This window comes from Phenylobacterium sp. (assembly GCF_037189685.1).
Taxonomy (GTDB): Bacteria; Pseudomonadota; Alphaproteobacteria; order Caulobacterales; family Caulobacteraceae; genus Phenylobacterium.
Genome location: NZ_JBBCIT010000001.1, coordinates 56508 through 109983 on the forward strand (window position 1 = coordinate 56508; position 53476 = coordinate 109983).

The 53476-nt window shown below is 70.6% G+C and carries 60 protein-coding genes and 2 tRNA genes (2 of these 62 only partly in view); 28 read left to right on the plus strand and 34 right to left on the minus strand.

The genetic code is table 11. The features are described 5' to 3' along the window. On the minus strand, positions 1–699 hold the 5' portion of the coding sequence (aroA, locus tag WG212_RS00255; RefSeq protein ID WP_337185058.1) for a 3-phosphoshikimate 1-carboxyvinyltransferase. The gene continues 639 nt to the left of window position 1, outside the view; only the first 699 of its 1338 coding nucleotides appear in the window; it begins with the start codon at positions 697–699; its stop codon lies beyond the left edge, outside the window. Between the two features lie 124 nt (positions 700–823). Here aroA and WG212_RS00260 point away from each other — a divergent pair, with 124 nt between their 5' ends. After that, entirely contained in the window at positions 824–1288 is a 465-nt protein-coding gene (locus tag WG212_RS00260) for a TIGR02300 family protein (protein ID WP_337185059.1), read from the plus strand. Positions 1289–1492: 204 nt separating this feature from the next. Then, positions 1493–1568: transfer RNA gene (locus WG212_RS00265), tRNA-Ala, on the plus strand. A gap of 72 nt (positions 1569–1640) precedes the next feature. On the opposite strand, the gene WG212_RS00270 is transcribed toward WG212_RS00265, so the two are convergent. After that, entirely contained in the window at positions 1641–1958 is a 318-nt protein-coding gene (locus WG212_RS00270; RefSeq protein WP_337185060.1) for a DNA-binding protein, read from the minus strand. A gap of 17 nt (positions 1959–1975) precedes the next feature. Beyond that, entirely contained in the window at positions 1976–3277 is a 1302-nt protein-coding gene (locus WG212_RS00275; RefSeq protein ID WP_337185061.1) for a hemolysin family protein, read from the minus strand. A gap of 135 nt (positions 3278–3412) precedes the next feature. Between WG212_RS00275 and WG212_RS00280 the strand changes: the two genes are divergently transcribed. The 3 genes from WG212_RS00280 to WG212_RS00290 all read left to right on the plus strand — a co-directional run bounded on the left by WG212_RS00280 (position 3413) and on the right by WG212_RS00290 (position 4929). Continuing rightward, positions 3413–3973 carry a hypothetical protein gene (locus tag WG212_RS00280; RefSeq protein ID WP_337185062.1) on the plus strand — a complete coding sequence of 187 codons (561 nt, stop codon included), beginning with the start codon at positions 3413–3415 and terminating at the stop codon, positions 3971–3973. Between the two features lie 167 nt (positions 3974–4140). Continuing rightward, complete coding sequence (locus WG212_RS00285; RefSeq protein WP_337185063.1) at positions 4141–4563, plus strand: Hsp20 family protein; 423 nt, start codon at positions 4141–4143, stop codon at positions 4561–4563. Positions 4564–4674: 111 nt separating this feature from the next. Continuing rightward, positions 4675–4929 (plus strand): DUF1150 domain-containing protein, encoded by a 255-nt coding sequence (locus tag WG212_RS00290; protein ID WP_293382602.1) that lies wholly within the window; start codon positions 4675–4677, stop codon positions 4927–4929. A 162-nt stretch (positions 4930–5091) separates the two neighbouring features. On the opposite strand, the gene ptsN is transcribed toward WG212_RS00290, so the two are convergent. From ptsN to rpoN, 4 genes are all read right to left on the minus strand, one after another. Then, complete coding sequence (gene ptsN / locus WG212_RS00295; protein ID WP_337185064.1) at positions 5092–5556, minus strand: PTS IIA-like nitrogen regulatory protein PtsN; 465 nt, start codon at positions 5554–5556, stop codon at positions 5092–5094. 70 nt (positions 5557–5626) lie between these two features. Further along, positions 5627–6256: a ribosome-associated translation inhibitor RaiA gene (raiA, locus tag WG212_RS00300; protein WP_337185065.1), complete on the minus strand. Its 630-nt coding sequence runs from the start codon at positions 6254–6256 to the stop codon at positions 5627–5629. Between the two features lie 31 nt (positions 6257–6287). Further along, on the minus strand, positions 6288–6929 hold the full coding sequence (locus WG212_RS00305; protein ID WP_337185066.1) for an exopolysaccharide biosynthesis protein: 642 nt from the start codon (positions 6927–6929) through the stop codon (positions 6288–6290). 85 nt (positions 6930–7014) lie between these two features. Next, entirely contained in the window at positions 7015–8526 is a 1512-nt protein-coding gene (rpoN, locus tag WG212_RS00310; RefSeq protein WP_337185067.1) for an RNA polymerase factor sigma-54, read from the minus strand. 190 nt (positions 8527–8716) lie between these two features. Here rpoN and WG212_RS00315 point away from each other — a divergent pair, with 190 nt between their 5' ends. After that, complete coding sequence (locus WG212_RS00315; RefSeq protein ID WP_337185068.1) at positions 8717–9445, plus strand: YafY family protein; 729 nt, start codon at positions 8717–8719, stop codon at positions 9443–9445. Positions 9446–9565: 120 nt separating this feature from the next. Further along, on the plus strand, positions 9566–11419 hold the full coding sequence (locus WG212_RS00320) for a M3 family oligoendopeptidase (protein ID WP_337185069.1): 1854 nt from the start codon (positions 9566–9568) through the stop codon (positions 11417–11419). Between the two features lie 40 nt (positions 11420–11459). Here WG212_RS00320 and WG212_RS00325 read toward each other — a convergent pair whose 3' ends face one another. From WG212_RS00325 to WG212_RS00350, 6 genes are all read right to left on the minus strand, one after another. After that, on the minus strand, positions 11460–12890 hold the full coding sequence (locus tag WG212_RS00325) for an MFS transporter (protein WP_337185235.1): 1431 nt from the start codon (positions 12888–12890) through the stop codon (positions 11460–11462). A gap of 227 nt (positions 12891–13117) precedes the next feature. After that, positions 13118–13843 (minus strand): LPS export ABC transporter ATP-binding protein, encoded by a 726-nt coding sequence (gene lptB, locus WG212_RS00330; RefSeq protein WP_337185236.1) that lies wholly within the window; start codon positions 13841–13843, stop codon positions 13118–13120. A 32-nt stretch (positions 13844–13875) separates the two neighbouring features. Further along, positions 13876–14442: an LptA/OstA family protein gene (locus WG212_RS00335; RefSeq protein WP_337185070.1), complete on the minus strand. Its 567-nt coding sequence runs from the start codon at positions 14440–14442 to the stop codon at positions 13876–13878. A 42-nt stretch (positions 14443–14484) separates the two neighbouring features. Continuing rightward, positions 14485–15123: an LPS export ABC transporter periplasmic protein LptC gene (lptC, locus tag WG212_RS00340; protein ID WP_337185071.1), complete on the minus strand. Its 639-nt coding sequence runs from the start codon at positions 15121–15123 to the stop codon at positions 14485–14487. Positions 15124–15132: 9 nt separating this feature from the next. After that, positions 15133–15750 (minus strand): ribonuclease D, encoded by a 618-nt coding sequence (locus WG212_RS00345; protein ID WP_337185072.1) that lies wholly within the window; start codon positions 15748–15750, stop codon positions 15133–15135. Positions 15751–15809: 59 nt separating this feature from the next. Beyond that, positions 15810–15896, minus strand: a tRNA-Leu gene (locus WG212_RS00350). 151 nt (positions 15897–16047) lie between these two features. Here WG212_RS00350 and WG212_RS00355 point away from each other — a divergent pair. Then, positions 16048–17025 carry a complex I NDUFA9 subunit family protein gene (locus tag WG212_RS00355; RefSeq protein ID WP_337185073.1) on the plus strand — a complete coding sequence of 326 codons (978 nt, stop codon included), beginning with the start codon at positions 16048–16050 and terminating at the stop codon, positions 17023–17025. Between the two features lie 60 nt (positions 17026–17085). Here WG212_RS00355 and WG212_RS00360 read toward each other — a convergent pair whose 3' ends face one another. Beyond that, on the minus strand, positions 17086–17886 hold the full coding sequence (locus WG212_RS00360) for an undecaprenyl-diphosphate phosphatase (RefSeq protein WP_337185074.1): 801 nt from the start codon (positions 17884–17886) through the stop codon (positions 17086–17088). Between the two features lie 98 nt (positions 17887–17984). After that, complete coding sequence (locus WG212_RS00365) at positions 17985–19148, minus strand: citrate synthase (protein WP_337185075.1); 1164 nt, start codon at positions 19146–19148, stop codon at positions 17985–17987. A gap of 81 nt (positions 19149–19229) precedes the next feature. On the opposite strand from WG212_RS00365, the gene WG212_RS00370 reads away from it, so the two are divergent. Beyond that, entirely contained in the window at positions 19230–20312 is a 1083-nt protein-coding gene (locus tag WG212_RS00370; RefSeq protein WP_337185076.1) for a citrate synthase/methylcitrate synthase, read from the plus strand. 23 nt (positions 20313–20335) lie between these two features. On the opposite strand, the gene WG212_RS00375 is transcribed toward WG212_RS00370, so the two are convergent. Next, the gene (locus WG212_RS00375) at positions 20336–20839 is read right to left on the minus strand and encodes a L,D-transpeptidase family protein (RefSeq protein WP_337185077.1); all 504 of its coding nucleotides are present in this window, start codon (positions 20837–20839) and stop codon (positions 20336–20338) included. A 66-nt stretch (positions 20840–20905) separates the two neighbouring features. On the opposite strand from WG212_RS00375, the gene WG212_RS00380 reads away from it, so the two are divergent. Continuing rightward, positions 20906–21589: a response regulator transcription factor gene (locus WG212_RS00380; protein WP_293382537.1), complete on the plus strand. Its 684-nt coding sequence runs from the start codon at positions 20906–20908 to the stop codon at positions 21587–21589. 6 nt (positions 21590–21595) lie between these two features. On the opposite strand, the gene WG212_RS00385 is transcribed toward WG212_RS00380, so the two are convergent. Beyond that, a complete protein-coding gene (locus WG212_RS00385; protein WP_337185078.1) occupies positions 21596–22429 on the minus strand; it encodes an SDR family NAD(P)-dependent oxidoreductase in 834 nt (277 codons plus the stop codon). 29 nt (positions 22430–22458) lie between these two features. Here WG212_RS00385 and WG212_RS00390 point away from each other — a divergent pair, with 29 nt between their 5' ends. After that, a complete protein-coding gene (locus WG212_RS00390; protein WP_337185079.1) occupies positions 22459–22938 on the plus strand; it encodes a DUF2244 domain-containing protein in 480 nt (159 codons plus the stop codon). 20 nt (positions 22939–22958) lie between these two features. Here WG212_RS00390 and WG212_RS00395 read toward each other — a convergent pair whose 3' ends face one another. The 3 genes from WG212_RS00395 to hslV are packed head-to-tail and all read right to left on the minus strand — an operon-like array spanning position 22959 to position 25620. Next, positions 22959–23723: a M48 family metallopeptidase gene (locus WG212_RS00395; RefSeq protein ID WP_337185080.1), complete on the minus strand. Its 765-nt coding sequence runs from the start codon at positions 23721–23723 to the stop codon at positions 22959–22961. Then, complete coding sequence (gene hslU, locus WG212_RS00400; RefSeq protein WP_337185081.1) at positions 23723–25027, minus strand: ATP-dependent protease ATPase subunit HslU; 1305 nt, start codon at positions 25025–25027, stop codon at positions 23723–23725. Before hslU ends, WG212_RS00395 begins: the two co-directional genes overlap by 1 nt. Before the next feature lie 41 nt (positions 25028–25068). After that, the gene (hslV, locus tag WG212_RS00405) at positions 25069–25620 is read right to left on the minus strand and encodes an ATP-dependent protease subunit HslV (protein WP_337185082.1); all 552 of its coding nucleotides are present in this window, start codon (positions 25618–25620) and stop codon (positions 25069–25071) included. A 54-nt stretch (positions 25621–25674) separates the two neighbouring features. Here hslV and WG212_RS00410 point away from each other — a divergent pair, with 54 nt between their 5' ends. The 7 genes from WG212_RS00410 (at position 25675) to WG212_RS00440 (ending at position 31167) form a co-directional block, all read left to right on the plus strand. Then, complete coding sequence (locus WG212_RS00410; RefSeq protein WP_337185083.1) at positions 25675–26433, plus strand: HesA/MoeB/ThiF family protein; 759 nt, start codon at positions 25675–25677, stop codon at positions 26431–26433. A 90-nt stretch (positions 26434–26523) separates the two neighbouring features. Further along, positions 26524–27582 (plus strand): alpha/beta hydrolase, encoded by a 1059-nt coding sequence (locus WG212_RS00415; protein WP_337185084.1) that lies wholly within the window; start codon positions 26524–26526, stop codon positions 27580–27582. A gap of 78 nt (positions 27583–27660) precedes the next feature. Beyond that, positions 27661–27903, plus strand: coding sequence for an aa3-type cytochrome c oxidase subunit IV (locus WG212_RS00420; RefSeq protein ID WP_337185085.1), 243 nt, complete (start codon positions 27661–27663; stop codon positions 27901–27903). A 185-nt stretch (positions 27904–28088) separates the two neighbouring features. After that, entirely contained in the window at positions 28089–29222 is a 1134-nt protein-coding gene (locus WG212_RS00425; protein ID WP_337185086.1) for a Re/Si-specific NAD(P)(+) transhydrogenase subunit alpha, read from the plus strand. A 12-nt stretch (positions 29223–29234) separates the two neighbouring features. Beyond that, positions 29235–29558, plus strand: coding sequence for a proton-translocating transhydrogenase family protein (locus WG212_RS00430; protein WP_337185237.1), 324 nt, complete (start codon positions 29235–29237; stop codon positions 29556–29558). After that, on the plus strand, positions 29555–29758 hold the full coding sequence (locus WG212_RS00435; RefSeq protein WP_337185087.1) for a hypothetical protein: 204 nt from the start codon (positions 29555–29557) through the stop codon (positions 29756–29758). The genes WG212_RS00430 and WG212_RS00435 overlap by 4 nt, the downstream gene beginning before the upstream one ends. Beyond that, a complete protein-coding gene (locus WG212_RS00440; RefSeq protein WP_337185088.1) occupies positions 29755–31167 on the plus strand; it encodes an NAD(P)(+) transhydrogenase (Re/Si-specific) subunit beta in 1413 nt (470 codons plus the stop codon). Before WG212_RS00435 ends, WG212_RS00440 begins: the two co-directional genes overlap by 4 nt. Before the next feature lie 30 nt (positions 31168–31197). On the opposite strand, the gene WG212_RS00445 is transcribed toward WG212_RS00440, so the two are convergent. Both WG212_RS00445 and WG212_RS00450 read right to left on the minus strand, forming a co-directional pair. Further along, on the minus strand, positions 31198–32526 hold the full coding sequence (locus WG212_RS00445; RefSeq protein ID WP_337185089.1) for a hypothetical protein: 1329 nt from the start codon (positions 32524–32526) through the stop codon (positions 31198–31200). 25 nt (positions 32527–32551) lie between these two features. Further along, complete coding sequence (locus WG212_RS00450; RefSeq protein ID WP_337185090.1) at positions 32552–32920, minus strand: helix-turn-helix transcriptional regulator; 369 nt, start codon at positions 32918–32920, stop codon at positions 32552–32554. A 134-nt stretch (positions 32921–33054) separates the two neighbouring features. Between WG212_RS00450 and WG212_RS00455 the strand changes: the two genes are divergently transcribed. Then, entirely contained in the window at positions 33055–36033 is a 2979-nt protein-coding gene (locus WG212_RS00455; protein ID WP_337185091.1) for an autotransporter domain-containing protein, read from the plus strand. A gap of 22 nt (positions 36034–36055) precedes the next feature. Here the strand turns inward: WG212_RS00455 and WG212_RS00460 are convergent, their stop codons facing one another. From WG212_RS00460 to WG212_RS00470, 3 genes are read right to left on the minus strand one after another with little or no spacing between them, the layout of a single operon-like run. Next, on the minus strand, positions 36056–36463 hold the full coding sequence (locus WG212_RS00460; protein ID WP_337185092.1) for a DUF2177 family protein: 408 nt from the start codon (positions 36461–36463) through the stop codon (positions 36056–36058). A gap of 19 nt (positions 36464–36482) precedes the next feature. Further along, positions 36483–37508, minus strand: coding sequence for a cyclopropane-fatty-acyl-phospholipid synthase family protein (locus WG212_RS00465; protein WP_337185093.1), 1026 nt, complete (start codon positions 37506–37508; stop codon positions 36483–36485). A gap of 7 nt (positions 37509–37515) precedes the next feature. Further along, complete coding sequence (locus WG212_RS00470; RefSeq protein ID WP_337185094.1) at positions 37516–38310, minus strand: DUF1295 domain-containing protein; 795 nt, start codon at positions 38308–38310, stop codon at positions 37516–37518. A 136-nt stretch (positions 38311–38446) separates the two neighbouring features. On the opposite strand from WG212_RS00470, the gene WG212_RS00475 reads away from it, so the two are divergent. Further along, the gene (locus tag WG212_RS00475; protein ID WP_337185095.1) at positions 38447–39790 is read left to right on the plus strand and encodes an FAD-dependent oxidoreductase; all 1344 of its coding nucleotides are present in this window, start codon (positions 38447–38449) and stop codon (positions 39788–39790) included. A 1-nt stretch (position 39791) separates the two neighbouring features. Next, positions 39792–40583, plus strand: coding sequence for a DUF1365 family protein (locus tag WG212_RS00480; protein WP_337185096.1), 792 nt, complete (start codon positions 39792–39794; stop codon positions 40581–40583). Positions 40584–40592: 9 nt separating this feature from the next. On the opposite strand, the gene WG212_RS00485 is transcribed toward WG212_RS00480, so the two are convergent. Then, entirely contained in the window at positions 40593–41363 is a 771-nt protein-coding gene (locus WG212_RS00485; RefSeq protein WP_337185097.1) for a methyltransferase domain-containing protein, read from the minus strand. Positions 41364–41460: 97 nt separating this feature from the next. Here WG212_RS00485 and WG212_RS00490 point away from each other — a divergent pair, with 97 nt between their 5' ends. Further along, positions 41461–42087 (plus strand): LemA family protein, encoded by a 627-nt coding sequence (locus tag WG212_RS00490; protein ID WP_337185098.1) that lies wholly within the window; start codon positions 41461–41463, stop codon positions 42085–42087. Positions 42088–42143: 56 nt separating this feature from the next. Here the strand turns inward: WG212_RS00490 and WG212_RS00495 are convergent, their stop codons facing one another. Continuing rightward, the gene (locus tag WG212_RS00495; RefSeq protein WP_337185099.1) at positions 42144–42764 is read right to left on the minus strand and encodes an ATP-dependent Clp protease proteolytic subunit; all 621 of its coding nucleotides are present in this window, start codon (positions 42762–42764) and stop codon (positions 42144–42146) included. Between the two features lie 140 nt (positions 42765–42904). On the opposite strand from WG212_RS00495, the gene WG212_RS00500 reads away from it, so the two are divergent. Together WG212_RS00500 and WG212_RS00505 are read left to right on the plus strand one after the other, a co-directional pair. Further along, complete coding sequence (locus WG212_RS00500; RefSeq protein WP_337185100.1) at positions 42905–43636, plus strand: extensin family protein; 732 nt, start codon at positions 42905–42907, stop codon at positions 43634–43636. Positions 43637–43717: 81 nt separating this feature from the next. Continuing rightward, positions 43718–44515, plus strand: a complete 798-nt coding sequence (locus tag WG212_RS00505; RefSeq protein ID WP_337185101.1) for an SDR family oxidoreductase — start codon at positions 43718–43720, stop codon at positions 44513–44515. Positions 44516–44734: 219 nt separating this feature from the next. On the opposite strand, the gene WG212_RS00510 is transcribed toward WG212_RS00505, so the two are convergent. Together WG212_RS00510 and WG212_RS00515 are read right to left on the minus strand one after the other, a co-directional pair. Further along, positions 44735–45403, minus strand: a complete 669-nt coding sequence (locus WG212_RS00510) for a class I SAM-dependent methyltransferase (RefSeq protein WP_337185102.1) — start codon at positions 45401–45403, stop codon at positions 44735–44737. Further along, a complete protein-coding gene (locus WG212_RS00515; RefSeq protein WP_337185103.1) occupies positions 45400–45768 on the minus strand; it encodes a VOC family protein in 369 nt (122 codons plus the stop codon). The genes WG212_RS00510 and WG212_RS00515 overlap by 4 nt, the downstream gene beginning before the upstream one ends. A 69-nt stretch (positions 45769–45837) precedes the next feature. On the opposite strand from WG212_RS00515, the gene WG212_RS00520 reads away from it, so the two are divergent. Continuing rightward, positions 45838–46611: a helix-turn-helix transcriptional regulator gene (locus WG212_RS00520; RefSeq protein WP_337185104.1), complete on the plus strand. Its 774-nt coding sequence runs from the start codon at positions 45838–45840 to the stop codon at positions 46609–46611. On the opposite strand, the gene WG212_RS00525 is transcribed toward WG212_RS00520, so the two are convergent. After that, on the minus strand, positions 46577–47761 hold the full coding sequence (locus WG212_RS00525) for an aminotransferase (protein WP_337185238.1): 1185 nt from the start codon (positions 47759–47761) through the stop codon (positions 46577–46579). The genes WG212_RS00520 and WG212_RS00525 overlap by 35 nt on opposite strands. A gap of 49 nt (positions 47762–47810) precedes the next feature. On the opposite strand from WG212_RS00525, the gene WG212_RS00530 reads away from it, so the two are divergent. Continuing rightward, a complete protein-coding gene (locus WG212_RS00530; RefSeq protein ID WP_337185105.1) occupies positions 47811–48275 on the plus strand; it encodes a GNAT family N-acetyltransferase in 465 nt (154 codons plus the stop codon). A 173-nt stretch (positions 48276–48448) separates the two neighbouring features. On the opposite strand, the gene WG212_RS00535 is transcribed toward WG212_RS00530, so the two are convergent. Then, the gene (locus WG212_RS00535) at positions 48449–50254 is read right to left on the minus strand and encodes an ABC transporter ATP-binding protein (protein WP_337185106.1); all 1806 of its coding nucleotides are present in this window, start codon (positions 50252–50254) and stop codon (positions 48449–48451) included. 208 nt (positions 50255–50462) lie between these two features. On the opposite strand from WG212_RS00535, the gene WG212_RS00540 reads away from it, so the two are divergent. Continuing rightward, a complete protein-coding gene (locus tag WG212_RS00540) occupies positions 50463–50936 on the plus strand; it encodes a hypothetical protein (RefSeq protein ID WP_337185107.1) in 474 nt (157 codons plus the stop codon). 65 nt (positions 50937–51001) lie between these two features. Here the strand turns inward: WG212_RS00540 and WG212_RS00545 are convergent, their stop codons facing one another. Then, positions 51002–51670, minus strand: coding sequence for a hemolysin III family protein (locus WG212_RS00545; protein ID WP_337185108.1), 669 nt, complete (start codon positions 51668–51670; stop codon positions 51002–51004). A gap of 46 nt (positions 51671–51716) precedes the next feature. After that, positions 51717–52337, minus strand: coding sequence for a glutathione S-transferase family protein (locus WG212_RS00550; RefSeq protein WP_337185109.1), 621 nt, complete (start codon positions 52335–52337; stop codon positions 51717–51719). Positions 52338–52394: 57 nt separating this feature from the next. Here WG212_RS00550 and WG212_RS00555 point away from each other — a divergent pair, with 57 nt between their 5' ends. Further along, on the plus strand, positions 52395–53132 hold the full coding sequence (locus WG212_RS00555; RefSeq protein ID WP_337185110.1) for a hypothetical protein: 738 nt from the start codon (positions 52395–52397) through the stop codon (positions 53130–53132). Between the two features lie 15 nt (positions 53133–53147). Here the strand turns inward: WG212_RS00555 and typA are convergent, their stop codons facing one another. Further along, positions 53148–53476: the final stretch of a translational GTPase TypA gene (gene typA / locus WG212_RS00560; RefSeq protein WP_337185111.1), read on the minus strand. 1507 nt of this gene lie beyond the right edge of the window; the window shows 329 of its 1836 coding nt (coding positions 1508–1836); its start codon lies beyond the right edge, outside the window; the stop codon is at positions 53148–53150.

Below are 53476 nucleotides of genomic sequence, written 5' to 3' on the forward strand. Positions count from 1 at the left end.
GTGGATACGGGTTCCGCGCAGCCTCTGGCCGCCGGGCACGACGATGCGGCGGCCAGCGCCCTCTTCCGAGACGTCCACGCGGGCGCCGAAGCCGCGCAGCATCCGTTCGGTATGGTCGCGCGTGGCCTCGGGCTCGACTACCTCGGCGCCGCCTTCGGCGTGCAGGCCCGCCAGCAGGACCGCCGACTTCACCTGGGCGGAGGGCTCGGGCAGGCGATAGGCGATCCGGCGCAGATTCCCGCCACGCAACGTCAGCGGCAGCCGCCCGCCCGCCCGGCAGATCCACGAGGCCCCCATCTCGCCCAGCGGCTTCAGGACCCGGTTCATCGGCCGGCCACGCAGCGAGGCGTCGCCGGTGAACGTGACCGAGAGGTCGAAGCCCGCCGCCGCGCCCATGATCAGGCGCACGCCGGTGCCCGCATTGCCGCAGTCGATGACGTCGGCGGGCTCGGCGAACCCGCCGCGGCCCTCGACGCGCCACGCGCCTTCGCCCAGGCGGGTCACGTCCGCGCCGAACGCGGCCATGGCCGCGGCCGTGCGCTTCACGTCGTCACCCTCCAGCAGGCCCTCGATCTCGGTCACGCCTTCGGCCAGGGCGCCCAGGATGAGCGCGCGATGGCTGATGGACTTGTCGCCGGGGGCCCGCACCACGCCCCTCAGGGGGCCAGAGCGCCGGGCGGTCAGGGTCGCCGCCGTCATGAGTGAAAAACACGCCTCCGGGAACGGGGTCAGATCGAAAGGGGGATTGCTTTGACAGCCGCCTTCGCGCGTGGCAAGGGACGCCGCCTTTCGCGAAACCGCCATATCTAGAGGGTCGCCGTCTTTGGCCAATCCCGAGCTGGGCACGAAGCAAATCTGCCCCAACTGCTCCGCCAAGTTCTATGATCTGAACAAGCGGCCTGCGCACTGTCCCAAGTGCCATACCGAGTTCGATCCCGACGAGGCCGTCCGCAGCCGACGCGTCCGCGCGCGCGCCGTCACGCCCGAAACCGAGGCGGACGACGAGCGCGAGGATCAGGTCACCGACGACACCGAGCGCGACGAGGACGACGAAGAGGACGCCGCGACGCCCGAGCTGGACGAAGTTTCGGACGAGCCGCCCCTCGCCTCGGACGACGACGACGGCGACGCCGAGCCGGCGCAGGTCTCCGAGGATCTCGGCGACTTCGGCGACGACGAGGAGAGCGAAGAGGACGACGACGTGCCGTTCCTGGAGGACGAGGACGACGACGACTTCGACGAGTCCGAGATCGAAGGGCTTCCGGACGAAGGGGACGACGACCGCTAGGAGGCGGTCGGAACCCGGCCGCGCCGGCCACCAGACCGGCGCGGAACCCGCCCTTTTCGCCATCGGCCAACGTCCGGTGGCGGCCCTTCCCCAGAGGGGGAAGAAAAGACGAAAAAGCCTGCGAAGTGGGCTTGATCGCGGGAACCGGTTTGAATAGGTTCCGCGCCTTCCTGGGGCCCCGGCCCTCGGGAAGACCCGGACCTCGGGGCTATAGCTCAGTTGGTAGAGCGCTTGAATGGCATTCAAGAGGTCAGCGGTTCGACTCCGCTTAGCTCCACCATGAAGGCCCGTAGGCGACCCCTACGGGCCTTCGCCTTTCTCGGGCCGGTTGTTTCGTGGGTTCAGCCCAGCCTCAGACGTCGTCGTCGCCGACAGGGCCGCCCTCGTTCTCCCACTTGCCGATGGCGCGGACGTCCTTGCGGTTGAACTTGAGGCGCACGCCGACACCGCCGTCGGGCCCTTCGTCGATGAGGACGGCGCCGCCCTCTTCGAGCGCGAGGCGCAGACGCCCGGCGGCGGCGGCGTCCAGGCCTGCGCGGCCGGCCTCGAAATCGGCGATCGCCGCCTCCTCCACGCCGGAGAGGCGAGCCACATGATCACGAGGCCACTGGACCAGGGCGCGCGCGGCGCGGGCGAGAGGGCCGGTGATGGGGGAGCCTGCGGCAGGCATGAAGCGTCTCCTCTCGGTCAATCGCCCTGGCGCGGCGCCTTCAGGCGGAAGATCATCTTCTCGATGCGGCGCTCGTCGGCCTCTGCGATCTCGACCGCATAGCGGCCGATGCGGACGACCTCGCCCTCCTGCGGGAAGCGGCCCAGGTGGTTCAGGATGAGGCCCGCCGCGGTGTGGAAGCCGCCCGGCTCGAACGGTTCGTCCAGCAGGTCGGACAACTCCACGAGGTCGGCCTTGCCGTCGACGCGCCAGACGCCGTCCTCGACCAGGGCGATCGGCGCGTCGGGGTCGTCGTGCGCCTCGGGGAAGTCGCCGGCGATCATCTCCAGCAGGTCGGTGGGCGTGATGACGCCCTCCAGGCCGCCGAACTCGTCGACCACGAAGGCCATGTGCAGCTTGGACGCCTTCATCTGCTCCAGGGCGCCCAGCACCGAGGTGGTTTCCGGGATGTAGATCGGATCGACGGCCAGCCGGCCCAGGTCGAGCGGCTCGCCGGCCAGCAGCGCGTCGGCCACGTCGCGCTTGTGGACCACGCCCAGGGGGCTGTCGAAGTCGGTCCCCTTGGCCAGGACGAAGCGCGAATAGGGGCACTTGCGCACCTCGTCGCGGATCACCGCCTCGGGATCGTCCAGCGAGATCCAGTAGACCTCGGTGCGCGGCGTCATGGCGACGCGGACGGGCCGGTCGCCCAGGCGCATCACCTCCTGCATCATGGCCTGTTCCTGGGGCTCGATGACGCCGGCGCCGGTGCCCTCGGCCAGGACAGTCTCGACCTCTTCCTGGGTGACGGCGCTGCCGTCGCGGTCGCGCACGCGCAACAGCCGCAGCACCGTGGCCGTGGAGAAGGTCAGGAGGGTGACGAAAGGCCCCATCAGCCGGGCGAGGACCGTCAGCGGCCCGGCCACCACGCCGGCGATGGCCTCGGAATGGATCAGGGCCAGCCGCTTGGGCACCAGCTCGCCCAGGATCAGCGAGAAGTAGGTGAGCATGACCACCACGACGCCGGTGGCGATCTGTTCGGAATAGGTCGCGAGCAGGGGCGACGAACGCTCCAGCATCTCGTCGAGTTCGCCCGCGATCGTGGCCTGGCCGTAGGCGCCGGCCAGGATGCCGATGAGGGTGATGCCCACCTGGACGGCGGACAGGAAACGGGTGGGGTCGTCGGCCAGGGCCAGGGCGGCGCGGGCGCCCTTGTCGCCGCGCTCGGCGCGGGCCTGGAGCTTGGCTTTGCGGGAGGACACCACGGCCAGTTCGGACATGGCGAAGAGGCCGTTCAGCAGCACCAGGAGGAGCACGACGGCGGAGGCGAAGAGGAGCATTTTCCCGTGTTTCGGCGAGGCGCAGGTCGCCCCGGCCCTCAGACTAGCGGGTGGGACCGCAAGACGCGAGGGCGCCCTGCGCCCCGTGCTGGTGCCTGGCTTGCACCGCCCAGGACACGGGGCCTAAATGCGCAGATGATCGGCGCCCTGTCGCACATGCTTCCCTCACACCCCTTCAAGGCGGCCGCCGTGCGGGCCGCATCGGCCGCGCTGCTGGTCCTGGCCGGCGCCCTGGCGGTGGCCGGTTGCGACCAGCCCAAGCCTCGCAATCTCCCGCCGGCCGCCGGGCCGCCGGTCGCCCCTTCGCCCACGCCGCCCGCGCCCGAATGGGCGAAGCCCCTGCTGGGCCAGGCGCTGCAGACCGCATTGCCGAAGACCGGCGCCTGCAAGGGCAACACGGATGTCGTCCAGCAGACCTATGCCGGTGATCCGGCGGGCGTGCAGATTCACGGCTGGGGCTGGGACGCCGCCAGGAAGGCCCGGGTGGAGCGCGTGGTCCTGACCGACGCCGAGGGGCGCATCGTGGGCGCCGGCGCGGGCGGGGGCGAACGGCCCGACGTCCCGGCCGCCCTGGCGGAGGTGACGGACGGCCAGACCGGCTGGAACGCCGACGCGCCAGTGTCGCACGGCCCTTTGCTGGCCTATGGCGTGCTGGCCGACGACACCGCCTGCGTCCTGGGCCGCATCGACTTCTGAGGCGGTCGGACGCCGGTTTTCGGCCCGCCCCCAGCCGCGCCGGGCGTCCTTGGCTTCGCCGTCATTGATCGGTTCCGTCGCAATCCCCACATAGGGCATGTCCGGACGAACCGAGCCGATGCCGGGCGGTTCGTCCGGAGAGTCGCTTCTTTCGAGGACTCTTTGGAATGAACCGCAGCCTGATCTTCGACAGCCCGTTCCTGTTGGGCTTCGAGCATACCCGGAACCTGATCGAACGGGCGTCGAAGGCCGCCGCCGAGAGCTATCCGCCCTACAATGTGGAGGATCGGGGCGACGGCGCCTTGCGGATCACCCTGGCCGTGGCCGGGTTTTCGCCCGACCAGCTCAGCGTGACCGTGGAGGACCGGCAGCTCACCGTGACGGGCCGGCGCGACGGCGGAGGCGCGAAGACGGAAGAGGCTTATCTGCATCGCGGGATCGCGGCGCGCGGCTTCCTCCGGAGTTTCGTCCTTGCCGACGGCATGGTGGTGGACGGAGCGACCCTGGAGCATGGCCTGCTCCATATCGATCTGGCCCGGCCGAAACCCGAGGCCCGGTTGCAGACCATACCGATCCGCACCGCGGGCTAGTTCCGCCAGGACCAGAGAAACCGGACCGCTGCATTGCGCAGGGTCCATCAGATGCAGGGCCGGCTGAACCGGCGGCCCCTGCAAGCGTTGAAGAGTACGGAGGTGGTCATGATGACGCCTGTTCTTTCGATGGAAGCGTTCGCCGCCCTTGGCGCGCCCAATCTTGTCTATGTCCGCCCGATCAAGGCGTCAGAGATCATCGCCAGCACCCCCGCGGCGCAGATCCAGGCTTTCGAGCTCGATCCCGAACAGACACTGTATGCGGTGCATCGCGCCGACGGCGAGCGTCTGGCCGTGCTGACGGACAGGGATTCCGCCGTCGCCGCCGCCCTCGCGCACGAACTGGCGCCGGTCTCGGTGCACTGAAATTACGGCCGTCCCTTCCCCCCGGGAAGGGACGGCTTCGATCGCGGTCCGCTCCGATGGAATCGGACGGGGTCCTGACCCTTGATCCCGGTCCCTTGATTTCTGGGCCCTTGATTTGTCGCGCTGTGGCTGCGGACCGATATCCCTTCGCCGGGAAGCGCCCTAAGCCGCCGGCCGCGCGGCGTCCTGAACCAGGAGGACATGGACGGCGTCGGCCGTGCGAGCCTTGCGAAGCTGTTCGCGCAGATCGCCCTGGCGCATGACGCGCGACACCCGGGCCAGGGCGCGCAGGTGGTCGGCCCCGGCGTTCTTGGGAGCCAGAAGGGCGAAGAGCAGGTCGACCGGCTGATCGTCGACGGATTCGAACTCCACCGGTTGCTCCAGGCGCACGAAGACGCCGCGCATGCGCTCCAGGCCGTCCAGACGCGCATGGGGTACGGCCACGCCGTAACCGACGCCGGTCGAACCCGCCGCCTCACGCTCCAGCAGGGCGTCGAGCACCTCGGCGGTCTCGAGGCCGAAATTCCGTGCGGCGATCTCGGCGATCACCGCCAGCGCCTTCTTCTTGTTGGCCGCGCGCACGCGCAGTGAGATCGCACCGCGATCCAGCAGTTCGCCGATGTTCATGGTCTCGAAGCACTACCTCGATCCGCTCGCGCCCGCCCGTCAGGGCGGACAACGGCGGACGCCGCTGCAACTAGTGGGCCGGACCGGAAGACGCCCCGTCGCCGCCGTTCCGGCTCCGGGTCCGTTCCGGGTCGATCCAGCCGATATTCCCGTCGGGGCGGCGATATACCACCGAAAGCCCCCCATGCGCGGCGTTTCGAAACACGATTGTTTGAGCTTCGGTCAGATCAAGCTCCATGACCGCCATAGAAACCGTCATCGAACGCACCGGGCGCTCGGTCTCGGCGATGATCATGGGCTCGGCGCCGTCCCCCGAAGCGGGGGAGTCGTCGTCCTCGTCATCCCCCTCGGGCGCGGCGATGACGAAATAGGCGGCCGTCTCGGCCTGCCGCGCCATCGCCTGGGGATGGTGATCCTTGAGCCGGTTCTTGTAGCGGCGGATGCGCTTCGACATCTTGTCCAGCGCCGCGTCGAAGGCCTGGTGGGCGTCGGCCCCCAGCCCCTGGGTCGTGAGCTGCTGCCCGGAGGCGAGGGTGACGGCGCAATCGACCTTGAAGGCGCCCCCCTCGCGGCTCACGACCACGTCGGCGCCGCCGCCACGGTCGAAGTACTTCGCAATGCTGGTGGAGAGTTCGTCGGCGACTCGCGAACGCAGAGCCTCTCCGACATCGACATGCTTGCCGGTGACTTGGACTTGCATGAGCTAAGAACGCGCCACCCGGCGGATGGTGTCAAGCCGGCGCGAACGCCTGCCAGACGTGCAGGAACAGGGTGACGATAATGTGAGCCGCCAGCACAAGGACGCCGGCGCTGGCCACCGCAAGCAGGTATCCGGCCAGCGCGATCACGCCGTCCCTCTGGATCAGGGCGAACGACAGCGCCGAGACCGCCATCGCCGGCAGGAAGTTTCCGCCGGGGATGGGCAAGATCAGGACGACCGCCAGCACCAGGCAGACCAGGCCGATCAGCCGCTCGCCCAAAGATCCGAACAGGAAGGTGAGCCGCGGCCTGGAGACCGCCTCCAGCCTGCGTAGCCAAGGCACGACGCGCGGCAGCGCCGCCCGCAGGTCGGCGGTGGACAACCTGCGCGACGTCACGCGATCGGGCAGCCATGGCGCCGAGGCGCCGATGACAAGCTGGGGCGCCAACAGCACCAGTGGAAGCCCGAAGATCGTCGAAGCGCCCGGTGGTAGCGGCAGCATGCAGGCCAGGCCGAAAATGAACAGCAGCGCCCCGATCGCGCGACCACCGAACTTTTCGGTCAGTTCGCCGATGGAGATGTCCGGCTCGCCGTGGTTGGCGATGTCGAGCAGCACCGCCGACAACGGCGCCTCGTCGGACGAGCTTTCGGCGGTCTGGGCGGAGTCGGACATCACGCTCTCATCTGGCGGTCCGGAATGTCTCCGCCAAGTGACGTAACGCGATTTCCGCGCGCGAGGGTTCCCCCGGGAAACGCCTTCAGGCCGGTTCCTTGAGCATCCGCCTGCGCTCGACCGACGACGGGATGCGCAGGGCTTCGCGGTACTTGGCGACGGTGCGCCGGGCGATGTCGACTCCGGCCCCCTTGAGGATCTCGACGATGCGGTCGTCCGAGTGGACGTCCTCCTCGCGCGACTCGGTGTCGATGAGCTGCTTGATCTTGTGTCGGACGGCCTCGGCGGAGTGCGCCTCACCGCCTTCGCTGGAGGCGATGGCCGAGGTGAAGAAGAACTTCATCTCGAACAGGCCGCGCGGGGTGGAGATGTACTTGTTCGACGTGACCCGGCTGACCGTGGACTCGTGCATCCCGATCGCGTCGGCGACGGTCTTGAGGTTCAACGGCCGCAGGTGCTCGACGCCAAACGCCAGGAAGGCGTCCTGCTGCCGGACGATCTCGGAGCTCACCTTCAGGATGGTGCGCGCCCGCTGGTCGAGGCTCTTCGTCAGCCAGTTGGCCTGGGCCATGCAGTCCGAGACGAAGGTCTTCTCCTGGTCGCTGCGGGCCTGGGCCGACACGCGCGCATGGTAACGCTGATCCACCAGCAGCCGCGGAAGGGTGTCGGAATTCAGCTCCACGTGCCAGAGGCCGCCGGGGCCTTCACGAACCAGCACGTCCGGCTGAACCGGCGTGGCCGCATCGCCGCCGAAGGCCGCGCCGGGCCGGGGCGACAGGCCGCGGATCTCGGCGATCATCTCGCGGAGGTCCTCGTCGTCGACGCCGCAGATCTTCTTCAGCGCCGCCAGGTCACGCTTGGCCAGCAGCGGCAGATTGTCGAGCAGGGCGCCGATGGCCGGATCGTAGCGGTTCCGGTCCTTGAGCTGGATCATCAGGCATTCGCGCAGGTCACGCGCGGCGACACCGACGGGATCGAAGCCCTGGACCACGGCCAGGACCCCCTCGACGCGCGCCTCGGAACAGCCCAGCCGCCCGGCGACCTCGGCCACGTCGGCGCGCAGGTAGCCCGCCTCGTCCACGGCGTCGATCAGGACGTGGGCGATGGCGGCGTCCGCCGCCGCCAGGCCCGAGGCGGCGACCTGGTCGGTCAGATGCTCGGCAAGGGTGGCCTCGCGGGTCAGGCGCTGCTCGAAGCCTTCGCCATCGTGGTCGAAGCTGCCGCCCGGACCGGCGCGGGACCAGTCCACCTGACCCCCGGCGTCGGCCGCGCCGGTGTCGCCCGGCCCGACGTCGGCCATTTCGGGCGCGTCGCCCGTGGCGCGTTCGCCGGGCGAGGCGTCGTCGTACTGGGTGTCGAGGTCGGCGCGGGCGTCGGCGTCGGCGGCGTGCTCGTCGCGGACAGCGTCGGCCGACGCCTCGGACGCCTCGGGCTCGCCCTCCTCGCGCTGCAGCAGCGGATTGCGTTCCAGCTCGCCCTCGACGAAGGCTTCGAGTTCGAGATTCGACATCTGCAGCAGCTTGATCGCCTGCTGCAGCTGGGGGGTGATGACCAGCCCCTGTCCCTGCCGAACCTCGAGTCGTGCGCTGAGCGCCAACGAACCGCCCCCTTTGACCTGATTTCCTGGCCTGTTTCTTGCTTCAGGCTAGGGGCCGATCCCAACCGACAGGTTAACGGCGGGCGTTTTCCGGCCCGACGGTCGATTTCGCCTGGACGACGCATTGACAGCGCCGGTCTCGCGAGGCCCCCTGGCTCCCGACTTGTCAGTAGAATGGCGACAGGAGCCCATGCGTCGCGCCGACCGCCTGTTCCAGATCATCCAGATCCTCCGGCGCAACCGCGGGCCGATCACCGCGGACGCCATCGCCGCCGAACTGGAAACCTCCAAACGCACGGTCTACCGCGACATCGCCGACCTGATCGGCCAGCGCGCGCCGATCCGCGGCGAGGCGGGCGTCGGCTACATCCTGGAGGATGGGTTCGACCTGCCGCCCCTCATGCTCACGCCCGAAGAGGTGGAAGCGGCGGTGCTGGGCGCCCAGATGGTGGCCGCCCGCGGCGATCCGGCCCTGCGCCGCGCGGCCGAGGACCTGATCGCCAAGATCGGCGCGGTGATCCCCGAGAACCTGCGCCCGCTCGTGGTGGAGCCGGCCACCCGCGCCGCGCCGAGCTGGAAGACGGCGCCCGACAACATCGACATGGCGTCGGTGCGCCAGGCGATCCGCAGCGGCCGCAAGCTGACCCTGACCTATCGCGACGAGCAGGAGCGTGAGACGCAGCGGACGGTCTGGCCCTTCGCCGTGGGCTACTACGAGACCACGCGGCTGGTGGTGGCGTGGTGCGAACTGCGCCACGACTTCCGGAGCTTCCGGACCGACCGTGTGTCCGCCGCCCAGTTCCCGGACGAGCGCTACCCCGACCGTCCGGCCTCGCTGCGCGCCCGCTGGCGCCGCCGCCAGCAGGAGCAGTGGGCGGCGATGCAGGCCGAGGAGGCCCGCAAGGCGCAGGGCGCATAGGCCCCGCCCGTCGCGGACGGCGCACCGTTCGCCGATCTGATGGCCTCGTGACGGGTTCGGCGATTTGGTCGTGGCCGCGGCTACGCCTAAGCGTAACGTCATACGCTGGGAGTTACACCGATGACCGGACTGAACCGTCGCGAGGCGTTCCTGCTGGCGGGCGCCGCCGCCGTCGCGCCCGCCGCCGCCGCCGCCGCCGCTGACCCGGCCTTGCCCACCGTCTGGGACCTGACCCCGCTCTACCCCAATCCGGCCGCCTGGGACGCAGAGCGCGCCGCGGTCGAGGCCGAACTGCCGAAACTGGCGGCGTTCAAGGGCCGGCTGGGCGAGAGCGCCCAGGGCCTGCGCGCGATCCTTCAGTCGATCTCCGACGTGAACAAGCGGCTTGAGCGCCTCTTCGTCTACGCCACCCTGAAGGGCGACGAGGACCTGCAGGTGGCCGTCGACCAGGAGCGGCGGCAGACCGCCCAGGCCCTCCTGGCCAAGGCCGGCGAGGCGACAGCCTGGGTGAATCCCGAGGTTCTGGGCATGGGGCGCGTGCAGATCGAGGGCTTCCTGGCCGCCGAGCCAGGCCTGGCCAAGTTCCGCTTCGGCCTGATGGACACCCTGCGTCTGGCCCCCCACACCCTGGACGAACAGGGCGAGGCGCTGTTGGCCGGGGCCTCGAACCCGCTGAGCGGGCCGGGCGCCATCCGGGGCCAGCTCGTGGCCTCGGATATTCCGTGGCCGACGGTCAAGGTCGGCGGCGAGGACGTGCGGCTCGACCTCCAGGGCTACATGCTGGCGCGCACCGCCTCGGACCGCGCCGACCGGAAGACCGTGTTCGACACCTTCTATGCGGCGTTCAAGGGCTTCGAATCCAGCCTGGGGGCGGCGCTGTCGGCCAAGGTCCAGGGCGACATCTTCGGCGCGCGGGCGCGGAAGTACGACAGCTCGCTGGCGGCGGCGGTGGATCGGCCGAACATCCCGCAGGATGTCTATCGCACCCTGGTCGCTGAGGCGAACCGCGGCCTGCCCATCCTGCACCGCTACTTCGAGGTGCGCCGCCGGCTGCTGGGACTGGCCGACATGGGCTATTGGGACATCTATCCTGCGGTCACGAAGCTGGACACGCGGTTCGACCTCGCCACGAGCCGGCGGCTGTCGCTGGACGCGATGAGGCCGCTGGGCCGCGAGTACGGCGACGCCTTCGCCAGGGCCACGACCCAGCCGTGGGTCCACGCCTATCCCCAGAAGGGTAAGCGCGCCGGCGCCTATGTGTTCGGGGCCGCCTACGACGTCCACCCGTACATGCTGCTGAACCACACCGACAACTACGAGGGGCTCTCGACCTACGCCCACGAATGGGGCCACGCCATGCACACCCTGCTGGCGCAGAAAGCCCAACCGTACGAACTGTCCAGCTACCCCATCTTCACCGCCGAGGTGGCGTCCACGGTCAACGAACTGCTGCTGGTGGAGCACATGCTGAAGGGCGCGAAGACCCGGGACGCACGGCTGTTCTACCTGGACCGGGTCTGCGAGGTGATGCGGGCCACGTTCTACCGGCAGACCATGTTCGCCGAGTTCGAGCTGGCCATCCACGAGACCGCCGAGAAGGGCGAGGCGCTGTCGGGCCGGCGGCTGTCGGCCCTCTATCTCGACCTGCTCCGGCGCTACCATGGGCCGAAGGTGGCGATCGAGGAGGTCTACGGCCTGGAATGGGCCCTGCCCGGCCACTTCTTCGACTACGACTTCTATGTCTATCAGTACGCCACCTCGGTGACGGCGGGCGCGGCGTTCGTGGAGCGCATCCTGAAAGGCGGCGTGGCCGCCCGGGACGCCTACCTGGGCGCGCTGAAGGCCGGCGGGTCGGACTATCCCGTGGAGGTGCTGAAGCGCGCCGGCGTCGACATGACCACACCCGAGCCCTATCGCGCCCTGCTGACCCGCTTCTCGCGCACCCTCGATGAGATGGAGGCGCTGATCGGATAGCGTCCGCGCCACGTCGCCGGCCGCGGGAACCGCCTCCCGATCAGGACGACGGGCCTTCGGCGTCGGACGCTGCAGCTCCGGCCGCGGCTTCGGTCTCCTGGAGCCTGCGGACGTTGTCCTCGTGTTTGCTGCGGTCGATGTTGTAGGCGGCCATCAGGCTGATCGAGACGGTGTAGATGGCGATCAGGGTCGGGATGTAGATCATCATCAGGTCCCGCAGGATCTGCGGGTCCACCTCGCCCGGCCTCGCGCCGATGGGAAACGCCGAGGCCGCCAGGATCAGCCCCGCGATCGCCGGCCCACCCGACGACCCGATCTTCTTGAACAGGCTGTCGGCGGCGAACAGCAGGCCCTCGGTGCGGCGTCCGATCCGCACGGCGTTGTCCTCCACCACGTCGGCGATCAGGGCGGTCAGGAACACGCCGGTCATGGCCCACGAGGTCATGGTGACGAAGGCGCCCGACGCCACGATGTAGAACACCCGTGGGTCGCCGTTCTCCGGCATCACGCCGGCCAGGCGGGCGAAGTAGGGCGTCAGCTCGGCGACCGCGCCCAGGATGTAGCCGAGGACCGCGGCCTCCTTCTTGCCGATCGCCCTCGAGACGGAAGAGGCCAGCGACGCGCCGATCAGGCCGCCGACGGCGTTGAACGTCACGATGGTGGCGATCTGCGCCTGGGTCAGCTCCCAGAAGAAGAGGCTGACGTATAGCGTCAGCCCGCCGGTGACTCCCGAGACCAGGAACACCAGGCTTCCCGAGCCCACGATGGTGAAGAAGGCGCGGTTGCGCAGCGTCGAGAAGATGTCGCTCAGGTGCTCGCGTCCGCTGCGGCGGTCGGACGGCGCCTGGCGCAGCCACGGGATGAAGCGGTGCGTGGCCGCCGACGAGATCAGGATGGTCGTGAAGATCACCGTCGCGCCGGCCATGGCGTAGGAGAAGTAGCCGTCCTTGGCCAGCACGCCGCCGCTGCCGTCGGGCAGTTCGCGCAGGGCCACCTGGTAGGCGAAGACCATCATGAGCAGCCCGCCCACCACGCTGCACAGCGTCCGGATCGAGATCAGCACGGTGCGACGGTCGTAGTCCTCGACCAGTTCCGGGATCAGCGCCGAGGACGGCAGCTCGAAGAAGGTGTCGAACAGCCGGATCGAAAGCAGGCAGGCCATCATGTAGCCGAACAGAGCCAGCGGCTCGAGGCCGGTGGGCGGGTTCCAGATCAGGAAGAACAGGATCGCGACCGGCGCCGCAGCGGCGTACATGTAGGGGTGGCGACGCCCCAGGCGGCTGCGCGTGTTGTCCGAAAGCTGGCCCACCACGGGATCGACCAGGGCGTCGAATATGAGCGCCAGCGCGGTTCCCAGGCCCACCCAGGCGGCGGGCAGGCCCATCACCTGATTGTAGAAGATCATCAGGAAGGTCGCGAGGCCGCGGGTCTTGGTCGAGTTGGAGACCGCCCCCAGCCCGTAGGCGATCATCACGCCCCAGCTCAGGGGTGGACGGCCCGGGAGGGGCCCGACGGCGTCAGGCGGCGCGGACGCCGACGAAGCTGCGCCCCGACGCGACGAGGCCCGCCCTGCGACGCCCATGATCCTCGATTCCTCCCCCTTCTCGTTGCCGGCAGGCTAGGGGCGGAGGGGCGGGCGGCCCACAGCGCAAATTTTTGGCGATGGGCAAAATTCGATTTGGCGGACGGCGGCCGCCGTCAGTTGAACCTGTCGCCCAGGTAGACGCGGCGCACCTCGGGGTCGTCGACGATCTCGTCGGGGCTGCCCTCGAACAGGACCTCTCCCGCGTGGATGATCGAGGCGCGATCGATGATGTCCAGAGTCTCGCGGACGTTGTGATCGGTGATCAGGATGCCGATGCCGCGCTGCTTGAGGTAGCCGATCACCTCGCGGATGTCGGCGATGGCCAGGGGGTCGATGCCGGCGAAGGGTTCGTCCAGCAGCATGAAGCTGGGCTCGGAGGCCAGCGCGCGGGCGATCTCCACGCGCCGCCGCTCGCCGCCCGACAGCGACACGGCGGGCGAGTTCTTGAGATGCTCGATGTGCAGTTCCTCGAGCAGCTGGGCGACCGTCTCGCGCGCCTTGCGGGAGTCGTTCTGACGCAGCTCGACCACGGCCATGACGTTCTCCCAGACGCTCATGCCGCGGAAGATCGAGGTCTCCTGGGGCAGGTAGCCCACGCCCATGCGGGCGCGCTGGTACATCGGCTGGGCGGTGATGTTCTCGCCGTCGAGGTAGATGGCGCCGTAGTCCGCCGGGATCAGGCCCGTGATCATGTAGAAGCAGGTGGTCTTGCCCGCGCCGTTCGGGCCCAGCAGGCCCGCCACCTCGCCACGCGCAAGGCGGAGCGAGACCCCCTTCACCACCGGACGGCCGCGGAACGACTTGCCGATGTTGTCGACGACCAGCCCCTCGCTCGGGATGGCGGCCTGGGGGCGAATCCGCTGCGGCGCGTTCACCGGGCGGCGCTTTCGGACTTCTTGGACGGATAGAACACACCCCGCGGGCGCGATTTGGCGTTGGGGCCGGTCGAGGTCCCCACCATCCGGCCTTCGCCCGTGTTGGTGTTGAACACCATCCGGCTGCCGCGCAGCACGTTCTGCCCCTGCACCGCCACCACGTCGCCGGTCAGGGTGACAGTGTCGTTGCGGGCGTCATAGGTCCCGTTGTCCCCGCGCACGCGCTGGTCCTTGGAAGTCACGTAGTAGACGTTGCCCTCGGCCTCCATGCGGACGAGGTCGCCGCAGGCGCCCGTCCCGGTGGCGCTGGTCGCGCCCGGCCGGGTCTCGAAGATCGCGCGCAGGACGTCGGCCCGCAGCCGCGCCTGGCCCTGGAGCGCCTCGGCCTTGCCGCGCCACACGGAAACGCAGGCCTTGTTCTGGACCTCGAGTTCGTCGGCGGTGATGTCGACCGGGCCGTCGGAGTTGGGGCCCAGGCCCTGCGCCTGGGCTGCGCCGGCGGCGCACAAGGCCAGGGCGGAGAAGGCCAGGGCGGCGGCCGCAGAGGTGACGGGAAGCTTCATGTCGGTCCTTGACCTGTTCGACGTGGCCGAAAACGCGGTCCGCTACTTCTTGTTGGGTTCCAGGCGCGTGCGGACGCCGCCCTTGAAGACCATGCGCTCACCCTTGCCGTAGACGCCATAGGACTCTGCGCTGATTTCTCCAAGACCCCCAGCCCCCTGAATGGGGCCTGAACCCACGACCTCGCCGGTCTTGGTGTCGAACATGGAAGCGGCCGTGGCGAAGGCGTTCTTGGTGTCGGCCATGCGGACGCCGTTGGTGAGTTCCAGCTTTCCGGTCTGCTCGTGGAACACGCCCGAGGCGCCGTTGATGCGCATCTCGTCGGGACCGCTCTCGTCCAGCACCAGCGCCGGCTTCTGAAGGATCACGCGCTGGTAGTCGGACGGGTCCCGCGTGGCGGTGTCGGCGGTCAGCCGGAAGGCGCGGCCCTTGTCGTCACGGCCCATGAAGCGCGGGTTCAGGAGCCGGATCGGTTCGTCGCCGGCGCCCGACGCCTTGGGCTGGGCGTTGAAGGTGGACCACGCCACGCTTCCGATCAGGCCGGCCAGGATCAGGGCGATCACCGCCGGAAGCACCACGCGCAGCGTGCGGATGAGGCGCGAACGCCGCCGCCAGCGCTCGAAATCGGCCCGGCGGTGCTCGGGCAGCGATGAGTCGGAGAGGACGCCGTCGGTCGCGGTCATGGCGCTTATCTAGGTATGCGCGAAGATATCGGCATCCTCCCAGCCGGCCACGTCCAGCAGGGCGCGGTGCGGGAGGAACTCGAAACAGGCGCGGGCCAGATGGTCGCGGCCCTCGCGGGCGAGCATGGCGTCCAGGCGCTCGCGGAGGGCGTGAAGGTGCAGGACGTCGGAGGCGGCGTAGGCCACCTGGTCGTCGGACAGCTTGTCCGCGCCCCAGTCCGAACTCTGCTGGGCCTTGGAGATGTCCACGCCGATCAGTTCGCGCGTGACGTCCTTCAGGCCGTGGCGATCGGTATAGGTGCGGGCCAGCTTCGAGGCGATCTTGGTGCAGTAGACGGGGGCGGTCACCACGCCCAGATGCAGCCGGAACATGGCGATATCAAAGCGCCCGAAGTGAAAGATCTTGGTCACCGCGGGATCGGTGAGCAGGCGCTTCAGGTTCGGCGCGTCATAGGTGGCGCGGTCCAGCCTGACCACATGGGCGTCGCCGTCACCCGCCGAGAGCTGCACCACGCACAGGGGGTCGCGCCCCAACCGCAGCCCCATGGTCTCGGAATCGACGGCCACCGCCGTCGCCCCGGCCAGGGCCTCGGCCGGAAGATCGCCTTCGTGGACGTGGATGGTCACTTCGCCAGCAACTCCGACACGACAACCCCGCAGGGGGGAACCCCCGTGTATCGTAGGGGTGGTGCCCAGGAAAGGACTCGAACCTTCACGGCCGTTAAGCCACTGGCACCTGAAGCCAGCGCGTCTACCAATTCCGCCACCTGGGCCCCGTCCGTCGGATCGGGAGGCGGCTACATATGGCGCCGCCCCGTTGCGGTCAACGGCCCCTTCGCGACGGACCGGCGCGTCACGTTGCGATAGGCGGCCGCATCGTTTAATCGGCGGGCTTTCCAGGCTTCAGGGACCGGCCGCGCCGCCATGCAGAACCTCGTCACCGTCTTCGGCGGCTCCGGCTTCGTGGGGACCCAGGCCGTCCGCTTCCTGGCCAAGGCCGGCTGGCGCATCCGCGTGGCGGTGCGCAACCCGAACCTGGCGTACCGCATGCGGCTGCTGGGCGATGTGGGCCAGGTCGACATCGTCCAGGCCAACCTGCGCGACCGGCCGTCGCTCGCGCGCGCGCTCGAGGGCGCGACGGCGGCGGCGAATCTCGTCGGCCTTCTCTACGAGCGGGGTCGGCAGGGCTTCCAGGCGGTCCACGTCATGGGCGCCCGCAACGTCGCCGAGGCGGCGCGCGCGGCCGGGGCGACGCGACTGGTCCAGGTCTCGGCCCTGGGCGCCGATTCCGGGTCGCCTTCGAAGTACGCCCGCACCAAGGCCGAGGGCGAGGCGGCCGTGCGCGAGGTCTTCCCCGGCGCGGTGGTGGCGCGGCCCTCGATCGTGTTCGGCCCCGGCGACGGCTTCTTCGAGCGCTTCGCCACGATGGCCCAGTTCAGCCCCGTCCTGCCCCTGATCGGCGGCGGCGAGACGAAGTTCCAGCCGGTGTTCGTGGGCGACGTCGGCCGGGCGTTGGCGCGCATGGTCGCCGATCCGGACGCCGAGGGCCGGACCTACGAACTGGGCGGCCCGGCGGTGCTGAGCTTCAAGGCGCTGATGGAGATGATGCTGGCCGAGACGGGCCAGCGCCGCCTGCTGCTCCCCGTGCCTTGGCCGGCGGCCAGCCTGATCGGCAAGGCCGGCGACCTCGTGGCCGGAATCGTCCCGCCGCCGCTGACGGCCGACCAGGTGGAGAGCCTCAAGGCCGACAACGTGGTCAGCGGCCGCCATCCGGGCCTCGCGGACCTGGGCGTCGCACCGACCACCCTGGAGGCGGTCCTGCCGACCTACCTCTATCGCTACCGCAAGGGCGGCCAGTACGCCGACCAGGACGCGCGCGAGCTGGAGGCCGGGCGGGCCTAGCGTGCTGGATCTGAAGGTCGCCTGATTGTCGGATCGGGCGCGAATTTCTGAATCGCCACACTAGCCCAGAAGCGCCAGGCCGATCAGGCCCAGGACGCCGACGACGATCCGCCAGATGGCGAAGGGCGTGAAGCCGTGGCGGGCGACGAAGTCCAGCACGCGCCGGACCGTGAAGACGGCGGCCACCAGGGCGCACGCGAAGCCCAGGGCGATGATGCCGGCGTCGTCCCAGCTCATGTTCTCGTAGTTCTTCACCAGGTCGACGGTGAAGGCGCCCGCCATGGTGGGCATGGCGAGGAAGAACGAGAACTCGGCCGCCGCCCGCTTCTCGCAGCGCAGCAGCAGGGCGCCGGCGACGGTGGCGCCCGAGCGCGACACGCCGGGGATCATGGCCAGGCACTGGAAGACGCCGATGGCCAGCGAGGTCTTCAGCGGGAACGCCGCCGCATCCGTGTGCTCCGGCGGCTTCTTGATGCGGTCGACCGCCAGGAGGGCGAAGCCCCCCACGATGAGACTCACGCACACCAGGGACGGCGTCTCGAACAGCACGCCCTTGATGAAGTCGTGCGCCAGCACCCCGATGAACGCCGCCGGCAGGAAGGCGATCAGGATCGAGGCCACGAACCGCCGCGCGGCCGGATCGTCGTGGAGATGGGTCGCCACGTTCCAGAGCCGCGCGAAGTAGACCGAGATCACCGCCAGGACCGCGCCGAGCTGAATCATCACCTCGAAGGTGTGGCCCGTGGATTCGAAGCCCAGGAAATGGCCCAGCAGCAACAGGTGGCCGGTGGACGAGACCGGGATGAACTCGGTCAGCCCCTCGACGATCCCCAGGATGATGGCGTTGACCCAGTCCGGCACGACCGCGCGCTCCAGTTCGACGAATGCAGGGGACGAGAGGCGCGCACTAACGTGAAGAAGCCGTTCACCTCAAGCCGGCGGGGCGCACCGCGGTCGGATCAGGCCGGCTCGGGCTCGGGTCCGACATAGCGGGCGCGGGGGCGGATGAGCGCGGCGCTCTGGCCCTGCTCGATGGCGTGCGCGATCCAGCCGGCGCAGCGGGCGACGGCGAAGAGGGCGAAGGGGGCGTCGCGCGGCAGCCCCAGGTGCTCGCAGGCGGCCACCAGGGCGAAGTCGACGTTGGGTGCCAGCCCCGCGACGGCGCGGGTCGTCTCGGCCAGCCGGGCGAGGCCCGGCGGCGGCGCGAAGCGGTCGAGCAGGGCCGCCGCGCGGGGATCGCCGTCGGGATAGAGGTTGTGGCCGAAGCCCGGCAGGGCGCGATCGTCCTGCAGGCGCGCGGCGACGGCGGCGCGGGGCCCGGCCTCGGCCGCTTCGGCGGCGAAGCGGCGCACGGCGTCGGTGGCGCCCCCGTGTCGCGGCCCCGAGAGGGTGGAGAGGCCCGCCAGCGCCGCCGCCGCCAGGGATGCGCCGGTGGACGCCGCCACGCGCGCGGCGAAGGCCGAGGCGTTCAGCTCGTGGTCGGCCACCAGCACCAGGATGCGCCGGATCAGGTCGGCGCCCGCGCCGCCCGGCCCCTGGCCCCAGGCCAGCGCCAGCCGGTTGTGGATCGCCCCGCCCATCACCTCGCCCGCCACGGCGTCGGCCAGGACGTCGAGCAGGGTGGCCGCCTCAACCGCCAGCGCCAGGGGCGCTCGGCCCACGGCCGGCGGATCGGCGGCCGCGCGCAGGGCCAGGGCCAGATAGGCGCGGCTTCCCATGTCGCCGGCGACCGGCGGCGCGGGCCGTTCGGTGCGTTTCAGCGCCGCGCCGTGGCCGCCGCGCAGCAGTCGCGCCACCGCCTCCAGGGTCTCGGTCTCGGCCAGGCGGATGGCGTCGCGGCCACGGTAATAGAGCCGGCCGCCCTGGACGGTGGTGATCTCGGACGCCAGCACAGGCTCGCCCCAGGCGATGGCGCCGGCGGCCACGTCCGACAGCTTGCGGCTGCGCGACTTCCGTTCGGCCAGGGCGGCGATGTCGGCGGCCCGATAGAGGCTCCGGCGCGGATCCTGCGGGTCGGGGCGCACGGCCACCCGGCCGCGGCTGACATAGGCGTAGAGCGTCTGGGGGCGGACGCCCAGGCGGTCGCGGGCGTCTTCGGCGGCGATCCAGTCGGGAGATGGCATTTATATTGATTATATTGATCAAGATTGACCCATAGAGCTTGGGCGCATTCTCTCCAGCGTACAAGAGAGAAGGAGATCGCCATGACCGCAGCTTCCGACGGCCTGGAAGGCGTCGTCGCCGCCGCGACCGTTCTGAGCGAGGTGGACGGCGCGGCCGGACGCCTGATCGTACGGGGCCGTTCGCTGGACGAGCTGGCCGGGCGCACCACGTTCGAGCAGATGATCGGCCTGCTGTTCGACGGCTTCTACGCCGACCTGCCCGCCGACATTCCGGCGGCCCTGGGCCGGGCGCGGGCCGAGGTGTTCGCCGAGGTGGCGGCGCTGGACACGGGGCTCCTCGACCGCACGCCGGTCGAGGCGATGCGGGCGCTGACCGCGCGGCTGGCCGACGGCGACGACGCCGCCACGGCCTTCCGCCTGATCGCCGCGCCGGCCGTCTTCACCGCCGCGGTCGTTCGCGGCCAGGCGGGCCTTGCGCCCGTGCAACCCGACCCCGAGCTGCGCCACGCGGCCGACACCTTGCGGATGCTGCGCGGCGCGCCGGCCAGCGCGGCCGAGGCCGACGCGCTGGACACCTACCTCGTCACGGTGGCCGACCACGGCCTGAACGCCTCGACCTTCGCCGCCCGGGTGGTGGCCTCGACGCGGGCGGGCCTGACCTCGGCGGTGCTGGCGGGGATCAGCGCGCTGAAGGGGCCGCTGCACGGCGGCGCGCCGGGGCCGATCATCGAGATGCTGGACGAGATCGGCGAGCCGTCGAACGCCCGCGCCTGGATCGAGGCGGCGCTGGCGCGCGGCGACCGGCTGATGGGCTTCGGCCATCGCATCTACAAGGTGCGCGACCCCCGCGCCGATGCGCTCAAGACCGCCGTGCGCTGGCTCGACGCCCGCCAGGGACGCCTGGAGTTCGCCGAGGCGGTGGAGGCCGCCGCGCTGCAGATCCTGCGCGAACACAAGCCGGAACGGTCCCTGCAGACCAACGTCGAGTTCTATACGGCGCTGCTGCTCGAGGCGCTGGACTTCCCGCCCCCCGCCTTCACCTGCGTCTTCGCCATGGGCCGCGTCGCCGGGTGGCTGGCCCATGCGCGGGAACAGCTCGCGGGCGGGCGGCTGATCCGCCCGGCCAGCGTCTATGTGGGGCCCCTGCCCCGCCAGGCGGCCTAGCCGGCGGCCCGGCGCGGCGCCGATCAGGCCCGGATCTCGACCGCCTCGCCGGGCTGGGCCTTCTGCAGGAGGTCCTCCAGGTCGGAGCGGGCGACCGCCACGCAGCCTTCGGTGGGCGGATATCCCGGGCGCGCGATGTGGAGGAAGATGGCCGAGCCCATCCCCGGGACCGGCGGATCGTCGTTGTGGCCCAGGACGACGACGATGTCGTAGACCCCGTCCTCGCGCCACAGGCGCTCGGCGCTGGCGGGATAGGGCAGCTTGACGTGACGATTGTAGGCCGGATCGGCGGGATCGTCGCACCAGCCGTCGTCCTCGGCCATCGCGTGGACGCGGATCTCGGTGGCCGGCGGCGGGCCACGGTCGGGCCGGTACCAGACCTCGCGGATCGGCCAGGCGCCGGCCGGCGACCCGCCGTCGCCCTCGCGCTTGGCCGCCGCCGGGACCACCCCCGCCGGTCCCAGCGCACAGCGCACCCGGCGGCCGTCGATGTCCAGCCAACCGTCCGCGGTGGCCACGAAGTTCATCGGAACCTTCGCCGCATCTGGCGATTCCCTTGCCGCATCACGTCTTCATGGTGTTTGTTGCCCCGCATGGCTCAACGCAAGACTCTCCTCATCGTCGACGACGACCAGGACCTTCGCGGGGCGATCGCAGAGCAGTTGCAGGCCGAGGGCTTCGAGACGCTCGAGGCCCCGACCGCCGGCGATGGCGTCCGCGCCGCGCGCGAAACCAAGCCCGACCTGATCCTGCTGGACGTGGACCTTCCCGACATGGACGGCCGCGACGCCTGCAAGCGCATGCGCGAGGACGGGGTCCAGGCTCCGGTCATCATGCTCACCGCGGCGTCCACCGACGAGGACACCGTCCGCGGGCTGGATTCGGGCGCCAGCGACTATGTGACCAAGCCCTACAAGTTCGCCGTCCTGCTGGCGCGCATCCGCGCCCAGCTCCGCGACTACGAGCATTCGGAAGGCGCGATCTTCCGACTGGGCGCCTACGAGTTTCGGCCGGCGGCCAAGATGCTGATGGACGAGCGGGGCCGGAAGATCCGTCTCACCGAGAAGGAGACGAACATCCTGAAGTACCTCTACCGGGCCGGCGAGAAGGCGGTCTCGCGCGAGGAGCTTCTGGCCGAGGTGTGGGGCTACAACGCCGGCGTGACCACCCATACGCTGGAGACCCACGTGTATCGCCTGCGCCAGAAGATCGAACCCGACCCGGCCAACGCACGCCTCCTTCTGACCGAGCAGGGCGGCTACCGCCTGGCGCCCTGAACGCCGTTACCCCCGGTCCACGGCGAACGGTGAGAAGGCCTGCTGGACCGGCATCAGCTCCAGCGTGTTCACATTGATGTGGGCAGGCAGGCGCAGCACGCTCTCGCACACCAGGGCCACGTCGTCGGCGCTCATGGCGTGGACACCGGCGTAGACCTTGCCGGCGGCCCCCTCGTCGCCCTTGAAGCGCACCACCGAGAATTCGGTCTCGGCCATGCCCGGCTCGATCGAGGTGACCCGCACCTTCGTTCCCAGGAGGTCGGCGCGCAGGTTCAGCGAGAACTGGCGCACGAAGGCCTTGGTGGCGCCGTACACGTTGCCGCCCGGATAGGGGTAGCTCGCCGCCACGGACGACAGGTTGAGCACGTCGCCGCGATTGCGGGCCACCATGCCGGGCAGCACGGCGCGCGTCACCCGCGCCAGGCCGGCGACGTTGGTGGCGATCATCGTCTCCCAGTCGGCGAGGTCGGCCTCGTGCGCCTTGCCGAGGCCGAGCGCCAGGCCGGCGTTGTTGTAGAGGATGTCGATGTCCGCGAAATCGGCGGGCAGGGCCTCGACGAACCCCGCGACCTGACCCGCGTCGGTCACGTCCAGCACCCGCGGCAGCAGCCGGTCGGTCCCGAGGTCGGCGGCGAGCGTATCGAGGCGGGCCTGTCGCCGGCCGGTGGCGATCACGCGGGCGCCGCCGGCGATCAGCCGCCGGGCCATCGCCTCGCCGAACCCGGAGGTTGCGCCCGTCACCAGGGCGATGCGGCCTTGGGCCCAGGAAGGATCGCTCATGCCGTCCCGATAGGCGTCGCGGCCGACGCCATCAAGCACCGTCGCACAGGCGGTGGACATCGGCCCGGGCCGGCGTATCGTCGCCCGCCATGTCGTGGGCCCAGCTCTACATGGACGCCGAGATCAAGCCGAACCGTTCGCTGTCCGAGCGGGGCTTCGTGATCCTGATCGCGTTCATCACCCTGGTGAACGTCGCCTCGGCGATGATCTTCGTGAGCCAGGGCGCCGCCTGGGTGGTCCCCTTCCTCGGCCTGGACGTCCTGGCCGTGGTGGTCGCCTTCATCGTCAGCTATCGCAGCGGCCAGATCGTGGAGCGGGTCCAGGTGAGCCCATCGGCGATCCGCGTGACCTGGGAATCGCCGCGCGCGCAGCGGCTGGTCTGGGAGAGCCCGACCGCCTTCACGCGGATCACCCTCGAACGGGACGAGGAGGACCGGGTCATGGGCCTGCGCCTCGCGCTCTCGGGCCGCGAGACGCCGGTGGCCGCAGCGCTGAGTCCCGGCGAGCGGGGCGAGTTCGCCAAGGCCCTGGAACAGGCCATCTGGCAGGCCCGGCGGCACAGGGGCTGAGCAGAGTCGGGCGGGGAGCCTCAGCCCTCGGCCACCACCGCCTTGAGCGCCTCCAGGCGGCGGTCGTCGGCGGGGTGGGTCGAGATCACCTCGGGCGGGCGCGTGCCGCCATCGTTGCGGGCCGCCATGCGTTCCCAGAAGCGGACGGCGGCGGCCGGATCCAGCCCGGCCCTGCGCATCAACCCCACGCCGACCGCGTCGGCCTCCAGCTCATGCCGTCGAGAATAGGGCAGGATGACGCCGAACACGGCGCCCATGCCCAGCGCCGCCCCGATCTCGTCGGCCCATTCTCCGCCCTCGCGCGACATCAGCACCTGGGCCAGGGTGACGCCGGCGTTGACCGCCAGCTCCTGGCTCACGCGTTCGGCCGGATGGCGGGCGACGATGTGGCCGATCTCGTGGCCCACGACCGAGCCCACCTCCTCGTCGTCGCCGGCCAGGTCCAGCAGGCCCCGGAAGAACCCCACCCAGCCGTTCGGCAGGACGAACGCGTTCAACTCGGGGCTGTCCAGTACGGTGAAGCGCCAGTCGAGGTCGGAGCGGCCGGACGCGTCCACCAGCGGGCGCGCGATGCGGGCCAGGCGCGCCTGGACGGCGGGGTCGGCCACCGGCGGGTGCTTGCCAGCCACCTCGGCCCAGGCCTGGTCCGCCATCGTCGCGAGCTGGCCGTCGTCGACCAGCACGAGCTGGCTGCGGCCGGTCGTGGCGTTCTCGGTGCAGGCCGCCACACCCCAGGCCGAGAGGCCGGCCAGGAAGCCCCGCCGCGACCCGCAGCGGCCGCACATCAGAGGATGAACTTCGAGAGGTCCGCGTCCTGCGCCAGGCCGCCGATGCGGTCCTGGACGTAGGCCGCATCGATGGCGATGGTCTCGCCGCTCCGGTCGGCGGCCGTGAAGCTGATCTCTTCCATGACCTTCTCCAGCACCGTCTGCAGCCGTCGCGCGCCGATGTTCTCGACCGAGCCGTTCACCGCCACGGCGGCGTCGGCCAGGGCGTCCACGGCGTCTTCGGTGAACGTCAGCGTCACCCCCTCGGTTGCGAGCAGGGCCTGGTGCTGGCGGATCAGATTGCCCTCGGGCTCGCTCAGGATGCGACGCATGTCCTCGCGGGTCAGCGCCTTCAGCTCGACGCGGATCGGGAGGCGGCCCTGAAGCTCGGGCAGCAGGTCCGAGGGCTTGGCCACATGGAAGGCGCCCGAGGCGATGAACAGGATGTGGTCGGTCTTCACCGGTCCGTACTTGGTCGAGACGGTGGTTCCCTCGATCAGGGGCAGGAGGTCGCGCTGGACTCCCTCGCGGCTGACGTCGGCGCCGGCGCGGTCCTGGCGGCTGGCCACCTTGTCGATCTCGTCCAGGAAGACGATCCCCTGGCTCGCGGCCAGTTCGAGCGCCTCGGCGGTGAGGGCGTCCTGGTCGAGGAGCTTGTCGCTCTCCTCGGCGAGCAGCGGGGCGTAGGCGCCCGCGACCGTGGTCTTGTGCGTCTTGGTCCGGCCGCCGAAGGCCTTGCCGAACATGTCGCCCAGATTGAGCATGCCCATCGACGCGCCCGGCTGGCCGGGAATGTCCATCATCCCCAGCGGCGACGAGGTGTCGGCGAGCTGGAGCTCCACCTCCTTGTCGTTCAGCTCCCCGGCGCGCAGCTTGCGGCGGAAACTCTCGCGGGCGGCCGTGGATCCGGGGCCGGTCAGAGCGTCCAGGATCCGCTCCTCGGCGGCGGCTTCGGCGCGGGCGCGCACGCCGGCCCGGCGCTTTTCGCGCACCATGGCGATGGCGCTCTCGACCAGGTCGCGGACGATCTGGTCCACGTCGCGGCCCACATAGCCCACCTCGGTGAACTTGGTGGCCTCCACCTTCAGGAACGGGGCCTGGGCCAGCCTGGCGAGGCGGCGGGCGATCTCGGTCTTCCCGACGCCGGTCGGGCCGATCATCAGGATGTTCTTGGGCGTCACCTCGTCGCGCAGGTCGTCGGGCACGCGGCGGCGGCGCCAGCGGTTGCGCAGCGCCACGGCCACGGCCTTCTTGGCCTCGTTGTGGCCGACGATGAAGCGGTCGAGCTCGGAGACGATCTCGCGGGGAGAGAATTCGGTCATGTCGGGTCTCAGATAGTCACGAATCGAGCGCGGCAAGGCGCCTACAGCACTTCCACCGTGAGGCTTCCGTTCGTGTAGACGCAGATGTCGGCGGCGATGCCCATGGCCTTGCGGGCGACGGTTTCGGCGTCGAGGCCATCCACGTCTGCCAGCGCCCGCGCGGCGGCGAGCGCGTAGTTGCCGCCCGAGCCGATGGCGGCCACGCCGTGCTCGGGCTCCAGGACGTCGCCGACTCCGGTGACGGTGAGGATCTGGTCCTTGTCGGCGACGATCAGCATGGCCTCCAACCGGCGCAGGTACCGGTCCGTCCGCCAGTCCTTGGCCAGGTCGACGCAGGCGCGGGCGAGTTGGTCGGGGTACTGCTCCAGCTTGGCTTCCAGCCGTTCGATCAGCGTGAAGGCGTCCGCGGTGGACCCGGCGAAGCCGGCGATCACGCGGCCGCCCGCCAGCTTGCGGACCTTCTTCGCCGTGCCCTTGACGACCGTCTGGCCCATGCTGACCTGGCCATCGCCGGCCACGACGGTGCGGCCGTCCTTGCGCACGGCCAGGATGGTGGTGCCGTGCCAATCGGGGAAGGTTGAGGTATTCGACATCGGCGCGATGTGAGCAGCCGGACCGCGCCGGTCAAGCCGCCCCGGGGCGAAACCATGTCGTTCACCGACGAAGAGATCGAGCGCTACGCCCGTCATCTGGTGTTGCGCGAGGTGGGCGGGCCGGGCCAGCAGCGGCTGAAGGCGGCGCATGTGCTGGTGGTGGGCGCGGGCGGCCTGGGCGCGCCCGCGTCGCTCTATCTGGCGGCGGCCGGGGTGGGTCGGATCACCATCGTGGACCCCGACGTGGTGGACCGCTCGAACCTCCAGCGCCAGGTGATCTACGCCGAGGACGATCTGGGCCGGCGCAAGGCGACCGCCTCGGCGGCGCGGCTGACGGCCATGAACCCCAACGTCCGCGCCGAGGGCCGGGTCCAGGCGCTGGACGCCGCCAACGCCGACGACCTGATCGCCGGGGTCGACGTCGTGCTGGACGGGACCGACAACTTCGAGGTCCGCTTCGCCGTCAACGCCGCCTGCGTGCGCCACGGCAAGCCGCTGGTCTCGGGCGCCATCGGCCGCTGGACCGGGCAGGTGGGCGTGTTCGGCGCCCGGCCCTGCTACCGCTGCCTGGTGCCCGAGATCCCGCCCGACGCCGAGACGTGCGTGGCCGTGGGCGTCGTCGGCGCCCTGGCCGGCGTGATCGGCTCGATGATGGCGCTGGAAGCCATCAAGGTCCTGACGGGCGCGGGCGAGCCGCTGGCGGGCCGGCTCCTCGTCTACGACGCCCTGGCGGGAGAGACCCGGACCGTGCGCATCGCAGCCGACCCGGAGTGCACGGTGTGCGGCGGGGACGGACTCACCTCCGTGGAATAGGGGCCGGAAGGCGCGGCGTTTTCGCCGAAGAAGAGGTACGGCTTGCCATTTCCCGAACGGCCGTTAGACCGCTGGGCGATGGCAGACGACGTGACGAAGACTCCCGCGCGCACAACCCCGTCGGCGGCCACGGCCAGTCCGGGGGAAACCTATGACGACCGGCCGTTCCACTCGGACGGCCTGCCGCCCGAGGTCCGCGCGCCGCTGGCGCCGTTCAACGGCGAAGAGCCGCCGTCGCCCGCCTGGTTCCGGTGGGCCGTCGCCCAGGAGCCCGAGCGTACGTTCGTGGAATCCCTGGGGACGAAGCTGGAGGCGCTGTCCTGGGGCGAGCGGGGACGGCCGGGCCTCCTGCTCGTCCACGGCAACAGCGCCCACGCCGAATGGTGGAGCCCGCTGGCGCCGTACCTGGCCAAGTCGTACCGGGTCACGTCCATGTCGCTGGCCGGCATGGGCAATTCGGACTGGCGCGAGTCGTACCGCTTCCAGGACTTCGCCGCAGACGCCGAGGCGGTCAGCCGGGCGACGGGCCTCTATGACGGGGGGCGCAAGCCCATCTATATCGGCCACTCCTTCGGCGGCGGACAGGTCTTCTACGCCGCCGCGCGCCATCCCGAGCACATGCACGCCGCCATCCTGGTGGACACCGGCTTCGGCGGCCCCCCGCCCGAGGTGCTCGAAGAGCGGAAGAAGCGCGCCGAGCTGCTGGCCAACAACCCCAGCCCCGACCGTCCCAGCCGGGTCTATCCGACGTTGGCCGCCGCCCTCGCGCGCTTCCGGCTGATGCCGCCGCAGCCGGCCGAGAACTACTATGTGCTGGATTTCATCGCCCGCCGCTCGCTGAAGCGCGCGCCCTTGCCGGAAGGCGGCGAAGGGTGGTGCTGGAAGTTCGACCCCAACATGTGGGAGAAGCTGGATCGTTCGGACGGCCTGATGCAAGGCGGCCCGGCGCCGGACCTCAAGGTCCCTATGATCCACCTGTACGGCGATAAGAGCCTGATCATCGAACGGCGGGGTTCCGGCGAGCCTGGCTTCCTGTCCCAGCTCGTCCCGGAGATCGAGATCCCGGATTCACACCATCACGTCATGATCGACCAGCCTCTGGCCCTGGTGGCCGCGCTCCGGACGCTGCTGGCGACCTGGCCGCATTGAACGCTTCGCCGCATTGAACCCGCAGGGCGGTTCGTGTATCGCCCCTCCAAACCAAGCAGCTTCGAGGGCGACATCCCGATGGCCGGAGACGGTTCCGACTACCACCGCGGCGCGATGGACATCGCCGAGCAGACCGCCACCTACAACCTGGTGATGGCCCTGACGAAGTGGGGGTCGCTCTACACCGCCGCCGGCGTCTTCTTCTTCACGCTGCTGTTCTGCACCCATACGGGCTTCCTCGGCTCGCTGGCCTCGGCGCTCGTGCTGATCGCGGCCGGGACGTTCCTCCTTCGCAGCAAGCCGGACGCCGCCGCGCACTGACGCGCAGGAGACCCGATCCCGACCGGCCTCCGCGAAAGCGGAGGCCTTGTCGTGTGCGGGCGCCAGAAAGCCTTCAAACGATCGTTTGAAATCTGCGGTGCGGCGGCTGGACAAGCCGCGACAACGCCCCCTATGGTCCGCCGCTGCCGCGCCGAGGGCGCGCTTGCGAGGGGGAACTTGCGCACATGGCCGTCATCGCCGTCACCAAGGAGCGCAAGGCCGGCGAGACGCGGGTGGCCGTCACACCCGAAACGGTGAAGAAGCTCATCGGCGCAGGGTTCTCGGTGGTGGTCGAGGCCGGCGCCGGAGCCGGCGCCTCGATCCCCGATGCGGACTATGAGGCCGCCGGCGCCGCACTCGCCAAGACGGCCGGGGACGCCGCCGGCCAGGCCGACGTGCTGTTCAAGGTGCGCGGGCCCGAGGCCGACGAAATCAAGGCGCTGAAGGCCGGCGCCTATGTCGTGGCGCTCCTGAACCCCCACAACGACAAGGCGACGCTCGAAGCGCTGGCCCAGCAGGGCGCGAGCGCCTTCGCGATGGAGTTCGTGCCGCGGATCACGCGCGCCCAGGTGATGGACGCCCTGTCGTCCCAGGCCAACCTCGCCGGCTACCGCGCGGTGATCGAGGCGGCCGAGGCCTATGGCCGGGCGCTGCCCATGATGATGACGCCCGCCGGCACCATCGCGCCGGCCAAGGTCTTCATCATGGGCGTGGGCGTGGCGGGCCTACAGGCCATCGCCACCGCGCGCCGCCTGGGCGCCGTGGTGACCGCCACCGACGTGCGCCCCGCGACCAAGGAACAGGTGGAGAGCCTGGGCGCCAAGTTCATCGCCGTCGAGGACGAAGAGTTCCAGAACGCCCAGACGGCCGGCGGCTACGCCAAGGAGATGAGCGCCGGGTACCAGGCCAAGCAGGCCGAACTGATCACCGGCCACATCGCCAAGCAGGACGTGGTCATCACCACCGCCCTGATCCCCGGCCGGCCGGCGCCGCGGCTGGTGACCGCCGCCCAGGTGGCCTCGATGAAGCCGGGCTCGGTTCTGGTGGACCTGGCCGTCGAGCAGGGCGGCAACGTCGAAGGCGCCAGGCTGGGCGAAACCGTCGTCACCGCGAACGGGGCGAAGATCATGGGCCACGCCAACCTGCCGGGCCGGATCGCCGCCGACTCCTCGGCGCTCTACGCCCGCAACCTCGTGGCCTTCGCCGACCTGTTCAAGACCAAGGAAGGCGCCTTCGCCCCCGATCTCGAGGACGAGATCCTGAAGGCCAGCCTCGTCACCCACGGCGGCGCCGTGGTCCATCCCTCGCTCAAGGCCTAGTCCGGAGACACAATCATGGACGTCGATCCGACCGTCTTCCGCCTGGCGATCTTCGTGCTGGCGATCTTCGTGGGCTATTATGTGGTGTGGAGCGTGACGCCGGCGCTGCATACGCCACTGATGGCCGTCACCAACGCGATCTCGTCGGTGATCATCGTGGGCGCCCTGCTGGCCGCCGCGGCCAGCGGCTCGGGCGGTGAACTGACCCAGAACGTCCTGGTCTCCAAGGGCGCCGGCGCGGTCGCCGCGGCCCTGGCGGCGGTCAACATCTTCGGCGGCTTCCTCGTCACCCAGCGGATGCTGGCGATGTACAAGAAGAAGGACAAGGGCAAGTGAGCGGCTACGCTCGTAACGCCGAACTGTCCCGCGCCGTCATCCTGGCCGCCGCCGGCGCCGGCCTGATCGGATTGAATCAACAGATGCCCGGCACGCCCGCCGGCACGGTGCTCGCCGTCCTGGGCGGACTGGGCGTGGCCGTAGGCCTGGCGCTCGTCGTCCGGACCTTCCTCAAGCGCTCGGGGGGCGCCGACCAATGAACGCCAACATCGCGGCGATCCTCTACCTCGTCTCCGGGGTGCTCTTCATCCTGGCCCTGCGTGGCCTGAGTTCGCCCACCACCAGCCAGGCGGGCAACCGCAACGGCATGATCGGCATGGCGATCGCCGTCGGCACCACGCTGTGGCTGCTGGGACCCAGACTGGACGCCCTGACGGTCGGCCTGATCCTGGGCGGCGTGGTGGTCGGCGGCGGGATCGGCGCGGTGATCGCCCGGCGCGTGGCCATGACCTCGATGCCGCAACTCGTGGCCGCCTTCCACTCGCTCGTCGGCATGGCCGCGTGCCTCGTGGCGGTCGCCGCCATCTACACGCCCGACGCCTACGGGATCCTGGGCGACGACGGCCGCGTCCACCTGATTTCCCTGGTCGAGTTGAGCCTGGGCCTGGCCATCGGCGCCATCACCTTCTCGGGCTCGGTGATCGCCTTCGCCAAGCTGAACGGCAACATGAGCGGCGCGCCCATCCTGCTGCCCGCCCGCCACCTGCTGAACATCGCCATCGGACTGGCGATCGTGGCCCTGGTGGTGGTGCTGGTGATGAGCGGCGGCCAGGCGCTCTGGGCGTTCTGGGCCATCTTCGCCCTGGCGCTGCTGATCGGCGTGACCCTGATCATCCCCATCGGCGGCGCCGACATGCCGGTCGTCGTCTCGATGCTGAACAGCTACTCCGGCTGGGCGGCCGCGGCCCTGGGCTTCACGCTGGAGAACGTGACCCTGATCATCACCGGCGCCCTGGTGGGCAGCTCGGGCGCGATCCTCAGCTACATCATGTGCAAGGGGATGAACCGCAGCTTCATCTCGGTGATCCTGGGCGGCTTCGGCGCCGAGGACGGGGCGGCGGCCGAGGGCGGCCGGATCGAGACGCGCCCCGTGAAGCAGGGTTCGGCCGACGACGCGGCCTTCATCATGAAGAACGCGTCGAAGGTCATCATCGTCCCCGGCTACGGCATGGCCGTGGCCCAGGCCCAGCACGCGCTGCGCGAGATGGCCGACAAGCTGAAGGAGGAGGGCGTGGAGGTGAAGTACGCCATCCACCCCGTCGCCGGCCGGATGCCCGGGCACATGAACGTCCTGCTGGCCGAGGCCAACGTCCCCTACGACGAGGTGTTCGAGCTGGAGGACATCAACTCCGAGTTCGCCACCGCCGACGTGGCCTTCGTCATCGGCGCCAACGACGTGACCAACCCGGCCGCCAAGACCGACCCCAAGTCGGCGATCTACGGCATGCCGATCCTGGACGTGGAGAACGCGCGCACCGTGCTGTTCGTGAAGCGCGGCATGGCGGCGGGCTACGCAGGCGTCGAGAACGAGCTCTTCTTCCGCGACAACACCATGATGCTGTTCGCCGACGCCAAGAAGATGGTCGAAGGCATCGTCAAGGGCCTCTGACCCGGAGGGCGGGGGCGCCCTCCGCCGGCCTCAGGCGAACGGGTCGGGCGGGGTGAGGCCCTGGCCGACCACGCCGATCGGCGCCTCGACGCCGGGCGCCGGGCCGCGAACGTGGATCAGGATGTAGCCGTCCGACGCGCCGTCGCCGTCCAGGTCCACCTCCATCCGCGTCCAGTCCGCGGGCGCGACGGTGACGCCGTAGTCCCCGCCCGGCGGCGTCAGCCCATCGAACGGCGGGTTCATCTGGCCGGTCAGGCCCGTCGAGCCGTCCTGGCCGCCGTCCGGCGTGGGACGCAGCGGCTTCCCCGCAGGATCGTAGGGCGGCGGCTTGATGGCGTGGCCGCTAAACGAGAAGATCCGGTCGCCCTCGTCGGCCGAAAAGTCGGCGATGGTCCCCAGCAAAAGATCGGCGCGTCCCATCGCCACCGGAGCCTTGATCACGAACGTGTCCGCTCCCGCGCCGCCGATCGCCACCGTACCGCCATCCAGTTCCAGACGGTCGTCGCCGGCGCCGCCGTCCAGCGTATCCTGACCCCCGCCGCCGCTCAGGGTGTCGTTGCCGGCGCCCCCCAGGATGTGTTCGTTCGCCGCCGTGCCCTGGATGCTGTCGTCGCCGTCTCCGCCGCGGAGGGTGACGACCTCGCCCGTATCGGGCGTGGGCGAAAGCGCGATGTCAGGCTCGGGCGCCGCCGCCGGAGCGATCTCCACCTGCGGCGTGACCGGCGCCTCGCCCGACGTGTCGGACGCCAGCGCGGCCGCAGGTTCGGGCGCCGTCTGCGCTGAGGCGATCAGCGTCGTCGCCCGCTCGGGCGCCGGTTGCGGCGCGGCGGCCTGGGCGGCGGCTTCGCGGCTGTGGACGACAGCGTCGTCCTCGACGGGCGGCGGCGTGTCCGCCGGGGGCGCAAGGTCGGTGGCCGGCGCCGCCTGGGCGGTGTCGCCGATGCCGGCCGTCTCGTAGAAGAACGCCGTCGCCGCCAGCAGCGCCAGGAAGGTCTGACCCTGGCGGGCCGTGAGGCCGAACGGAAGGATGGTGGCCGACTGCGGCGACACAGCGTCTTCGGTGGCCAGCAGGCGGTCGCGCAGGGCGGTGTGCAGGTCGGCGCTCTCGCCCACGGTGTCGTCGACGGCGGAATGCACCACGAACCGGCCGCCGATGCGGGCCACGTGGATCAGCACATCCCCGGACTCATCGGTCACCACGCACCAGGGGTCTCCGTCGTCGGTGGCCCCGAAGACCACCTCGACGTGAACGCCCGCGGCCGCCAGCTGATCAGCGAGGGCCTCCAGGCGCGCGCGTTCCGCCGCGGACCAGTCGCCGCTGTCGCGCATGCGGACGATGAAGGGAACGACCTGACCCATCGACTGAGAAAGCCTCTCCAGACGGCTAGCCCGCGGCCCGGCCCGGCTGAACCCGCAGCGCCGGGGACGGGCTCGTCACGGACTGGCCCGCAGCTTCGGCGCCGAAGAGCAGCCGGTACAGCTCGGGCTCGTAATAGCGAAGCAGGGTCTTGGCGAAATCGCCGGGCTCCAGGCCCAGCGCCTCGGCCCAGGCGCCCTGGGTCTCGATCGGAAGCCGGCCCAGCCCGCTCTCGACCTGCGAGACGAAGGTATAATACCGCAGGCCGACCCGCTCGGCCAGTTCCGCCTGGGTAAGGCCGGCGGCCTCGCGGGCCGTCTTCAGCCAACGGCCGGCCTGCTGGCGCAGGGCCTTGGTATGGGCGGCCTTGGCGGGATCGGCGGCGGGTCTCGGCATCAGGCGCTCCGGGGCGTCGCGTCGCGCTTGCGCGACAACGCTCGGCCCGATAATACAGTAATTACGCAACAACTTTATACGCGACGTGTAGCCGCTCGTCACGGACTACCACGCCGCCTGGTTCCAGGAAAGCAATGAAGCGCCTTCTCGTCTCCGCGGCCGTCCTGCCGCTTCTCCAGGCCGCGGCCCATGCCGAGACCAAGATCTCGACGGCGACGACCAACCCGGTCCGGACCGCCACCATCGCGGACGGCCAACCCGACCACATCACGATCGAGGCGGCGGGGTCGATCGCACCGACGGCATCGGGCGCGGCGGTCACGGTCGACAGCTCCAACGCCGTGACCAACGCCGGCGCGATCAAGTTCGACGACGTCAGCGACGCCACCGGCATCCTGATCACGCCCGGCGTGGCGATGGCGGTCGTCAACGCCGGCACGATCAGCCTCCTGGAAGATTACACCGCCACCGACGCCGACGGCGACGGCGACCTGGACGGGCCGTTCGCCCAGGGCAGCGGCCGCTTCGGCATCCGTGCGACCGGCGGCGACTCCGTCATCGGCGACATCATCAACAACGGCGCCATCTCGATCGAAGGCGTCGACTCCGGAGCCATCTCGGTGGAGATGCGGCTGATCGGCAACCTGACCAGTTCGGGCGCGATCACGGTCGTCGGTGACCGCGGCGTGGGTATCCGGGCGGACTCGGTCTCGGGCGACGTGACGGTCACCGGGGCCATCTCCGTCCAGGGCGAAGGCAGCGTCGGCGTGCGGACCGGCGCGGTGGACGGCGGCCTGGTCATCCAGAACACCCTGATCGCCACCGGCTATCGCAGCACCGAACGGGCGACGGAAGCCGTGCGCGCCAAGCTGGACGCCGACGACCTGAAGCAGGGGGGCTCGGCCCTGCGCATCACCGGCAGTGTCGGCCGCGGCGTCCTCCTGGACCGGCCGCCGGCCGACACCGACGCCGACAACGCCGACGAGGACAATGACGGCGTGGCCGACGCGGCCGAAGGCACGGCGTCGGTGGTGTCGTTCGGGACGGCTCCGGCCATCGACATCGGCGGCCCGGCCCCGATCACCCTGGGCGCCGTCGGAACCGGCGACCTGGCCTACGGCTTCGTGAACCGGGGCGCCGTCGCGGGCGCCGGGGTCAACGACGGCGTCAGCGCCACGGCCCTGCGGATCGGTCCGGGCGTGACGGTCCAGGGCGGCCTCCACAACGTCACCGGCGCCACCATGTCCTCGCAGGCCTATTCGGCCCAGGCGACCACCGTGCTGATCACGCAGGACGCCGACGTCGCGACGCTGCGCAACGGCGGCTCCATCACGGCGGCCCAGTCCGGCGGCCTGCACGACGCAAGGGCCCTCGTCGACCTCTCCGGCTCGCTGCGTCTCATCGAGACCTCCGGGACGCTCAGCGCCGTGGTGACGCCGGCGAGCGGCGTGACCCAGACGGGCCGCGCGATCGCGGCGGACCTCACGGCCAACACCACCGGGATCACGTTGCGCCAGCAGAAGGTCAACACCACCGACGCCCCGGCGATCGTGGGCGAGGTGCTGTTCGGCGCGGGCGACGACCGGTTGGAACTCCTGGGCGGGACCCTGAGGGGCGAGATGAACTTCGGCGCGGGAGCCGACACGCTGGTCATCGACGGCGGCGCGACCGCGACGGGCCGCATCGTGGACGCCGACGGGCGACTGGCCGTGGACGTCCGCGAAGGCCGCCTGGCGGTGGCCAACACCGACACCCTGACCCTTACGTCGCTGACCCTGGGCGAGAAGGCGGTGCTTGCGGTCACGCTCGACCCGGACAACGCGGCGACGCGGTTCAACGTGACCGGCGCCGCCAGCCTCGCGACGGGCGCCCAGGTGGACGTCACCCTGACGGGGCTGTCCCGCGGCGAGCGGTCGTACCAGCTGGTCCAGGCCGGGAGCCTCGCGGTCGACGGAAGCGGGCTCTCATTGGCCGGCGCGCCCTGGCTCTATCAGGCCAACCTGCGGGCCGATGCGTCCGCTGGCGCGCTTTTCGTCGACCTGCGGCCGAAGACGGCGGCCGAACTGGGGCTCAACAGGTCCGGCGCCCAGGCGTACGGCGCCGTCTTCGACGCCCTGGACCGCAACAACGCTCTCGAGACCGCGTTTCTGGGCGCGGCCAGCCAGGCGGGCTTCGACGCGCTCTACGAACAGATGCTGCCGGACCATTCCGGCGGTGTGATGATGTCGGCCGCCCAGGTCTCTTCGGCGGTCTCGTCGGCCGTGGCCCAGGCCGGCGGCTCGGACACGAGCGGCACGGGGCTCTGGGCTCAGGAAGTTCTGTTCCATATCCGCCGCGACGCCCGGGACGCGGCCGGCTTCAAGAGCCAGGGCTTCGGATTCGCCGCCGGCGCCGATGTCGACACCGGTTCAGGCGCCGTGGGCGCGAACGTCAGCTTCGTCAGCGCCGACGTGAGGGACCGCGGCGCGGCGGCCGGCGAGGAGATCACCATGAGCGTGCTGGGCGCCGGCCTCTACTGGCGCCTGGACGGCGGCCCGCTTCAAGCCGCGGTGCGGGGCGGACTGGGCTACGTCTTCCTCGACGGCGACCGCCGCCTGGTGGCGCCGGATGTCGAGCTGCGGACGAAGGCCGACTGGAACGCCTGGATGGCCGAAGCCTATGCGGCCGTCTCCTACGAGGTCGGGCTGGGGGCCTTCTACGTCCGGCCTGAGCTCTCGCTCAGCTACATGCGGCTGGCCGAGGACGGCTATGCCGAAACCGGCGGCGGCACGGGCTTCGATCTTTCCGTCGACAAGCGGACCAGCGACATGCTGACCGGCGAGGCGCTGCTGGCCCTGGGCTGGCGGTTCGGCGACGAGGTCTATTTCGCCCCCGAACTCAAGGTGGGCTACGCCGCCCGTCTCGCAGGCGGTCCAGGCAAGACGACGGCGCGCTTCGAGGGCGGACCCGACTTCACCCTCACGCCGGAGGACGCGTTCGACGGAGGTGTGGTGGCGCGGGCCGGCTTCCGGGGCGGCGGCTCGCGCTTCGCCTACGCGGTGAACGGGGGCGCCACCGTGGACAGCGACTACACGGCCTACGACGTCCGCGCGACCGTCCGCTTCCAATTCTGAGCCCAGGCCCGGCCGCTGTCTCCTAGCCGGCCCGCCCCATACGCCGCCACACCCAGCCGCCGACGGTGGCCCCGAACGCGGTGATGAGCGTACCCCAGGCGATGTCGATCACCGTGATGTGCGTCGACCAGACCTTCAGCGTGGCCTGGTTGGTGAGGTCGTAGGTGGCGTAGCAGAGCGCGCCCAGGACGCCGCCCGTGATCGTCGTCCTGATCAGCGGCTTGTCGCGGTTGGGCCAGAGGGCCAGCGCCATCACGCCGGCGATGTAGGCGAAGTAGAAGACCGCCGCCGGCCCGATCCGCGCGCTGGGCAGGACCACGGCCTCGAGGGTCGGGAAATACACCTTGGGCCCGAACTGGGTGAGCCAGACATAGTCCACCGCCGCGAAGGCCACGCCCATGGCCAGATAGGTGACGATCAGCCGAACCATCCGTTCCCCCTTCACCGCCCTACGCCGGCCGCAGCCGGTAGTGGCTGACGCCCCATTCCTGTCCGCCACGATGGCCGAACAGCCCCGCCGTGGCGAGGAAGAACAGCCGCCAGCGCCGATGCCACAACGTCGCCTCGTCGCCATACGTCCGCGCCAGAACAGGGCGGATCGCCGCGATGTTGCGATCGTAGTTCTCCAGCCAGTGCAGGGCGGTCTTCTGGTAGTGGGTCCCGTTCCAGCGCCAGTCGTCCTCCAGGGCGAACAGGTCGGGGAACTGCGCGATCAGGCCGTGGCTGGGCATCACCCCGCCCGAGAAGAAGTGCCGGGCGATCCAGTCCGCCTCGTCGTCCACGTCGAAACGGTACGGCGTGGTCCGGTGGGTGAACACGTGGATGAACAGCCGCCCGTCGGGCTTCAGCCAGGTCTTCACGCGGGACAGAAGCGCGCGCCAGTTGGCCATGTGCTCGAACATCTCCACCGAGACCACGCGGTCGAAGGCCCCGGGCGCCTCGAAGTCGTTCATGTCGCAGGTGACGACCTCGAGGTTCGAAAGTCCGCGCTCGCGGGCGCGGTCCATGATGAAGGCCTTCTGGCTGGCCGAGTTGGAGACGGCGGTGATCCGCGCGCCGGGGTAGGTCCTGGCCATCCACAGGCTCAGCGAGCCCCAGCCGCAGCCCAGCTCCAGGATATGCTGGCCGTCGCGCAGGTCGGCATGGGCGGCCGTCTCGGCCAGGCCGTGCTCCTCGGCCTGAGCCAGGGTGTCGCCGGCGTTCCGGTAGAGGGCCGAGGAGTATTTGAGCTGGGGCCCCAGGCAATTCAGGAAGAAGTCCGCCGGCACCTCGTAGTGCTGGGCGTTGGCCGCCTCGGTGTGCTCGGCGATGCGGCGCTCGGCCATCTCGCGCGCGAAGACGGCGTCGGCGTCCGGGCCGGCGGCGGAAAGCTGGCGACGGGCGTTCGCGACCAGCAGCTCGATGGCCGTGCGGCGGACGACGTCGGGAAGGGGGGCGCCCTCGAAGGTGTCGATGACGGCGGCGGTGAGGCTCATGCGGAACTCAGGCTTTCTTGGGCGGAAGAGGAAAGAAGACGGAGACGCGCCGCTGATAATCCCGGAAGGCCTCGCCACGCGACCTCAACATGGCGTCCTCCAGCGGCGGGACGCCCGAGACATGGCGAAGCAGCCCGTACATGACCGCCGGCGCGACGAGGGACAGGAACGTGACCGGACGGGCGGGATCGAGCGCCATGACGGGATACGCGCACCAGCCCAGCCACTGGAAGAAGTAGTTGGGATGCCGCGACCAGGCCCAGAGGCCGGTCTCGATCACCCGCCCCTTGCAGGCCGGGTCGGCGCGGAACCGCTTCATCTGGGCGTCGGCCAGGGTCTCACCGGCCAGCGCGGTCAGGAACAGCCCGGCCGCGAGCGCGTCCCGGAGATCCAGCGCCGCCTCCGGTCGGCGCGCGGCGACCACCACCGACAGGGCCAGCAGCGCCGAGGCTGGCGCCTGGGGCAGGCTGACCCAGAGCATCCGCAGCGGATACGTCGCCGGGTCGCCCGCACGGAACGCGGCGTAGCGCGGATCCTCGGGATGACCGGCCACCCTCGGCGTCAGGTAGCCGCCCAGCCGCAGGCCCCAGGCCAGCATGAAGGCCGCCACCAGCGCCTGGCGGGCGAACGCGCCCGGACCGTCGAGCGGCCACAGCGCGGCCGCCGCCAGCACTCCGCCGGTCCCGAAGCTCCAGAACACGTCGGTCCAGCCGCCGTTCCGGACGGCGAGTCCGAACGCCCAGGCGGCGAGCATGACCGCGAGCATGGCGCCCAGCGCCCCAAGGACGATCTCGAAAAGCATGCGTTGCACTCCCCTCGCCATACGACCACGATCGGACGCGAGACGCATCCGGCGCTGTGACGACGCCGTAGCGTTTGCTAAGCAGGCCGGCGTGGGGACGGCGCGTCGCCTGCGGCGTGCAGACAAGGGTTGATCCGTGGACGTGAGTGATGGCGAGCGCCTGAGCGTGGCCGTGGTGGGCGCCGGCGTCGGAGGTCTGGCGGCGGCCTGGCTGCTCTCCGGGCGGCACGACGTCACGCTGTTCGAAGCCGATGCGCGCCTGGGCGGCCACGCCAACACTGCGGAGGCGCCCGGCCACAACGGCCCTGTCCCGGTCGACACCGGCTTCATCGTCTACAACGAGGCGAACTACCCCAACTTCACCGCCCTGCTGGCCCATCTGGGCGTCCCCAGCCTGAACGCCGACATGAGCCTGTCGGTGTCGCTGGACGACGGCGCGTTCGAGTATTCCAGCTATGGCGCGCTGGGCGTCTTCGCCCAGAAGCGCAACCTGTTCTCGGCCCGCTTCTGGGCGATGCTGCGCGACATCACCCGCTTCTACCGGCACGCGCCGAAGGACCTGGCCAAACTGGAGACGCCGCTCACCTCGCTGGAGGCCTATCTCGAGGAGAACGGCTACTGCCAGGCGTTCCGGGACGACCACCTCCTGCCCCAGGCCGCGGCCATCTGGTCGACGCCGCTGAAGGAGATCGGCCAGTATCCGGCGGCCTCGCTGATCCGCTTCTTCCTGAACCACGGGATGATGAGCGTCTTCGGGCGCGGCCTGTGGCGGACGGTCCAGGGCGGAAGCCGGGCCTACGTCGAGCGCCTGAGCCAGGAATTCCGTGGCGCCGTGCGCAAGGGCGTGCGCGTGGCGGGCGTACGCCGCGACGCCAACGGCGCCGAGGTGCGGCTGGCCAGCGGCGCGCGAGAGCGCTTCGACCATGTGATCCTGGCCACCCACGGCGACACCGCGCTGGGCCTGCTCGACGATCCGACTCCCGAGGAGGCGCGCCTGCTCTCCTGCTTCCGCTACAGCCGCAATCTGGTGGCGCTGCACACCGACCCGGTGCTGATGCCCAGGCGCCGCCGCGCCTGGTCGAGCTGGAACCACATCGGTCGCCGCGACGCTCCCGGCGAGGGCGCGGTGAGCTACTGGATGAACCGGCTCCAGAGCCTGGAGGACGCCCCGGACCTCTTCGTCACGCTCAATCCCTGCAAGGAGATCGACGCGGCCCGTCTCATCCGCACCGAGGTGTACGAGCACCCCCTGTTCGACGCCGAGGCCATCGCCGCCCAGACCGGGTTCTGGGACATCCAGGGCGTGCGCCGCACCTGGTTCTGCGGCTCGTACCTCGGCCACGGCTTCCACGAGGATTCGCTCCAGTCGGGCCTGGCCGTGGCCGAGCAGCTCGGCGGCGTCCGCCGGCCCTGGGCCGTGCCGGACGAGAACGGCCGCATCCATGTGCGGACGCCGGCGCTCGCCGATCAGGCCGCCTGACATGGACGGCTGCGGCCTCTATGCGGGGGTCGTGACCCACACCCGGCTGAAGCCACGGCGCCACGCGCTGCGCTACCGCATCTTCATGCTGCTGCTGGACCTGGACCGCCTGGATGCGGCCGATCGGAGCCTGAAGCTGTTCTCGCTGCGACGCTTCAACCTGGCGGGATTCGACCCGCGCCGGCATGGCGACGGCTCGGACACGCCCCTGAAGGCCCAGGTGGAGGCACGGCTGTCCGAGGCCGGCCTCGCCCACGGCGGGCCGATCCGCATGCTGGCCATGCCGCGCATCCTGGGCATGGGGTTCAATCCCCTGACGGTCTATTTCTGCCACCAGCCGGACGGGGCGCTCTCGGCCATCCTCTACGAGGTGAACAACACCTTCGGCGAACGCCACAGCTACCTGATCCCGGTGGAGCACGCCGGTCCGGTGGTGAAACAGGCCTGCGACAAGGGCTTCTACGTCTCGCCCTTCATGGACATGGACCTGCGCTACGCCTTCCGCGTCCGGCCGCCGGCCGGGATCGGGGACGAGGCCGTGCAGGTGCTCGTGGATGTGGACGACGCCGAGGGGCGGGTGCTGGCCACCGGCTTCGTGGCCCGCCGCCGCGACCTCACCGACAGCAATCTCCTGCACGCCTGGCTGACACATCCCTGGATGACCGCCGGCGTGGTCGCCGCCATCCACTGGGAGGCGCTGTTCATCTGGCTGAAGGGCGGGAAGATCCGCCAGCGGCCGGCCAAGCCGGCGTGGCCGGTGACGGTGGTGACGCCCGCGAAACTCGCGGCTTGAAACGCGAACTCAGGCGGAAGCCCGCCGGAACACCCAGACGTCGCCCACGTCGCCTACGTTGATCGGGTCGCGGTCCGGCTCCAGCCCGGCCTCGGCGGCTGGCGGGACCGGGTCGGCCATGTAGTAGGTGAGCCTCTCGGAGCTCTTCCGCACGATCCGGCCCCGGGCGTCGGTCAACGCGTATTCCAGCACCTGATCCAGCCGGTTCACGCCTTCGCGAAACGTGCGCTCGCGCACGAACAGAAGCAGGCGGCCGTCGGGCGTGGGCAGGTCCATCACCGGCAGGCCGGGGTTGGCCGGCGGCGGCCTCCGCATGAGATCCAGCCGCGGCAGGTGCACGGCCGCGACCGCGCCAGCGGCCATGTGCCGGGCGACCCCCTTGAAGGTGTTCCGCCACGCCGCGCCCGCGGGCGCATGCGCCAGGGTGAAGAAGGGCAGGAACACCAGGTCGAAGGTCCGCTTCAGGTCCAGCGCCGTCATGTCCCCGCGCACCAGGGCCACGCGGCGGCGGACATCGTCCGGCAGCGCCGCCACCCGCGCCTGCGCCTGGGCCAGCATGGCCGGCGCGATGTCCACGCCCGTCACCTCGAACCCGCGCAGCGCCAGGCCGCAGGTCAGCCGTCCCGAGCCCGCGCCCAGTTCCAGCATCGATCCGCCGGCGGGCGCCAGGCCCGCATAGATGTCCTCGTCGCCCGCGAGCCGCGCGTCGGCGGCGGTCACGGCGTCGTAGTGGGCGGCGCTGAGGCTGCCGGGCGCATAGTAGGGCTTGGCCTTGGCCATGACGCGCTTGTGCCGTCCCCGTTGCGTGCGATCAATGCGCAGGCCACATAATCGATGGCTCGAAAGGCGCGGCGCGCGCCTTCACATGGGGATACCGATGAAGACCCTCACCCGACACCTGGCGCGGCTGGCGCTGATCGTCGCGCTGCCGCTGGCGCTGGCCGCCTGTGGCGTCAACACGATCCCGACCCAGGAAGAGGCGGCCAAGGCCCAATGGGCCGAGGTCCAGAACCAGTACCAGCGCCGCGCCGACCTGATCCCGAACCTCGTGGCCACGGTGAAGGGCTACGCCGCCCAGGAAGCCAACGTCCTGATCGCCGTAACCGAAGCCCGCGCCAGCGCGACCCAGGTTCGCTCGGACGCCGGCATCACCACCGACCCGGCGGCCTTCCAGCGCTATGCGACGGCGCAGAACAACCTGTCCCTGGCTCTGGCGCCCCTGCGGGTGCTGCAGGAGGCCTATCCGGACCTGAAGTCGAATCAGAACTTCCTGACGCTGCAGAGCCAGCTCGAAGGCACCGAGAACCGCGTCGCCATCGCGAGGCGCGACTACAACGAGGCCGTCCGCGTCTACAACACCACGCTCAGGACCTTCCCGCAGATCATCTGGGCGAAGACGTTCCACGGCGGGTCGAAGCCGATGCAGCTCTTCGAGGCCACGTCCACCGCCCAGTCGGCCCCGACGGTCGACTTCGGCGCTCCCGGCTCGCCCCCGCCGAAGTAGGCGCATGCGCCCGATCTCGGCCTGCCTTCTCCTCAGTAGAGGAGGCGGCCGCCGCCTCAGACCTCGCTGGTGTCGGTGACGATGCGGCCCACGAGGCCGTATTCCACCGCCTGCTCGGCGCTCATCCAGAAGTTCCGCTGGGTGTCCTTGACGATCTTGTCGTACGGCTGGCCCGTTTCCTTGGCGATCATCAGGTTCACGCGCTTCTGCATCTTGATGATCTCCTCGGCCTCGATCTGGATGTCCGAGGCCTGCCCGCGCACGCCGCCCGCCGGCTGGTGCAGCAGGAAGCGGGTGTTGGGCAGGCAGAGGCGGTTTTCCTTCTTGGCGCCCAGGAAGATGTGCGCGCCGGCCGAGGCCACCCAGCCGGTGCCGATCACCTTCACCTCGGCGCCGCAGAAGCGGATCATGTCGTGGATGGTGTCGCCGCTCTCCACATGCCCGCCCGGCGAATTGATGATCACGCGGATAGGCTTGTCGCTCTCGGCGGCGAACGCGGTGATCTGGGCCGTGACCCGTTCGGCCAGCCGCATGTCGATCTCGCCGAAGATCAGCACGGTGCGGCTCTTGAACAGCGCATTCTGCACCGGGCCGGCGGTCATGGGCATGTCGGGCAGGCGGCCCTTGTCCTCGTCGTCGCCGCTGTCGTCGTCGAGGTAGGAAGTCCACTTCAGCATCAGGATCGCCTCAAAGAAGTTCGTCCCTGACGAGTTATTGGTCCGCGGCCCTTCCCGCAAGCGCCGAGGCGGCTTTGCCGCGGCAAGGGCGGGGCTGAACCCCAGCGGGGCGCCGGCATTCTTCTCCGGTGGCCCGCTCCATGTTCCACCTGAAGACGGTCTCGCCGCTCACGCTGGCCTGGACCGGAGCCGCGGGCCTGGCCCTGGACCTGGCGATCGCGACGCTCCTGCTGGGCGTGGCCGTGGCCCGCTGGGCGCCGCCGCAGGATCTGCCCTGGACGCCGCTGCGGCTGAACGAGCCCGTCGGCTTCGCCACGCGCGCCAAGTTCGAGGCGGCCGTGGCCGATCCGGCCCGATGCCGCGCCGTGCTGGCCGAGGGCGGCGTGGCGTTCGTGGAGGAGCCGGCGCGCACGGCCGGCGCGTGCGCGACCGACAACACGGTGCGGCTGGGCGCCGGCGTGGCGCCGCTGTCCCCCGCCCGGCCGGTGATGACCTGTCCCCTGGCCCTGGCTTACGCCTTCTGGGTCCGCCACGACGTGCAGCCCGCCGCCCGCGCCGAACTGGGCCAGCCGATCGCGCGGATCGAGCACTACGGAACCTTCGCCTGCCGCAACCTCTATGGCCGCACGACCGGCGCCCGCAGCCAGCACGCCACCGCCAACGCGCTGGACGTGGCCGCCTTCCGCACCGCTTCGGGAACCCAGGTCGGAGTGCTGCGCCACTTTCCGGGGGGCGACGCCGAGGGACGCTTCCTGCGGACCGTCCGGGACGGCGCCTGCCGCTGGTTCCGCGCCACCCTCAGCCCGGACTACAACGCGGCCCACGCCGATCACCTGCATCTGGACCGGGGACGGTTCGCGGCGTGTCGCTGACTCGAGCGCCCGCCTTGACCTTCGGGCAGGCCACGTCGCAAATGGCCGCGAACTCAAACAACCGTTTGGAAGGAACGTCCGATGAGCCAGGTTCTGGAAGCCCCGAAGGTCAGCGCCCGCGGCCTGTTCGACCTCACCGACAAGGTGGCCGTCATCACCGGCTCGTCGCGCGGCATTGGCCGGGCGATCGCCGAGCGCATGGCCCAGCAGGGCGCGAAGGTGGTGATCAGCTCGCGCAAGGCCGGCCCCTGTGAAGAGGTCGCCGCCGGCATCAACGCGAACTATCCCGGCCAGGCCATCGCCGTGCCCGCGAACATCTCGTCGAAGGACGACCTCCACCGCCTCATGGACGAGACGCGCAAGGCCTTCGGCAAGATCGACATCCTGGTCTGCAACGCGGCCTCGAACCCGTACTACGGCAGCCAGCTCGACATCCCGGACGACGCGTTCCGGAAGATCATGGAAAACAACATCATCGCCAACAACTGGATGATCCAGATGGTGGCGCCCGAGATGCGCGAGCGGAAGGACGGGGCGATCATCATCGTGTCGTCCATCGGCGGCCTGCGCGGCTCGGAGGTGATCGGCGCCTACTGCATCTCCAAGGCGGCCGACATGCAGCTCGCCCGCAACCTCGCCCGGGAGCTGGGCCCCGACAACATCCGCGTCAACTGCATCGCGCCGGGCTTGGTGAAGACCGACTTCGCCAAGGCGCTGTGGGACAATCCGGCGGGCGAGGAACGCGCCAGCTCGGGCACGCCGCTGCGCCGCCTGGGCGAGCCCGACGACCTGGCGGGCGCGGCCATCTACCTGGCCTCGCGCGCGGGCGCCTGGACCACCGGCCAGACCATCGTGGTCGACGGCGGCAGCGTCTGCTGATCTTCCCTTCCCATGTCATGGGAAGGGGGACCGCCCGCCGAAGCCGGCGCAAGCCGGCCGAAGAGCGGGTGGTGGGAAGGGCGAGAGACCGGCAGGGTGGATGGGTCATCCGCCCATGGCTCAGCAGATCAGATCGCGAGTTCGTGACTGAGGCTTGCCTCTCCACCACGCCCTCTTCGGGGCGCGGTCCCCCTCTCCCACTTCGTGGGAAAGGAAGGCCTAAACCTTCACCACCATCTCCAGCCCGTTCGCGAAGGGCAGGGTGAGGGTCTTCAGGCCGTTCGCCGGATCGGCCACGAAGTCGAAGACGTCGCGGTAGGCGCGGCGGAACTGGTCGGTGTTGTCGACCACGACCACCGCGCCCGGCCGCAGGTGCGGCGCCACCATCTCCAGGGCGGGCCGGGCCATCTCGGTCCAGATGTCCATCAGCACGAAGTCCACGGGCCCCTCGATCGTCTTCAGGGTCTCGCGCAGGTCGCCCTCGCGCAGGTCGATCCAGGGACTCAGGCCGGCGGCCTCGAAACTGGCCCGCGCGGCGGCCGCCTTGGCCGGCTCGTACTCGGTGGCGATCACCGTCCCGCCCCCATTCGCCCGCACCGCGTCGGCGAGGTAGAGCGTCGAGACGCCGAACGAGGTGCCGATCTCCACCACCCGCGCGGCCCGCAGCGCCCGGCACATCATGTGGCAGAACTCGGCCTTGACCGGCTCCAGCGCCACCAGCTTGTCGGCCATGTACGCGTGGGACGCGGCGTCGAACCCGTCCCACGACAGCTCGCCCTTCTTCGCCCGTTCCGAGAACCAGGCCGTCATCCCGGCCTCCTGGGCGGCGCTTCGCGCGTGGAGCGCGTCCACCCGCGCCTGGAGGGCCGGATCGCTCAGCACGCTCATGGCCGGGCCTCGTACTGCATGGCGCCGGCCACGTTGCCCTCGCTGTCCTCGAACCAGACCAGGCGGCCCACGCTCTCGATGTGGAACGGCTGGCTCAGGGGGCGCCCGCCCGCCGCCGCGATGGCCGCGACCGTGGCGTCGATGTCCTCGACGGCGAAGGTGATCTCCATTCCCGGCATCCGTCGGCCCGCCACCTCGCGGCGGCCCTGCAGCGCGCCGATGACGCCGTCGCCCGCGTCGGAGGTCTGGTGGAAGCCGGGCGGCCCCCACGGCCGGAACGTCCAGCCGAAGACCTCTTCGTAGAACCGCCGCGCGCGCGGCGGGTCGTCGGCGTTGATCGCGAAGTGTCGCAGCGCTGCGGCCATGGGCTCCTCCATCCGGGCCACAGGCTAGGGCCTCCCCGTGGCGGCGCGCTTGCGCTAGTCTGACGAACTATGTCGCTGGAACGACACGCGCCGCCCCATTCCGACGGCTTTCCGGTCCGAGGGCTCGCCGTCACCTACCGCGACGGCCACGTGCTGGACCGCCACACCCATCCATGGGCCCAGCTCGTCTATGCGGCCAGCGGGGTCATGCGCGTCGCCACCCCCGGCGCGGCCTGGCTGACCCCGCCCACCCGAGCGATCTGGGTCCCGGGCGGGACGCCGCACGAGATCGAGATGCGCGGCGCCGTGGCCATGCGCACCCTCTACCTCGCGCCTGCCGGCGACGATCCGCGGCTGGCGGCCTGCCGCGCCATCGAGGTGGCGCCGCTACTGCGCGAGCTGGTCCTGCACATCGTCCGCATCGGGATGCTGGACGCCGGCGACCCGGCCCACGCCCGGATGGAGGGCCTTCTGGTCGACCTCCTGGTCCAGGCCGAGACGGCGCCCCTGGAGCTGCCCCTGCCGCGCGACCCACGGGCGCGCCGGCTGGCCGACCGCATCCTGGCGGCGCCGGGCGACGGGACCCCGCTGTCCGACCTGGCCCGGGGCGCCGGCGCCAGCCTGCGTACCCTCCAGCGCCTGTTCCTGGCCGAGACCCGCCTGCCGCTGGAGGCCTGGCGCGCCCGGGCGCGGATGCAGCAGGCGGTGGTCGCCCTGGCCGGCGGCGCCTCGGTGACGGCCACGGCCCTCGACGCCGGCTACCAGAGCCCCTCGGCCTTCATCGCCGCCTTCAAACGCACCTTCGGCGTCACCCCGGCGCGGTGGCGGACGCCGCCCGGCTGAGTTCTCTCGCCCGCGCCAGCCGGCGTACGCCCTCGTCCAGCGTCGCGTCGGCCTTCGCGAAGCAGAGGCGCACGATGCTGGTGACGGGATCAGCTTCGTAGAAGGCCGAGACGGGGATGGCCGCGACGCCGGCGTCCCTGACCGCCCGCAGGCAGAAGGCGCGGTCGGGCTCGGCCACGCCCGAGGCCGCGAGGTCGACGTTCAGGAAATAGGTCCCATCGCCCGGCAGGACGCCGAAGCCCTCGCCCACCAGGGCGGCGGCCAGGCGGTCGCGCGAGCGGGCCAGGCCCAGGGGCATGTCGCGGAACCAGTCGCCGGCGTTTTCCAGGCCCCACGCGGCGGCACCCTGGAGGTTGGGCGGGGTGGTGAAGGTGAGGAACTGGTGCGCGCGGGCCAGCGCGTGAGTGAGGGCCGGCGCGGCGCACAGCCAGCCCACCTTCCAGCCGGTCAGGCCGAACATCTTGCCGGCCGAGCCGATCTTCACCGTCCGCTCGCGCATGCCCGGATACGCGATCAGCGGCCGATGCCGCGCGCCGGCGAACACCACCTGTTCCCAGACCTCGTCGCACACGGCGACGGCGTCGTGGGCCACGCAGAACTCGGCCAGCAGGGCCAGGTCCTCGTCGGGCAGGACGACGCCCGTGGGATTCATGGGCGTGTTCAGCACCACCAGCTTCGTGCGCGGCGTGAACGCGGCCTCCAGCATCGCCCGCGTGAAGCGCCAGTGCGGCGGCTCCAGGCGCACGAACCGGGGCACGCCCCCCGCGCGGCGGATCAGCGGCGGATAGGCATCATAGAACGGCTGGAACACCACCACCTCGTCGCCGGGCTCGATCAGGCCGAGGAAGCTGGCGGCCAGCGCCTCGGTGGCGCCGGACGTGACCGTGACCTCGGACGCCCAGTCCAGGTCGAGGCCTTGCGTCCGGGCGTAGTGGGCGGCCACCGCCTGGCGCAGCTCGGGCAGGCCGGCCATGGGCGGGTACTGGTTGTAGCCCGAGACCACCAGTTCGGCGGCCTTCGCCCGCACCGCCTCGGGGCCGGGATCGTCGGGGAACCCCTGGCCCAGGTTCACGGCGCCCAGGGTGCGGGCGAGCCCCGACATCTCCTCGAAGATCGTCGTGGGCAGGGCGGAGAAAATCGTATTGGCCATCGGCGCGACATTGGCGTCAGAGTCGGCCCCTGACCAGCGGGAGACGGCCATGGAGATCCCCTTGGAGATCGTCGAGTTCGAGCCGGGCCACGCCGAGGCGTTCCGGACCCTGAACGAGGCCTGGATCGCGAAGCACTTCACGCTGGAGCCGAAGGACCGCGAGGTCCTGGGCGATCCCCAGGGCAGGATCGTCGATCCGGGCGGCCGCATCTTCATGGCGGTGCGGGACGGCGAGGCCGTGGGCTGCGTGGCCATGGTGCGGATGGATGACGGCGGCTACGAGGTGGCCAAGATGACCGTCTCGGAGGACCTGCGGGGCTCGGGCCTGGGCCGGCGGCTGATGCAGCGCTGCATCGACGCGGGCGCCGAGATGGGCGCCACCCGCCTCTACCTGGAGACCAACGCCACGCTAGGCCCTGCGCTCGGCCTCTACCGCGCCATGGGCTTCCTGGACCTCGCGCCCGTCGAGACCCCCTACGCGCGCGCCGACGTCTTCATGGAACGGCGCTACTGAGGGGCCCGTCCCGGGCCTCCGCGCGAGCGGAGGCCCGGCAATGTTTGTCCACGGATGCACACGGAGACACACGGATCGCGCGGCGGCCATCATCCGTGTGCATCCGTGGACCTTTGAGATCGGAAGGCGCCGCTTCGCGGCCTCGCAGGAACCGGACGAAGCGCTCCCGAGGCCTACAGGCTCGCCTGCACCCGGTGAAGGCGGGCATAAGGGCCGTCCGCGGCGATCAGGTCCTCGTGCCGGCCCTCCTCGGCGATCCCGTCCTCGGTCAGCACCACGATCCGGTCGGCGTTGCGCACCGTCGACAGCCGGTGGGCGATGACCAGGGTGGTGCGCGCCTGGGCCAGCTCGGCCAGCGCCTGCTGCACCGCCCGCTCGCTCTCGTTGTCGAGGGCGCTGGTGGCCTCGTCGAAGATCAGGATCGGCGGGTCCTTGAGGAAGGCGCGGGCGATGGTCAGCCGCTGCTTCTGCCCGCCCGACAGCCGCACGCCGCGCTCGCCGATGTCGGTGTCGTAGCCGTCCGGAAGCTCCCGGATGAAGCCGTCGGCGCAGGCCCGGCGCGCCGCGGCCTCCACCTCTTCGCGCGTCGCGCCCGGCCGGCCGTAGCGCAGGTTCTCCAGCACCGTGCCGGCGAAGAGGTAGACGTCCTGCTGCACCAGCCCGATGTTCCGCCGAAGCGACTCCAGGGTCAGGTCGCGCACGTCGTGGCCGTCCACCAGGACCCGGCCCGAGGTCGTCTCGTAGAAGCGCGGCAGCAAGGCGCAGAGCGTGCTCTTGCCCACGCCGGAGGCGCCCACCAGGGCCACGAACTCGCCCGGCCGGATGTCGAGCGAAACGTTGCGGAGCACGGGCGGTCCTCCCGGACGGTAGGCGAAGCCCACGTTGCGGAATCCGATCTCGCCACGGACGCGCGCCAGGGCGCGGGCGTTGGCCGCATCGCGGATGTCGGGCTGGGTCTCCAGCACCTCCATCACCCGCTGGAAACCGGTGTAGCCCTGCTGCCAGAGCCGCACGAAGTTCACCGCCCGCCGGACCGGGTCGATCAGGATCGCCACGCAGAGCAGGAAGGTGAGAAGATCGGCGACGTCCAGCGCGCCCTGGGCCACGCGCACGGCGCCCGCCACGATCACCGCCAGGGTCACGAGCTGGGCGAACGCCTCCATGCCCACGGAAAAGTGGGCCTCGCTGAGATAACCGGCGCGGCGGATGGCCAGGAAGCGGTCGTTCTCCACGGCGAAGCGCCGGGTCTCCTCGGCCTCGGCGCCGAACGCCTTCACGACGCGGATGCCCGACAGCGAGTCCTCGACGCGGGCGTTGATGGCCCCGATCTGGGCCTTGCCCTGGCGCAGGATGGTGTTCATCCGGCCGTTGAAGTGCAGGGCGTAGAGGATGGAGACCGGAAACGCCGCCAGGATCGCGCCCGTGAGCGCCGGGTCGAGCCAGATCAGGATGGCCGCGGCGCCCAGGAACTTCAGCAGCGAGATGGCCAGGTCTTCGGGCCCGTGGTGGCAGAGCTCGCCCACGGCGAAGAGGTCGTTGGTGATGCGGCTCATGAGCTGGCCGACCCGCTCACGGTCGTAGAAGCGGAACGACAGCTTCTGCAGATGCTCGAACAGCTCCTGGCGCATGTGGCTCTCGATCTTCGCTCCCATGACGTGGCCCTGATAGTCCACGAAGAGGGTGCAGAGGGCCTGGACCAGCAGAAGCGCCAGCATGGCGCCGCCCATGGCGAGGATCGCGGCCATCGCCTCGTCCGGTCCCGCGCCGGCGGACAGCCGCCGCGTGATCCAGTTGGCGCACACGGGCAGGGCCAGCGCCGTGGCGGCGATGACGACGGCGCAGGCGATGTCGGCGGCCAGCAACGGGATGTGCGGCCGGTAGTAGCTCAGGAATTTTCGGAGCCGCCGGCGGGCGGCGGCGTCTGTGGAACGGGCGCTACGGTCGGCTTGGGCCGGCGCCTCCAAGGTTCGCGAAGGCATGCGAGGTCATGTCCTGATGTCGGGAAAGGGCTCCTTTCGGTTGGGACATGACAGTCTGCATCTCGCTCTCCCGGGCGGACATTCGCTTGGGCTACGAGGATGACGGTGATCGCCGGACGACGCAACCGCGATATCACGACGCCGTGATGGTCGAACTTGATTGCGAACGACTCGCAATAGCAATAGAGTCGGGACTCTGGAGAAGGCCATGATCGACACCTATGCCGGCGATGCGCTCACCCACGGCGAACGGCTCCTGATCCGTACGCTGCGGCTGCTTACCCTGACCACGCCGTGCCACAGCCTGAGAGCCCACTTCGAGGCCGCCTGCGGCTGCGCCGGAGAGGAGGCCTATCGGATGCTGGAGGCCTTCGTGCAGCAGGTGGCCGCCCGGGGGCGCCGACGCCTCCAGCTCTCGATCCCGGTCGACCCGCGCCTCACCGACGACGAAGGCCTGATCCTCGATGTGTTCGGCTGCGCCCAGGCCGGCGACTATCGCGCCATGGACGAACGGCTGCGCGGCCTCATGGGCGTGGCCCCGCCGGCCGCCACCGGCGCCGCGGCGTGCCTGGTGGCCGAGATCCTCGACATGAGCGGCCTGGTGCTGCGCGCGCGTCCGACGCCCGACACCCTGATCCCCCCCGCCTGCCCCGTGGCCATCTTCCCGATGGCTGCGGAGTAGCGGCTGGAGCCTGTCGCGGCGCGGTGGTCCCCCGCCCGTCGCGGCAGGCTCCCTTTTCTCCGAGTTCAGTGCTGGGCGGCCAGCACCACGCCCAGCAGGACGGCCGTCCAGTGCGCCGCGGCGGCGGCCACCACATGGCCGTGCCAGATGGCGCGGGCGAACTTCAGCTTCTTGTTCACGTAGAAGACGACGCCGGTGGAGTAGAGCACGCCCCCGGTGATCAGCAGGGCCAGCGCATACCACGCCAGGGAATCGATCATCGGCTTCAGCGCGATCACCACCAGCCAGCCCAGGGCCAGATAGACCCCCACCCAGAACTTCCGATCGATGCCGGTCAGGCAGAGCTTGCCCAGCGCCCCCAGGGTCGCGATCGACCAGACCGCCGCGGTCATGCCCCAGCCCCAGGCGCCGGGCAGGTTGATCGTGAACGGCGTGTAGGAACCGGCGATCATCAGGAAGATGCCCGCGTGGTCCAGCCGGCGCAGGGTCGGCCGGTGCTGCGGCCGGGCGAAGTTGTAGGCGGTGGAGAACGCCAGCATGGCCAGCACGCCCAGGGCGTAGATCGAAACGCCGACGACCTGGCTGATCGACCCGTTCAGCACCGCCAGCGTCAGCAGCACCACGCCGCCCACGAGGGCGAGCGTCAGGCCCATGACATGCACCACCAAGTCGGCGCACTTGGCGCCCGGCGTGGGGTAGTGGCGCGGCGGGTAGGGCTTGGCGGGCAGGCTCATGTCCCCGGCTTTTACCGCCGACGTGCGACGCGCGTAAGGCGCCGCCTCATCCGGCCACCCGGGCCAGCACCGTCCGCGTCGCCTGGCGGGCGCCCATGCGTGCGAAATGGTCGGCCAGCCGGGGGAAGGCGGCCATGTCCAGCCCGTCGCGCGGCAGCCAGCCGGTCACGACGTAGAGGTAGGGATCGCAGACGGTATAGGCCTCGCCCATCGCCCATGGCCCCTTGAACAGGTCGGTCTCGATCAGCCGCATCGCGGCGCCGAACACCTCGGGCGCCTTGCGGCGCAGCTCGGCGATGGCGGCGGGATCGTCGGCCCAGCGCTGGCCGCGATGCCGGTGCGCCGCCGCGGGATGCGCCCAGGAACAGAGGTAGCTCATGAACGACTCGACCTGGGCCATGCCGAAGGCGTCGCCAGCAGGCGCGAGCCCCGCCTCGGGAAAGGCTCGTGCGACATAGCCCAGAATGGCCGGCGCCTCGGTGATGACCCCGCGGTCCGTCGCCAGCGCCGGAACCCGCGCCTTGGGATTCACCGCCAGGTAGGCCGCGCCCCGCTGCTCGTTCTCCCGGAAGTTCAGGCGGACGGCCTCGTAGGGCGCGCCCGCGTCCTCCAGGGCGATCTCGCAGGCCAGTCCGATCGTTCCGAGGGCCGTGTAGAGCCTGAGCATGGCGTATCTCCTGGCCCGCGCATGTGCATCGGCGCCGGACCTGCCGCAAGGGCCGGCTTGACCCTGCAGGCCACCGCGTGGAACCCGTTGGCGGTCATGACCAGCCTCGATGCACAACTCCTGGCGCAGACGGCCGAGCGCGTCGCCGCCCACTCCGGCCCGACTTTCCTCATCGGGATCGCCGGCGGAGTCGCGGTGGGCAAGACCACGCTGGCGCATCGGCTGGCCGAGGGGCTGAACCGCGGCGGGATCACCGTGGAGGTGGTGGCCACGGACGGCTTCCTGCGTCCCAATCGCGAGCTGGAGGCTGCGGGCCTGAACCTCAGGAAGGGCTTCCCGGAGACCTACGATCGTGACGCCTTCCACCGCTTCCTGGCCGAACTGGGGGCGGGCCGGGCCGCGGCCAGCCCGGTCTATTCGCACGTCACCTACGATATCGTGCCGGGCGAGGTGCGGAGGGTCCCGGCCCGGGGTGTGGTGATCGTGGAGGGCGTGAACGTGCTGCAGACGCCGCAGGCCCGCGCGGCCTTCGGCCTGTCGCTGTATGTGGACGCCGACCCGGCGGATGCGAAGGCCTGGTACCTTGCGCGGCTGGCGCGGATCGTCGCCGAGGAGCCGGAGAGCTTCATCGCCCGGATCGCCGACCCGGTGCGGCGCGACGCCCTGGTCGAGGCGGCCTGGACGCAGATCAACCTGGTGAACCTCCGCGACCACATCGCGCCGACGATGGCGCATGCCGACGTGGTGGTGCGGAAGCGTCCCGACCACGCGCTCCAAGCGCTCGCCTGGCGGTAGCCGCCGCGGGTCGGATCAGTCCTCGCGCGCCCGCTTCTTGCGGAAGCTGGGGTTCAGGACCTTCTTGCGCAGCCGGATGTTCTTGGGCGTCACCTCGACCAGCTCGTCCTCCTCGATGTAGGCGATGGCCTGTTCGAGGGTGAGCCGCCGCGGCGGGGTCAGGCGCACCGCCTCGTCCTTGCCCGAGGCGCGGACGTTGGTGAGCTGCTTGGCCTTCATCGGATTGACGTCGAGGTCGTCCGAGCGGCTGTTCTCGCCGATGATCATGCCCTGGTAGGTCTTCTCGCCGGCGCCGACGAACATCGTGCCGCGCTCCTCCAGGTTCCACAGGGCGTAGGCCGCGG

What these genes read in the sequence shown, in the direction of transcription:
- WG212_RS00270 (WP_337185060.1), bottom strand. Translation starts at nt 1,958, where the DNA reads ATGCCTGCCGCAGGCTCCCCCATCACCGGCCCTCTCGCCCGCGCCGCG.
- WG212_RS00275 (WP_337185061.1), bottom strand. Translation starts at nt 3,277, where the DNA reads ATGCTCCTCTTCGCCTCCGCCGTCGTGCTCCTCCTGGTGCTGCTGAAC.
- WG212_RS00280 (WP_337185062.1), top strand. Translation starts at nt 3,413, where the DNA reads ATGATCGGCGCCCTGTCGCACATGCTTCCCTCACACCCCTTCAAGGCG.
- WG212_RS00285 (WP_337185063.1), top strand. Translation starts at nt 4,141, where the DNA reads ATGAACCGCAGCCTGATCTTCGACAGCCCGTTCCTGTTGGGCTTCGAG.
- WG212_RS00290 (WP_293382602.1), top strand. Translation starts at nt 4,675, where the DNA reads ATGACGCCTGTTCTTTCGATGGAAGCGTTCGCCGCCCTTGGCGCGCCC.
- ptsN (WP_337185064.1), bottom strand. Translation starts at nt 5,556, where the DNA reads ATGAACATCGGCGAACTGCTGGATCGCGGTGCGATCTCACTGCGCGTG.
- raiA (WP_337185065.1), bottom strand. Translation starts at nt 6,256, where the DNA reads ATGCAAGTCCAAGTCACCGGCAAGCATGTCGATGTCGGAGAGGCTCTG.
- WG212_RS00305 (WP_337185066.1), bottom strand. Translation starts at nt 6,929, where the DNA reads ATGTCCGACTCCGCCCAGACCGCCGAAAGCTCGTCCGACGAGGCGCCG.
- WG212_RS00315 (WP_337185068.1), top strand. Translation starts at nt 8,717, where the DNA reads ATGCGTCGCGCCGACCGCCTGTTCCAGATCATCCAGATCCTCCGGCGC.
- WG212_RS00320 (WP_337185069.1), top strand. Translation starts at nt 9,566, where the DNA reads ATGACCGGACTGAACCGTCGCGAGGCGTTCCTGCTGGCGGGCGCCGCC.
- WG212_RS00325 (WP_337185235.1), bottom strand. Translation starts at nt 12,890, where the DNA reads ATGATCGCCTACGGGCTGGGGGCGGTCTCCAACTCGACCAAGACCCGC.
- WG212_RS00335 (WP_337185070.1), bottom strand. Translation starts at nt 14,442, where the DNA reads ATGAAGCTTCCCGTCACCTCTGCGGCCGCCGCCCTGGCCTTCTCCGCC.
- lptC (WP_337185071.1), bottom strand. Translation starts at nt 15,123, where the DNA reads ATGACCGCGACCGACGGCGTCCTCTCCGACTCATCGCTGCCCGAGCAC.
- WG212_RS00355 (WP_337185073.1), top strand. Translation starts at nt 16,048, where the DNA reads ATGCAGAACCTCGTCACCGTCTTCGGCGGCTCCGGCTTCGTGGGGACC.
- WG212_RS00365 (WP_337185075.1), bottom strand. Translation starts at nt 19,148, where the DNA reads ATGCCATCTCCCGACTGGATCGCCGCCGAAGACGCCCGCGACCGCCTG.
- WG212_RS00370 (WP_337185076.1), top strand. Translation starts at nt 19,230, where the DNA reads ATGACCGCAGCTTCCGACGGCCTGGAAGGCGTCGTCGCCGCCGCGACC.
- WG212_RS00375 (WP_337185077.1), bottom strand. Translation starts at nt 20,839, where the DNA reads ATGAACTTCGTGGCCACCGCGGACGGTTGGCTGGACATCGACGGCCGC.
- WG212_RS00380 (WP_293382537.1), top strand. Translation starts at nt 20,906, where the DNA reads ATGGCTCAACGCAAGACTCTCCTCATCGTCGACGACGACCAGGACCTT.
- WG212_RS00385 (WP_337185078.1), bottom strand. Translation starts at nt 22,429, where the DNA reads ATGTCCACCGCCTGTGCGACGGTGCTTGATGGCGTCGGCCGCGACGCC.
- WG212_RS00390 (WP_337185079.1), top strand. Translation starts at nt 22,459, where the DNA reads ATGTCGTGGGCCCAGCTCTACATGGACGCCGAGATCAAGCCGAACCGT.
- WG212_RS00395 (WP_337185080.1), bottom strand. Translation starts at nt 23,723, where the DNA reads ATGTGCGGCCGCTGCGGGTCGCGGCGGGGCTTCCTGGCCGGCCTCTCG.
- hslU (WP_337185081.1), bottom strand. Translation starts at nt 25,027, where the DNA reads ATGACCGAATTCTCTCCCCGCGAGATCGTCTCCGAGCTCGACCGCTTC.
- hslV (WP_337185082.1), bottom strand. Translation starts at nt 25,620, where the DNA reads ATGTCGAATACCTCAACCTTCCCCGATTGGCACGGCACCACCATCCTG.
- WG212_RS00410 (WP_337185083.1), top strand. Translation starts at nt 25,675, where the DNA reads ATGTCGTTCACCGACGAAGAGATCGAGCGCTACGCCCGTCATCTGGTG.
- WG212_RS00420 (WP_337185085.1), top strand. Translation starts at nt 27,661, where the DNA reads ATGGCCGGAGACGGTTCCGACTACCACCGCGGCGCGATGGACATCGCC.
- WG212_RS00425 (WP_337185086.1), top strand. Translation starts at nt 28,089, where the DNA reads ATGGCCGTCATCGCCGTCACCAAGGAGCGCAAGGCCGGCGAGACGCGG.
- WG212_RS00440 (WP_337185088.1), top strand. Translation starts at nt 29,755, where the DNA reads ATGAACGCCAACATCGCGGCGATCCTCTACCTCGTCTCCGGGGTGCTC.
- WG212_RS00445 (WP_337185089.1), bottom strand. Translation starts at nt 32,526, where the DNA reads ATGGGTCAGGTCGTTCCCTTCATCGTCCGCATGCGCGACAGCGGCGAC.
- WG212_RS00450 (WP_337185090.1), bottom strand. Translation starts at nt 32,920, where the DNA reads ATGCCGAGACCCGCCGCCGATCCCGCCAAGGCCGCCCATACCAAGGCC.
- WG212_RS00455 (WP_337185091.1), top strand. Translation starts at nt 33,055, where the DNA reads ATGAAGCGCCTTCTCGTCTCCGCGGCCGTCCTGCCGCTTCTCCAGGCC.
- WG212_RS00460 (WP_337185092.1), bottom strand. Translation starts at nt 36,463, where the DNA reads ATGGTTCGGCTGATCGTCACCTATCTGGCCATGGGCGTGGCCTTCGCG.
- WG212_RS00465 (WP_337185093.1), bottom strand. Translation starts at nt 37,508, where the DNA reads ATGAGCCTCACCGCCGCCGTCATCGACACCTTCGAGGGCGCCCCCCTT.
- WG212_RS00470 (WP_337185094.1), bottom strand. Translation starts at nt 38,310, where the DNA reads ATGCTTTTCGAGATCGTCCTTGGGGCGCTGGGCGCCATGCTCGCGGTC.
- WG212_RS00480 (WP_337185096.1), top strand. Translation starts at nt 39,792, where the DNA reads ATGGACGGCTGCGGCCTCTATGCGGGGGTCGTGACCCACACCCGGCTG.
- WG212_RS00485 (WP_337185097.1), bottom strand. Translation starts at nt 41,363, where the DNA reads ATGGCCAAGGCCAAGCCCTACTATGCGCCCGGCAGCCTCAGCGCCGCC.
- WG212_RS00490 (WP_337185098.1), top strand. Translation starts at nt 41,461, where the DNA reads ATGAAGACCCTCACCCGACACCTGGCGCGGCTGGCGCTGATCGTCGCG.
- WG212_RS00495 (WP_337185099.1), bottom strand. Translation starts at nt 42,764, where the DNA reads ATGCTGAAGTGGACTTCCTACCTCGACGACGACAGCGGCGACGACGAG.
- WG212_RS00500 (WP_337185100.1), top strand. Translation starts at nt 42,905, where the DNA reads ATGTTCCACCTGAAGACGGTCTCGCCGCTCACGCTGGCCTGGACCGGA.
- WG212_RS00505 (WP_337185101.1), top strand. Translation starts at nt 43,718, where the DNA reads ATGAGCCAGGTTCTGGAAGCCCCGAAGGTCAGCGCCCGCGGCCTGTTC.
- WG212_RS00510 (WP_337185102.1), bottom strand. Translation starts at nt 45,403, where the DNA reads ATGAGCGTGCTGAGCGATCCGGCCCTCCAGGCGCGGGTGGACGCGCTC.
- WG212_RS00515 (WP_337185103.1), bottom strand. Translation starts at nt 45,768, where the DNA reads ATGGCCGCAGCGCTGCGACACTTCGCGATCAACGCCGACGACCCGCCG.
- WG212_RS00520 (WP_337185104.1), top strand. Translation starts at nt 45,838, where the DNA reads ATGTCGCTGGAACGACACGCGCCGCCCCATTCCGACGGCTTTCCGGTC.
- WG212_RS00525 (WP_337185238.1), bottom strand. Translation starts at nt 47,761, where the DNA reads ATGGCCAATACGATTTTCTCCGCCCTGCCCACGACGATCTTCGAGGAG.
- WG212_RS00530 (WP_337185105.1), top strand. Translation starts at nt 47,811, where the DNA reads ATGGAGATCCCCTTGGAGATCGTCGAGTTCGAGCCGGGCCACGCCGAG.
- WG212_RS00535 (WP_337185106.1), bottom strand. Translation starts at nt 50,254, where the DNA reads ATGCCTTCGCGAACCTTGGAGGCGCCGGCCCAAGCCGACCGTAGCGCC.
- WG212_RS00540 (WP_337185107.1), top strand. Translation starts at nt 50,463, where the DNA reads ATGATCGACACCTATGCCGGCGATGCGCTCACCCACGGCGAACGGCTC.
- WG212_RS00545 (WP_337185108.1), bottom strand. Translation starts at nt 51,670, where the DNA reads ATGAGCCTGCCCGCCAAGCCCTACCCGCCGCGCCACTACCCCACGCCG.
- WG212_RS00550 (WP_337185109.1), bottom strand. Translation starts at nt 52,337, where the DNA reads ATGCTCAGGCTCTACACGGCCCTCGGAACGATCGGACTGGCCTGCGAG.